52 protein-coding genes (1 of these 52 only partly in view) are annotated in these 57,671 nt (G+C 39.0%); 29 read left to right on the top strand and 23 right to left on the bottom strand.

What is annotated here, in order from left to right; translation table 11 throughout:
- From ACYQ3A_RS08410 to ACYQ3A_RS08325, 18 genes are all read left to right on the top strand, one after another.
- On the top strand, nt 1–351 hold the 3' portion of the coding sequence (locus ACYQ3A_RS08410; RefSeq protein WP_459896851.1) for a porin. Its footprint begins 840 nt before the window's first position; only the last 351 of its 1,191 coding nucleotides appear in the window; its start codon lies off the left edge, out of view; it ends in the stop codon at nt 349–351.
- 64 nt (nt 352–415) lie between these two features.
- Entirely contained in the window at nt 416–1,153 is a 738-nt protein-coding gene (gene modA / locus ACYQ3A_RS08405) for a molybdate ABC transporter substrate-binding protein (protein WP_459896850.1), read from the top strand.
- Nucleotides 1,154–1,156: 3 nt separating this feature from the next.
- The gene (gene modB / locus ACYQ3A_RS08400; RefSeq protein ID WP_459897446.1) at nt 1,157–1,828 is read left to right on the top strand and encodes a molybdate ABC transporter permease subunit; all 672 of its coding nucleotides are present in this window, start codon (nt 1,157–1,159) and stop codon (nt 1,826–1,828) included.
- Nucleotides 1,822–2,667, top strand: coding sequence for a ModD protein (gene modD / locus ACYQ3A_RS08395; RefSeq protein WP_459896848.1), 846 nt, complete (start codon nt 1,822–1,824; stop codon nt 2,665–2,667). The genes modB and modD overlap by 7 nt, the downstream gene beginning before the upstream one ends.
- A complete protein-coding gene (locus tag ACYQ3A_RS08390; RefSeq protein WP_459896847.1) occupies nt 2,661–3,707 on the top strand; it encodes an ABC transporter ATP-binding protein in 1,047 nt (348 codons plus the stop codon). The genes modD and ACYQ3A_RS08390 overlap by 7 nt, the downstream gene beginning before the upstream one ends.
- Entirely contained in the window at nt 3,704–4,726 is a 1,023-nt protein-coding gene (locus ACYQ3A_RS08385) for a molybdopterin-binding protein (RefSeq protein WP_459896845.1), read from the top strand. The genes ACYQ3A_RS08390 and ACYQ3A_RS08385 overlap by 4 nt, the downstream gene beginning before the upstream one ends.
- Nucleotides 4,727–4,739: 13 nt before the next feature.
- The gene (locus ACYQ3A_RS08380; protein ID WP_459896844.1) at nt 4,740–5,939 is read left to right on the top strand and encodes a molybdopterin molybdotransferase MoeA; all 1,200 of its coding nucleotides are present in this window, start codon (nt 4,740–4,742) and stop codon (nt 5,937–5,939) included.
- 174 nt (nt 5,940–6,113) lie between these two features.
- On the top strand, nt 6,114–7,337 hold the full coding sequence (locus ACYQ3A_RS08375; protein WP_459896842.1) for a hypothetical protein: 1,224 nt from the start codon (nt 6,114–6,116) through the stop codon (nt 7,335–7,337).
- Complete coding sequence (locus tag ACYQ3A_RS08370) at nt 7,334–7,942, top strand: hypothetical protein (protein ID WP_459896840.1); 609 nt, start codon at nt 7,334–7,336, stop codon at nt 7,940–7,942. Before ACYQ3A_RS08375 ends, ACYQ3A_RS08370 begins: the two co-directional genes overlap by 4 nt.
- A complete protein-coding gene (locus tag ACYQ3A_RS08365; RefSeq protein ID WP_459896838.1) occupies nt 7,939–8,808 on the top strand; it encodes a cytochrome c3 family protein in 870 nt (289 codons plus the stop codon). The genes ACYQ3A_RS08370 and ACYQ3A_RS08365 overlap by 4 nt, the downstream gene beginning before the upstream one ends.
- Before the next feature lie 10 nt (nt 8,809–8,818).
- On the top strand, nt 8,819–9,913 hold the full coding sequence (locus tag ACYQ3A_RS08360; RefSeq protein ID WP_459896837.1) for a hypothetical protein: 1,095 nt from the start codon (nt 8,819–8,821) through the stop codon (nt 9,911–9,913).
- The gene (locus ACYQ3A_RS08355; protein WP_459896836.1) at nt 9,913–10,845 is read left to right on the top strand and encodes a formate dehydrogenase subunit gamma; all 933 of its coding nucleotides are present in this window, start codon (nt 9,913–9,915) and stop codon (nt 10,843–10,845) included. The genes ACYQ3A_RS08360 and ACYQ3A_RS08355 overlap by 1 nt, the downstream gene beginning before the upstream one ends.
- Nucleotides 10,845–11,558 (top strand): hypothetical protein, encoded by a 714-nt coding sequence (locus ACYQ3A_RS08350; RefSeq protein WP_459896835.1) that lies wholly within the window; start codon nt 10,845–10,847, stop codon nt 11,556–11,558. Before ACYQ3A_RS08355 ends, ACYQ3A_RS08350 begins: the two co-directional genes overlap by 1 nt.
- Before the next feature lie 12 nt (nt 11,559–11,570).
- Nucleotides 11,571–12,371: an NHL repeat-containing protein gene (locus ACYQ3A_RS08345; RefSeq protein ID WP_459896834.1), complete on the top strand. Its 801-nt coding sequence runs from the start codon at nt 11,571–11,573 to the stop codon at nt 12,369–12,371.
- Complete coding sequence (locus ACYQ3A_RS08340) at nt 12,371–15,046, top strand: cytochrome c3 family protein (protein ID WP_459896832.1); 2,676 nt, start codon at nt 12,371–12,373, stop codon at nt 15,044–15,046. The genes ACYQ3A_RS08345 and ACYQ3A_RS08340 overlap by 1 nt, the downstream gene beginning before the upstream one ends.
- Before the next feature lie 14 nt (nt 15,047–15,060).
- Nucleotides 15,061–15,210, top strand: coding sequence for a hypothetical protein (locus ACYQ3A_RS08335; RefSeq protein WP_459896831.1), 150 nt, complete (start codon nt 15,061–15,063; stop codon nt 15,208–15,210).
- 10 nt (nt 15,211–15,220) lie between these two features.
- The gene (locus tag ACYQ3A_RS08330; protein WP_459896829.1) at nt 15,221–15,352 is read left to right on the top strand and encodes a hypothetical protein; all 132 of its coding nucleotides are present in this window, start codon (nt 15,221–15,223) and stop codon (nt 15,350–15,352) included.
- 2 nt (nt 15,353–15,354) lie between these two features.
- Nucleotides 15,355–15,813 carry a deoxycytidylate deaminase gene (locus ACYQ3A_RS08325; RefSeq protein ID WP_459896827.1) on the top strand — a complete coding sequence of 153 codons (459 nt, stop codon included), beginning with the start codon at nt 15,355–15,357 and terminating at the stop codon, nt 15,811–15,813.
- A 2-nt stretch (nt 15,814–15,815) separates the two neighbouring features.
- Here ACYQ3A_RS08325 and murB read toward each other — a convergent pair whose 3' ends face one another.
- The 3 genes from murB to kdsB are packed head-to-tail and all read right to left on the bottom strand — an operon-like array spanning nt 15,816 to nt 18,980.
- Nucleotides 15,816–16,643 carry a UDP-N-acetylmuramate dehydrogenase gene (murB, locus tag ACYQ3A_RS08320; RefSeq protein WP_459896825.1) on the bottom strand — a complete coding sequence of 276 codons (828 nt, stop codon included), beginning with the start codon at nt 16,641–16,643 and terminating at the stop codon, nt 15,816–15,818.
- Complete coding sequence (pyrG, locus tag ACYQ3A_RS08315; RefSeq protein ID WP_459896823.1) at nt 16,633–18,252, bottom strand: CTP synthase; 1,620 nt, start codon at nt 18,250–18,252, stop codon at nt 16,633–16,635. The genes murB and pyrG overlap by 11 nt, the downstream gene beginning before the upstream one ends.
- Nucleotides 18,252–18,980, bottom strand: a complete 729-nt coding sequence (kdsB, locus tag ACYQ3A_RS08310) for a 3-deoxy-manno-octulosonate cytidylyltransferase (RefSeq protein ID WP_459896821.1) — start codon at nt 18,978–18,980, stop codon at nt 18,252–18,254. The genes pyrG and kdsB overlap by 1 nt, the downstream gene beginning before the upstream one ends.
- Nucleotides 18,981–19,156: 176 nt before the next feature.
- On the opposite strand from kdsB, the gene ACYQ3A_RS08305 reads away from it, so the two are divergent.
- Nucleotides 19,157–19,672: an Hsp20/alpha crystallin family protein gene (locus tag ACYQ3A_RS08305; RefSeq protein ID WP_459896820.1), complete on the top strand. Its 516-nt coding sequence runs from the start codon at nt 19,157–19,159 to the stop codon at nt 19,670–19,672.
- A gap of 61 nt (nt 19,673–19,733) precedes the next feature.
- Here the strand turns inward: ACYQ3A_RS08305 and ACYQ3A_RS08300 are convergent, their stop codons facing one another.
- Entirely contained in the window at nt 19,734–20,867 is a 1,134-nt protein-coding gene (locus ACYQ3A_RS08300; RefSeq protein WP_459896818.1) for an iron-containing alcohol dehydrogenase family protein, read from the bottom strand.
- Between the two features lie 84 nt (nt 20,868–20,951).
- Between ACYQ3A_RS08300 and rgy the strand changes: the two genes are divergently transcribed.
- Nucleotides 20,952–24,524: a reverse gyrase gene (rgy, locus tag ACYQ3A_RS08295; protein WP_459896816.1), complete on the top strand. Its 3,573-nt coding sequence runs from the start codon at nt 20,952–20,954 to the stop codon at nt 24,522–24,524.
- Here the strand turns inward: rgy and truB are convergent.
- From truB to ACYQ3A_RS08240, 11 genes are read right to left on the bottom strand one after another with little or no spacing between them, the layout of a single operon-like run.
- Nucleotides 24,490–25,350 (bottom strand): tRNA pseudouridine(55) synthase TruB, encoded by an 861-nt coding sequence (gene truB / locus ACYQ3A_RS08290; RefSeq protein ID WP_459896815.1) that lies wholly within the window; start codon nt 25,348–25,350, stop codon nt 24,490–24,492. The two genes, rgy and truB, sit on opposite strands and share 35 nt — an antisense overlap.
- Nucleotides 25,351–25,363: 13 nt before the next feature.
- Nucleotides 25,364–27,310: a type IV pilus secretin PilQ gene (gene pilQ / locus ACYQ3A_RS08285; RefSeq protein ID WP_459896814.1), complete on the bottom strand. Its 1,947-nt coding sequence runs from the start codon at nt 27,308–27,310 to the stop codon at nt 25,364–25,366.
- Nucleotides 27,311–27,314: 4 nt separating this feature from the next.
- On the bottom strand, nt 27,315–27,722 hold the full coding sequence (locus ACYQ3A_RS08280; protein WP_459896812.1) for a hypothetical protein: 408 nt from the start codon (nt 27,720–27,722) through the stop codon (nt 27,315–27,317).
- Nucleotides 27,723–27,728: 6 nt separating this feature from the next.
- On the bottom strand, nt 27,729–28,313 hold the full coding sequence (locus tag ACYQ3A_RS08275; RefSeq protein WP_459896811.1) for a type IV pilus inner membrane component PilO: 585 nt from the start codon (nt 28,311–28,313) through the stop codon (nt 27,729–27,731).
- On the bottom strand, nt 28,297–28,860 hold the full coding sequence (locus ACYQ3A_RS08270) for a PilN domain-containing protein (protein ID WP_459897445.1): 564 nt from the start codon (nt 28,858–28,860) through the stop codon (nt 28,297–28,299). The genes ACYQ3A_RS08275 and ACYQ3A_RS08270 overlap by 17 nt, the downstream gene beginning before the upstream one ends.
- Nucleotides 28,847–29,896, bottom strand: a complete 1,050-nt coding sequence (gene pilM / locus ACYQ3A_RS08265; RefSeq protein ID WP_459896810.1) for a type IV pilus assembly protein PilM — start codon at nt 29,894–29,896, stop codon at nt 28,847–28,849. The genes ACYQ3A_RS08270 and pilM overlap by 14 nt, the downstream gene beginning before the upstream one ends.
- Before the next feature lie 7 nt (nt 29,897–29,903).
- The gene (locus tag ACYQ3A_RS08260) at nt 29,904–31,112 is read right to left on the bottom strand and encodes a type II secretion system F family protein (protein ID WP_459896808.1); all 1,209 of its coding nucleotides are present in this window, start codon (nt 31,110–31,112) and stop codon (nt 29,904–29,906) included.
- A complete protein-coding gene (gene gspE / locus ACYQ3A_RS08255) occupies nt 31,112–32,707 on the bottom strand; it encodes a type II secretion system ATPase GspE (protein ID WP_459896807.1) in 1,596 nt (531 codons plus the stop codon). Before gspE ends, ACYQ3A_RS08260 begins: the two co-directional genes overlap by 1 nt.
- A complete protein-coding gene (gene gspD, locus ACYQ3A_RS08250; RefSeq protein ID WP_459896806.1) occupies nt 32,697–34,589 on the bottom strand; it encodes a type II secretion system secretin GspD in 1,893 nt (630 codons plus the stop codon). The genes gspE and gspD overlap by 11 nt, the downstream gene beginning before the upstream one ends.
- A gap of 9 nt (nt 34,590–34,598) precedes the next feature.
- Nucleotides 34,599–35,411, bottom strand: coding sequence for a hypothetical protein (locus ACYQ3A_RS08245; protein WP_459896805.1), 813 nt, complete (start codon nt 35,409–35,411; stop codon nt 34,599–34,601).
- Nucleotides 35,398–38,043, bottom strand: coding sequence for a CBS domain-containing protein (locus ACYQ3A_RS08240; RefSeq protein ID WP_459896803.1), 2,646 nt, complete (start codon nt 38,041–38,043; stop codon nt 35,398–35,400). The genes ACYQ3A_RS08245 and ACYQ3A_RS08240 overlap by 14 nt, the downstream gene beginning before the upstream one ends.
- 64 nt (nt 38,044–38,107) lie before the next feature.
- Between ACYQ3A_RS08240 and folP the strand changes: the two genes are divergently transcribed.
- The 5 genes from folP (at nt 38,108) to ACYQ3A_RS08215 (ending at nt 44,558) form a co-directional block, all read left to right on the top strand.
- Nucleotides 38,108–39,316: a dihydropteroate synthase gene (folP, locus tag ACYQ3A_RS08235; protein WP_459896801.1), complete on the top strand. Its 1,209-nt coding sequence runs from the start codon at nt 38,108–38,110 to the stop codon at nt 39,314–39,316.
- Nucleotides 39,310–40,122, top strand: a complete 813-nt coding sequence (cdaA, locus tag ACYQ3A_RS08230; protein WP_459896800.1) for a diadenylate cyclase CdaA — start codon at nt 39,310–39,312, stop codon at nt 40,120–40,122. Before folP ends, cdaA begins: the two co-directional genes overlap by 7 nt.
- Nucleotides 40,106–40,750, top strand: coding sequence for a YbbR-like domain-containing protein (locus ACYQ3A_RS08225; RefSeq protein WP_459896799.1), 645 nt, complete (start codon nt 40,106–40,108; stop codon nt 40,748–40,750). Before cdaA ends, ACYQ3A_RS08225 begins: the two co-directional genes overlap by 17 nt.
- On the top strand, nt 40,747–42,099 hold the full coding sequence (gene glmM, locus ACYQ3A_RS08220; protein ID WP_459896798.1) for a phosphoglucosamine mutase: 1,353 nt from the start codon (nt 40,747–40,749) through the stop codon (nt 42,097–42,099). Before ACYQ3A_RS08225 ends, glmM begins: the two co-directional genes overlap by 4 nt.
- Nucleotides 42,100–42,386: 287 nt before the next feature.
- Nucleotides 42,387–44,558, top strand: a complete 2,172-nt coding sequence (locus tag ACYQ3A_RS08215) for an IGHMBP2 family helicase (protein WP_459896796.1) — start codon at nt 42,387–42,389, stop codon at nt 44,556–44,558.
- A gap of 46 nt (nt 44,559–44,604) precedes the next feature.
- Here ACYQ3A_RS08215 and ACYQ3A_RS08210 read toward each other — a convergent pair whose 3' ends face one another.
- The 5 genes from ACYQ3A_RS08210 to ACYQ3A_RS08190 form a co-directional block, all read right to left on the bottom strand.
- Nucleotides 44,605–45,726, bottom strand: a complete 1,122-nt coding sequence (locus tag ACYQ3A_RS08210; protein ID WP_459896794.1) for a KamA family radical SAM protein — start codon at nt 45,724–45,726, stop codon at nt 44,605–44,607.
- 96 nt (nt 45,727–45,822) lie between these two features.
- Complete coding sequence (locus ACYQ3A_RS08205) at nt 45,823–45,990, bottom strand: nitroreductase family protein (protein ID WP_459896792.1); 168 nt, start codon at nt 45,988–45,990, stop codon at nt 45,823–45,825.
- A complete protein-coding gene (locus ACYQ3A_RS08200) occupies nt 45,990–46,229 on the bottom strand; it encodes a hypothetical protein (RefSeq protein ID WP_459896790.1) in 240 nt (79 codons plus the stop codon). Before ACYQ3A_RS08200 ends, ACYQ3A_RS08205 begins: the two co-directional genes overlap by 1 nt.
- Before the next feature lie 481 nt (nt 46,230–46,710).
- Entirely contained in the window at nt 46,711–47,511 is an 801-nt protein-coding gene (locus ACYQ3A_RS08195; protein ID WP_459896788.1) for a purine-nucleoside phosphorylase, read from the bottom strand.
- A gap of 95 nt (nt 47,512–47,606) precedes the next feature.
- Entirely contained in the window at nt 47,607–49,286 is a 1,680-nt protein-coding gene (locus tag ACYQ3A_RS08190; protein ID WP_459896786.1) for a hypothetical protein, read from the bottom strand.
- A gap of 195 nt (nt 49,287–49,481) precedes the next feature.
- Here ACYQ3A_RS08190 and ACYQ3A_RS08185 point away from each other — a divergent pair, with 195 nt between their 5' ends.
- From ACYQ3A_RS08185 to glnA, 4 genes are all read left to right on the top strand, one after another.
- Nucleotides 49,482–50,702, top strand: a complete 1,221-nt coding sequence (locus ACYQ3A_RS08185; protein ID WP_459896784.1) for an ammonium transporter — start codon at nt 49,482–49,484, stop codon at nt 50,700–50,702.
- 120 nt (nt 50,703–50,822) lie between these two features.
- The gene (locus ACYQ3A_RS08180) at nt 50,823–51,221 is read left to right on the top strand and encodes a Fur family transcriptional regulator (protein WP_459896782.1); all 399 of its coding nucleotides are present in this window, start codon (nt 50,823–50,825) and stop codon (nt 51,219–51,221) included.
- Nucleotides 51,222–51,397: 176 nt separating this feature from the next.
- Entirely contained in the window at nt 51,398–51,736 is a 339-nt protein-coding gene (locus tag ACYQ3A_RS08175; protein ID WP_459896780.1) for a P-II family nitrogen regulator, read from the top strand.
- Nucleotides 51,737–51,758: 22 nt separating this feature from the next.
- Nucleotides 51,759–53,177, top strand: a complete 1,419-nt coding sequence (gene glnA / locus ACYQ3A_RS08170; RefSeq protein WP_459896778.1) for a type I glutamate--ammonia ligase — start codon at nt 51,759–51,761, stop codon at nt 53,175–53,177.
- A gap of 26 nt (nt 53,178–53,203) precedes the next feature.
- On the opposite strand, the gene ACYQ3A_RS08165 is transcribed toward glnA, so the two are convergent.
- The 3 genes from ACYQ3A_RS08165 to ACYQ3A_RS08155 all read right to left on the bottom strand — a co-directional run bounded on the left by ACYQ3A_RS08165 (nt 53,204) and on the right by ACYQ3A_RS08155 (nt 57,639).
- Nucleotides 53,204–55,027, bottom strand: coding sequence for a putative bifunctional diguanylate cyclase/phosphodiesterase (locus ACYQ3A_RS08165; RefSeq protein ID WP_459896776.1), 1,824 nt, complete (start codon nt 55,025–55,027; stop codon nt 53,204–53,206).
- 285 nt (nt 55,028–55,312) lie between these two features.
- Nucleotides 55,313–56,575, bottom strand: coding sequence for a diaminopimelate decarboxylase (gene lysA / locus ACYQ3A_RS08160; RefSeq protein WP_459896774.1), 1,263 nt, complete (start codon nt 56,573–56,575; stop codon nt 55,313–55,315).
- Complete coding sequence (locus ACYQ3A_RS08155) at nt 56,572–57,639, bottom strand: ComEC/Rec2 family competence protein (RefSeq protein ID WP_459896773.1); 1,068 nt, start codon at nt 57,637–57,639, stop codon at nt 56,572–56,574. The genes lysA and ACYQ3A_RS08155 overlap by 4 nt, the downstream gene beginning before the upstream one ends.
- Between the last annotated feature and the right edge of the window lie 32 nt (nt 57,640–57,671).

Raw genomic sequence — 57,671 nt, 5'->3', positions numbered from 1 at the left:
AAACCCTTAGGTTTAGCTCTTGAGGGAGGATACCTCTACGACAATCCAACAGATGCAAAAGACAGCAGTGGTAACCCTGTAAACCTTGGAAATGCGAAAGGTTTCTACATTCAGGGAGATTATGCAGTACCTACTATCAAAGGACTACACCTTGTAGGAAGGTATTCCTGGCTTGATCCAAATGACAATGTTGACGATAAGAACGATGTTGACTACACAAGTGTTGGTTTTTACTACCTCTTAAACGGCTGGCAGGCTGCAGTTAGGTCAGCTTATATCTGGGCAAATGAAAGACACGGAGACGAAATTGCTAACAACCTGTTTGTAACTGAATTCCAACTTCTCTTTTAGATAAGAGGGAGGTGCCGAAGGCACCTCCCCTTTTCAAAACCATGAATGTAAAAGGAGGAGAACTATGCGTCTGATCTTAACTGTGTTTGCATTTATTATAACCTTTATGTTTTCAAACAGCTTTTCTGCAGAACTCTCTATCTCTGCCGCAATGGGAACAAGGGAGCTCGTTTCTGAAATTGGAAACAGATTTGAAAAGCAGACAGGTAACAGAGTAATTTTCAATTTCTCATCCTCTGGAAAGCTTGCTAAACAGATAGAATCTGGAGCTCCAGCTGATGTTTACATCTCCGCTTCAAAGTTCTGGATGGACTACTTAGTCAAAAAAGGAGTTGTAGATAAGGAAAGTGCTTTACCTTTTGCCAAGACAAAGTTAGTTCTTGTTGTTCCTAAGAATTCAAAAGTAACCTCCTTAGAAAAAGCAGAGAAGATAGCTGTAGGTGACAAACTTGCTCCTGTCGGTAAGTATGCTCTGGAAACTTTAAAAAACCTCGGTCTTTACGAAAAAGTTAAAGAAAGATTAGTGTTTGCACCAACTGTAAGGCAAATAACAATCTGGGTTATAACAGGAAATGCAGATGCAGGAATTATTTACTACTCTGACTATTTGAAATTTAAAGATAAGTTGAGACTCATAGAAGTCTTCCCAGAGAGTTCACACAGGCCAATAATGTTCTACGTGGGTTTAGTTAATTCTTCACAGAAAAAGAACCTTGCTAAAGAGTTCGAAGAATTCCTGCTTTCTCAAGATGGAAAAGAGTTTGAAAAATTTGGTTTCTTTAAAGTCAATGAGGGTAAGTAAATGATGGATCCTCAAGCTCTTTTTTCGATAAAACTCTCGCTGAAAGTTGCAACTCTCTCTTCTCTTCTTGTTTTCCTCTTCGGCCTCCCCGTTTCTTACTTTCTTGCAACAAGGAGCTTTCCACTTAAAAATCTAATTGATGCTCTTGTTACTCTTCCCCTCGTCTTTCCACCGACAGTTACAGGCTATCTACTCCTTCTCATTCTTGGAAAAAACGGCGTTATCGGTGCTTTTCTCTACAAACTCTTTCATACAGGTATTGTTTTCACCTGGTATGGGGCTGTTGTCGCTGCTTCTGTTGCTGCTTTTCCAATTTTTGTCAAAAGTTCAAGGGCAGCAATTGAAGCTGTTGATAGAAATCTTATAAAGGTTTCCTATACTCTTGGAAAGGGCGAGCTCCAGACCTTTTTCAGAATCGTTCTTCCGCTTGCAAAGAAGGGTATTGTTGCAGCACTTATTCTCTCTTTTGCAAGAGCTCTTGGAGAGTTCGGAGCAACACTTATGCTCGCAGGGAACATTCCTTTCAAGACAAATACGATTCCCCTCGAAATATACAGTGCCGTTTCAGGAGGAGATTTCCAGAAAGCCAACATTTTGACTGCAATTACAGCTGTAATTTCCATTGCAATTATCTACCTGATAAACAGGCTGACCCAGGGAGAGAAGAGATGGTAGTTTTCACTGAAAGTGAAATTGATAGACTTGTTGAGGATGATGTCCCTTACTTTGATTTAACAACCTTCGTTCTTGGAATTGGAAATAAAAAGGGAGAGATAACTTACTCTTCAAGACACGAAACGGTAGTTTGCGGAACTGAGGAGTGTAGGAGAATACTCGAAAAGTTTGGGGCAAAAGTTCTTGAGTCTGTTCCCAGCGGAACGTTAGTTTCGGCAGGTGAGGTTTTACTAAAGGCAAGAGGGAAAGCTGAAATACTTCACAAAGTCTGGAAAGTCACGCAAAACATTTTGGAGTACGCATCGGGAATAGCTACCAGAACTAAAAATTTGGTTGACCTTGCCAAAAGTGTTAATCCTGATGTGGAAGTTGTTACAACGAGAAAAACTTTTCCTCTTTCCAAGAAAATTTGTATAAAAGGAATTCTTGCTGGAGGAGCTTTCCCTCACCGATTAGGACTTTCTGAAACCATACTGATTTTTGAGCAGCATTTAAAGTTCTTTGGTGGTCTAAAGAATTTCCTGAAGGAGCTACCTTCTATAAAGAAGAAAGTTCCAGAGAAAAAAATTACAGTAGAAGTAAACTCAGTGGAAGAGGCTTTTAAGGCTCTGGAAGCTGGAGTTGATGTGGTTCAGCTTGATAAGTTCTCGGTAGAAGATGTCAGGAGAGTTGTAGAGTTTAAAAGGGAGAATGTACCTTTTGCAAAAGTGGCTGCCGCTGGTGGCATAAATGAACAAAACATCAAACTCTATGCTTCTACCGGAGTTGATATCGTGGTTTTAACCTCTGCCTATTTCGGAAAACCTGCAGATATTAAGGTAAGGATAGAGCCATGTTAACTGTCTCTGTTAGGAAAAACCTAAAAGATTTCTCCTTAGATGTAGATTTTCATTCTAAAGCTAAAATAGCTGCCCTTTTTGCTCCTTCCGGTTCTGGTAAGAGCCTTACCCTTCAGACTATTGCTGGACTTATGAAGCCAGACGGAGGAAGGATAGAAGTTAATGGAGAAGTCTTCTTTGACTCTGAAAAAGGAATCAATCTTTCTCCTCAGCAGAGAAAAGTAGGATACCTCTTCCAGGATTATGCTCTCTTTCCACATATGACAGTTATAGATAACATCCGCTACGGTAGTAAAGATGAAGAACTTATAGAGAGGCTGCTAAGGATTCTTGAAATAGACTCAATCAAGAATAAGTACCCTTCTGAGATCTCTGGTGGTCAGAAGCAGAGAGTCGCTCTGGCGCGAGCTCTTGCAACAAAACCAAAAATCCTTCTTCTTGATGAACCTTTTTCCGCTCTCCATAAAAGCCTACGCCTCTCTCTTTATAGAGAAATAAAAGAAATCCAGAAGATTTTTGAAATACCGATTGTCCTTGTAAGCCATGACATAGATGAGGTCTTTGAGTTAGCAGATTTCATGGTAGTAATGGATGAAGGAAAGGTTGTTCAGTTGGGGAAACCTTTTGATGTCTTTATGAATCCGAAAAATGAAAAAATTGCAAGGCTTTTGGGTCACAGAAGTTTTCTCAAAGGAAGAGTCCAGAAGTTAGAAAAAAGTTATGTTTCTGTAGAAACACAAGAAGGCTTTGTTTTCAAGTGTAAAAAGAACCCAGATTTGAAAGTAGGAGATAGAGTCATAGTATCTGTCCTTCCTTTTTCACTTGCTTTAAATCCAACTGTTGAATCTACAAGGGTTATAGCACTTGTTAAAAAGATTATTTCTGGGAGAGAAATTACAAAAGTTGTTATAGACCTTGGAGAAGAGGTCGAGCTGTCTGTTCCATCTTCACTTTCTCCAAACTTTATAATAGAAGAGGGAAGAACAGCAACTTTCTACCTTTGCGCAGATTTCATGCCAGTTATTAAGGAGGACTTATGAAAAGGAAAGTAAGAGTAGAAGATGCAGTTGGAATGGTTTTAGTTCACGACATTACGGAAGTTGACCTTGACAGAAACTTTAAGGGAAGGGTTTTCAAAAAGGGACACATAATAAAGGAAGAAGACGTTGAAAAGCTAAAAAAGCTTGGAAAGGACTTTATCTACGTTTTAGAGCTTTCAGAAGATGAAATTCACGAAAACGATGCAGCAATTCTCCTTGCAGATGCTTTAATGGGAGAGAATACCTACAGGGATGAGGAACCTGTAGAGGGGAAATTAAACATTTATTCAAAAGTTTTTGGTGTTGTAAAGATTGATGTTGAAAAGCTTACAGCTTTCAACATGGTTGGAGAACCTTCATGTCCGACTATCCACACAAATATGTACGTAAAAGAGGGTGATAAGATTGCATCTGTCAGGATAATCTCTCTTGTAGCAAAGAGAGAGGAAATAGAAAGGGCAGTTGAGATCGTTAAAGGTGGAATAATTAGAGTAGTTCCTTTTGAGGAGAAAAAAGCAGGAATAATCATAACCGGTAACGAGGTTTATTACGGAAGGATAGAGGAAAAGTTCTACGATAGGTTAAAGCCAAAGCTGGAATTTTTCAAGACTAAGGTTGAGGAAAAAGTAATCCTTCCAGACGACAGAGAAGCAATCAGGAAAAAAATAGAGGAATTTGCAGAAAAGTATGACATTGTTGTTTTAACCGGTGGAACTTCTGTAGATCCAGACGACGTAACCTATAAAGCTGTAAAAGACGCTGGAGTTGATAACTTCATAAGGGGAAACCCTATTCAACCTGGGAATATGCTCAGCATGGGATGGCTTAACGGAAAACCGATTATTGCCGTTCCAGCAGCCGCACTCTTTTTCAAAGCAACCTCTTTTGATATCTGGCTTCCAAGGCTTTTAATTGGTGATGTAATAACAAAAGGGGAAGTTGCTGCAAAAGCCCACGGAGGTCTATGTCACAACTGTCCAGTCTGTGTATTCCCAATCTGTCCATTTGGAAGACCATAAAAGGAGTGGAAACTTGAAGGTAAAAAGAGAGGAAGCAAAGAGAATAATAATTGAGAACAGTCAAGAAAAGTTTTTTGAAGTTGTAACCCTTGAAAAAGCCTATGGTAGGGTTCTTGCTGAAGATGTTCATTCTCCTATTGACATTCCGGATGAAGATAAATCTGCCATTGATGGATACGCCTTTAACTCAGAGTCTGTTACGGAGCTCCCAGCCAAACTCAAAATTATGGGTGAGACTGCTGCCGGTGATATTGATAGGAAAAAGGTAGAGATTGGCGAAGCTGTTTTTGTCATGACAGGAGGAATCATACCCCAAGGAGCAGATGCAGCAGTAAGGATTGAAGATGTAAAAGTTGAAGATGGATATGTAATTATTGATTTTCCTGTAAAGAGAGGCACTCTTGTAAACTTCCAGGGAAGTGAACTAAAAAAGGGTGAACTTATCCTTGAAAAGGGAGTAAGGCTTGACTACAGGAAAGTTGGACTCCTTGCAAACATTGGAATTTACAGAGTAAAAGTCTTTCAAAAGCCTGTAGTCGGCATTGTCACCACTGGTAACGAAGTACTGGAACCCTATCAGGAGTACAGAAAGGGGTCTGTCAGGAATTCCAATTACTACATACTTAGAGGGCTGCTTGAAAATGAAGGGGCTGACGTAGTCTACTTTGGCATTGTTGAGGACAAGCCTGAACTTATGCTGAAAACCTTTAATAGAGCTCTTTCTTCTGTTGATATTCTAATTACAACAGGGGGAGTTTCAAAAGGCAAGTACGACTTTGTTAAGGATGTTGTAAAGGAGCTGGGATTTGATGTTAAGTTCACCATGACAAACATAAGACCAGGCAGACCTCTTGTGTTTGGAGTTAAAGAGAATAAGCTTTTCTTTGGACTCCCTGGTTATCCTTCTGCAATGGTTGTAAATGCCCTTGAGTTTCTAATTCCTGCAATCAGGAAGATTGGTGGAATAAAGTCTTTCGAGAACCGTTATCTGACTGGTATAGCTTCTGAGCAGCTCAAATCAAGAGATGGTAGAGTGGATTTTGTGAGGGTTAACCTCTACTCTGACGGGGGAGTGTTGAAAGTTAAAAACGCTGGAAGTCAACAAACTTCAAATTTCACATCTATGGCTCTATGCGAAGCTCTTGCTGTGATAGATGAAAATCGTGGAACAGTAAAAGAGGGAGAAGAGGTTAGGGTATTGTTACTTCAGTAATCAAATTTACTATGATAAAATAGAGTTATGTGGAGACTAACCTAAAATAAGGAATTATGCATTTTTTTTAAAACTTGACAACGGATTTTGATTTATTGTAATATACCAATACAGCTTTCAAGAGAGGGATAAAACGTGGGGATAAACAAGTGGGCACTCACGTTGGGACTGGGGATGGGAGTGGTAGCCTCCCAGGCAATGGCTGCGATTTCAGTCCCGGGGTATGAAGGAGAAATAAAAACGCAAATAGAGTTTCGGGAAGACGTCAGGGATAGAGATTCTATTCCCTTTGACACATATCTAAAACTTGATATCCGTGACCTGAAAGGTAACTCAGATCTTCACTTCTACGGTAAACTCTGGAAGGATCTGGGCTACGGCACCGACTGGGATGCAAATATTTATCAGATTTATGTCGATGTTCCTTTGAATAACAAGAACAGTAGATTAAAAGTAGGTAGGCAGTTCATCTCTGAAGGTTTTGAAACCTACATTGCAGATGCGATAAAGTACGAGCAAAGATTTAAAAACGGATTCAGGTATACGTTTTACCTTGGTAAACCCAGATTCTTTGAGCCAAACACAAGAGATGGTGACGATTTCTTAACTGGGTTTAAGTTTGACTACAAAGGATATTTCTTCGGTTTTGAACACCTTAGAGATGATGGAAATGTTAAAAAGAGCTCTTTTGTTGTTGGTAACTACAAATATCTAACGAGAGAGTTTGCCTACTATACCCGTCTGGAAGTTGATACTGCCCACGGAGAACTTACAGATTTTAATCTTGGTTTCAACTACTTCCCGACCAGAAAGTTAAGAATCAACCTTGAAGCTGAGTACCTCGATCCTTCCTATACCTATGACTCTTCTGAGCTGGAAAATCCTATCTTTTCTCTTTTCTCCTCTGGAAGACAACTAAGGTTTGAACAAAGTGTTTACTACGACATCTCAAAGAAGTGGCAGTTCTTTGAAAGCTATACGTTCTCGGATCTTCAGAGAAGAGAGGGTTTAAAAGACAATGGTCACCTTGCAAAAGTAGGTCTTGTCAGAGATACCTGGTTTGAAAACGGTTTAAGAGTCTATGGAGCTCTTACATATCAAAATAGCTGGATTGGAATCTCAAGGGGATTTGAGCTCGGCTTTACAAAGTGGGTGAACTCAAAGCTAACCCTCTCAGGAACTGCCGATGTTGCTCGCTACAACAAAACCACTTATGGAGAACAGTGGGCTAACGCTTTTTACCTGAAGGGAATCTATCAGGTTACAGACTTTTCCAATTTTGAGCTCGGAGTTGAAAATAGGATAAATGAAGATTTTGATAGGGATACAAGGGTGATTCTTCGTTACAACTACCTTTTCTTTGGTGGAAAAGATAAGAGCAAAGAGGAAAGGAAATGAGGAAGTTACTTTTAATAGCAATTTTATCTATTGCCGCTGTTTATCTCTCTTCTTGTGAGAAGGGCAAAAGTATAGACTACAAGAAGGAGCTTGGAGCTACAGCTAAATTCCATCATATTGACCATAAGGCTTTTATAGACAAAAATGGCTGTATTCCATGTCACAAAATGAATGTTGAAATGACATGGGCAGATATAGAGGCTGCAGAAAAAGGTTCAAAGAGTGTAATAATGCCTTCAAAAATCACCTGTCACTACTGTCACAACAATCCTGATAACTCTCCAGCTCCAGATGCTCCAACAAAGTGTTATATCTGCCACTTTAACATGAAAGAGATAGAACCTGCTGATCATAAAACTGGAAACTGGCTAAAAACTCATAAGTTCGCCTACGAGGGAGAACCCAAAAGGTGTGATGAATGCCATAGACAGCAATTCTGTATAGACTGCCACTCCAGAAGGGATGTGATTCAACACTACGTTCATCCGAGGAACTATGAGTACACACACAGCATAGAAGCTGCTGCCGATCCTGGAAAGTGTAGCAGATGTCATCAAATAGGATTCTGTATGGAATGTCATACAAAGGGGACTTGGGCAAGATGAGGAAGGCTATACTGATCCTTAGTTTAGTATTCGGTTTGAGTGGTAGTGTAATTGCTTCTGAGTGTGGAGGAAAAGGGTACACTGGACTGGACAATCAATACTGTTTCCAGTGCCACTCTGGATGCCCCACTCTCCATCCTGTAGATGAGATAGAGGTAAAAGAGACTGAGTGCATAAGAATTCCTTCGGGATTTCCTCTTAAAGACAGCAGAATGGTCTGCACTACTTGCCACGATATGACTTCAAGCAACAAGGACTTTTTGAGATCAAAGAAACCTTTGAGAAAGAGGTTTGATTTCTGTTTTGAGTGCCACAATTCCGAGTGCTACAAGAAGTTCAACCCTCATGAAACCATCGCTTCAAAGCTTCCTGAGAAGAAGAAACTTAAAGCTTGTATTTACTGCCATGGTGTGGGAGCAAAACTTGAAGCCTATAAAGCTTGTGTTGGTTGTCATACAAAAACTCCTCATGTTGGAGCTCCAGAACACCTTTTTGCTCCAAAAGAGAAAGTAGAGAAACTCGTTAAGGATAAAAAAGAAATATTTGACATTACGACAATGAAAGATCTGCATCCAAAACTTGATGAGAAAATACTCAAAGAAAGAAACCCCAGAGTCATTCTTGTAAACGGAAAAATTGAGTGTATTACATGCCATAATCCGCATCCCCAGATCGCCATTCCTGCGCCACCTCAGGATAAAGAGTGGACAGCAGTAGAGAAACAAGATCTGAAGTATAAACTTAGAAGACTCTATGAGAACTTGAATAGATTTGAGCTTAAATCAGAAAGTGTAAAGCTTATGAGTGGAAGTTTAAAGGGTGGCAAGCTCTGTCAGGTCTGCCACTCCATCAACTCGCTTAAGTAGGGGGTAGAGAGTGAGAGCTTTCATATTAGGAATAGCAGGAGCTTTAGCAATTTCAGGAACTGCTTTAGCAACGGGGATGAGTGATGATGGATGTCTTGTCTGTCATAGACTAAAAGGTCTCTCCGTTGTGGATAAAGATAATAAGATAAAAGATTGCAGTATTAAAGAAGCTCTGTATGCCCATTCAATCCACAGAAACATTGGGTGTACAGAGTGTCACGATAAGATAGAGCAGTATCCTCACAAGGCTGAAAATGTTGCTGCAAACTGTGCCAACAAGTGTCATGTTGTTGATCCTTCAACAAAGAAAGCATTTTCTCACGAGGACGTTTTCAAGACCTGGAAGGAAAGCGTCCATGGTAAAAACTATGAGAAAGCTCCTGATATCTACCCTTACTGTAGTTACTGTCACTCAAACGATCTTCTCATTGATGTGAAGAAATTTGAGACTATTGAAGGTAGTTTTAGCAGATGTTCAGTCTGTCACCAAAACAAAAACTGGATATCTGACAGACTTGCCCACGTTGCAAGCAGACAGGATATTCCTTTAATAAAAAACGGCTTTGTTCACCAGTTTACTAAAACAAGAAGGGACGGATGGGAAATTGTTGAACTCTGTGCAAGCTGTCACGAAAATGAAAAGAAAATGGAAAAAGCTTTAGAAATAGAAGGAATTCACGACAAGTACGAGAAAGAACACGTTTTAACTGCTGTTGAGTCTTTCAAGGTAACAATGCACTCAAAGATGCTTTACCTCGATAGAAATGATACAAGGGCTGCAGACTGTCTTGATTGTCATACCAATAAAGATGGAAACTTCCATGACATCTTTCATAAGAGTGATCCGAGATCTTCTATAAACGTTAAGAACATTGAACTTACCTGTGGAAGATCTACAGAGTGTCACCCACTTGCTCCAGCTAAGAACATGAAAAACTTTGCAACAACAAAGTGGGTTCACATGCATCCGATTCCAGATTCTCTCGGCCAGAAAATAGTGAAAATCATAGAAGAATTCATGTTCTGGCTTACAACTGGAACACTTCTCTTTGCGGTAACAATCGTTGGTCTTGACCTTCTTAAAAACCTGAGGAGGAAACACTAATGGGCTTGTGGGAAGCTTTCAAGAGAAGATTCAGAGTTAGACCAGAACAGGATAAACTTCTCATCGTTGATGGTGAGAAGATAATGATACAGAAGTTTACTTTGTTTCAGAGACTTCTCCACGTAGGAATTTTCTCAACCTTTATCTGGCAGATAATAACTGGTTACCCACTGAAGTTCTACGATACAGAGTGGGCTCAGCCTCTTATCTCTCTCCTCGGTGGAATCCCGGGAGAGATGACAATCCATAGGATTTCCGGTTTCATAATGTTCTCTGACTTCCTCCTCACTGTTCTCTATCTGATATTGATACTCATCGCTAACTGGGATCTGGCAAAGAAAGACTTCTTCGGTTCATTCAAAATCGTTCCAGGACCAACCGATGTTACCTTTGTTCATTACATAAAGTACCTCCTCGGATTTAGGAAGGTTCCACCAGACTGGGATGAGTACATCTGGGTTGATAAGTTTGACTTCTGGGCGGTCGGTTGGGGTATGCTTGCCATCGGTATTACTGGATGGATGCTCTGGCTTCCTGAGGTGTTTACAGGTTACTTGGGATTACCTCCGGAAACAATCCAGATTGCATACCTCATGCACTCCGATGAAGCTGTCCTTGCCCTTGGTTGGATTGCTTTAGTTCACATGTATATGGTTCACTACGGACCAAACAAGTTTCCAATGGACTGGATCTGGCTCTCTGGAACTGCGTCCGAGGTTGAATGGATAGAAGAAAGACCAAGAAGTTACAGGAGAATAATTAAGGCTGTTGCTGAGAATGAACCTCATCTTCTCGAAAAGTATCCGTTCCTCAGAGAACGTTATGAGTTTGTTCTTGAAGTAGAGAAACTGCCTGAAGAGGAGATGATAGAAAAAATGCATGAGTATGCTCACCATCTCCTTGAGAAGGAAGTTGAAGGGAGGAGTGCATAATGAAGAGATATCTGATAGCGGCTTTACTTATATCGACAGTTGCAATTGCAGCTGAGAATCCTCTCCTTTCTGCTCCAGATACTGATGCTGGAAAGTGGGCTGAAAAGCTTAAAGAGTTTGAGAAACCTGAAATGCCATCTGCAGAAGAATATCCAAAGCCTTTCCACTCTCCAAACAGCTATGAATATCAAATGAATGATGTCTGCTCTACCTGTCATACATTTGCTGCTCACAAAAAAGACGAAAAGTATGCCCCTTTCTATAATGCCCATGGAACGTTTATGAGCTGTAACGTTTGTCACTTTGTAAAAGAAGGTGTTACTTACAAATGGGCAGAAATTAAAGATGGAAAAGTTGTCCTATTGGAAGATGGTGATTTCTACGGTTTGAAGTACATTCAGTCTGGTGACAGAGTTTTTCTTTCTGGAGAAGACAATCCAGCGAAAATTGTGCCAGTCTATAACGGAGCTCCTGTTGAACTTCCTTTGAAAGGTAATGAGAATCTTCAGAAGAATGATAAAGCTGTTGCCAGTATGCATAATGCTTTGTCAAAAGAAGCGCTGAAGTGTGATGATTGCCACACGAAAGACGGAAAAATGGATTTTGAAGCTCTTGGCTTTAGTCCGGAAAGAGTGAAAGACCTTGAAGAGAACGAAGTTGTGAAAGGTCTGAAAGAGTATGAAACTATTCATTTCCCTAAATTTATCTGGTAGGGGTAGAGAGGAATGAGATCTTTAATGATTTTTCTTGTGTTGTTTTTGTCAGTAGTTTCATCATTTGCCGGGGAGATTAAAGGAAACTGGAAGTTTCCTTCAGATATTGCTGTTGATAATGGAAAACTTTATGTTGTTGACGGTCTAAATAATCGAATAGCCATCTATGACCTGTACGGCAGACACATCTCAGATATAAAGATTGACTCACCTTTTGGCATTTACGTTGAAGATGGCCTCCTCTATGTAACAAGTCAAAAAGGTGTAATCTACGTTTTGGATGAGTTTGGGAACCCTGAGAAGAAACTCCAGATTGAAGGCAGACCATTAGACGTAGTAAAGGTTGGAGACAAGCTTTTTGTTACAAATGGAAAAACCAATACAGTAGATGTTTACTCAGTAGATGGAAAACTTCTCGAAAAGATAGGTGGAAAAGGAACAGCCCCTGGTTATTTTGTGGGGCCATTCATGATGGATAGGTCAAAGAAACTCATTTACGTCGTTGATACTGTCAATGCAAGAATCCAGGAATTTGAAGAAAACGGCAAGTTTGTTAGGGCCTTTGGAGTCTTTGGAATAGAAGAAGGGGATTTGTTCAGACCGAAAGGAGTAGCTTACTGTAACGGTGATTTAGTTGTTACTGATGGTATAACAGGTGCTGTTCAGCTTTTTAATGTTCACGGTGGTTTTAAGAGTGTTGTTACTAAAGGACTTTACTATCCAACAGCAGTGGCCTGTTATGGCAATGAAGTTTTTGTTCTGGAGCCTCTTAAGAACAGAGTTTCTACATTTAGAATCCAAGGGGTTAAATAATGAGGAAAACCTTAGCTGTTTTGTTGACCATTCTTATCATACCTTCGGTTTCTGAAGCAAAGCTAAAGAAGAGTATGAAGAAAGAGTGTCTTGTGTGTCACGAAAACTGGCTCTTAGAAGCTAAGGTTAAATCACCATTACTCCTTAACAGAGAATCCTTTGGTGCTGCCAATAGATTAATGTGTCTTTCCTGTCACGATGGTTCTCTTGCAGACGATAGAGAAACATTTCTCGGGTTTAAACACTTTTCTCATCCTGTAGATAGAGAAGTTCCGGAAGACTTTAAAATGCCAAAAGGTTTTCCAACAAAGGATGGAAAGCTCTACTGTGGTACCTGTCATACCCCTCACACAGAAACCGGAAGTGAGAAAAAACTTGACTATACCTTTATGAGAAAACCAAACGTCAATTCTGCCCTCTGTATTGAATGTCATAAGGAAAACTCAAAACATGGAATGAACCATCCTATATTAGAAGATACTGAGGACAAATTAAAAGTTGAATTTGCTTTGAAAATAGAAAAACTTGGCGGAAGAGTTACTGAAAACAAAGAAGTTCAGTGTGAATCCTGCCACTCTCCCCACAAAGGAAAAGCTGAAAAAGCTTTGATTGAATCGGTAAGTAGGTCTCAACTCTGTGTAGTCTGTCATATAGATAACGTTAATTCAAAAGAGCATCCAAACTTCAGGAACCACCCAATTCACAAGAAGTTTCCAGAAGATGCTAAACTTACCTTCTTTGAGGAGAAAAAGGCTATTACATCCTCCGTTGAATGTATGACCTGTCATAAAGTTCACAAGGAAGAGAACAAACATCTTGTTGTTGCTAAGGAAGAAAAGCTCTGTTCTCTCTGTCACATTCAGGAAGCAAAAGTCAACCTAACGGATCACAATATTAATGGAAAATCCTGTAAAAGCTGTCACACACCTCACAAAGCAAAGGGCAGAAAGCTCTGGAACAGATCAATTCCTGAAAACGCATTCGACTATGCATCTCTCATAAACGCTAAAGGAAAAGATGACATTCTCTGCCTTTCTTGTCACTATACAGGAAATGTTATAGCTGGTAAGGAAGTAGAAACGGTTGGAACTCTCACCCATCCAACAGGCAAGAAAGTCAAGGAAAAGGTAAAACTTCCTCTACCAGGAAGTACTCTTAGCTGTACAACCTGTCATGATCCACACCACGCTTATAGTAACAGAAAAGAAGGTAAATTCCTCAGAAAAGAAAAAATGGAGCTCTGTTACGACTGTCATAAAGAGCAGGCTGATGTTAGGAAAGGTCCTCACGGCAAAGTAGATGAAAAGAAGTGGAAAGTTGGAGATTGTGCAGCTTGTCACAACATTCACAACGCAAAAGGTGGTTATCTCTCAAGAGTTGTGTATGGCGAGATATCTCCAATGGAACCACCAGTTGATGGCTTCTGTCTTGCATGTCATGATCCAGAGGGAATGGCAGAACATAAGATCAAACAATCTGTCTTTAATGAGCACCCTGTGGGTGTTAAGAATCCAACAGATAAACTTCCTGGAAATAGAGTTTCCTGTGCTACATGTCACGATCCTCACACTCACAAAAAGGAACTTCTCAGAATACCTGTTAAAGGAAATTCTGAGCTTTGTCTTACATGCCACATTGACCAAAGCCTCAAAGGAACTCCTCACAATCTTCTTGCTGATAAAGACATCAAGCTTTCAGATAAAGAGAGAAAAGAGCTCTTTAAGAAAGGATCATGCTCTGCCTGCCATACTCCTCACAACCCAGAGTACAAAGTTCTCTGGAGCAAGAAACCTGGTAAGGGTAAGACGATCAACGAAAAGATGTGTAACTCCTGTCACGCCAAGGGTGGCATAGCTGAGGAAAAAGGAGTTGGAGAGCATACTCATCCAATGGGTGAGAAGACAACTTCACCTGAAGATCTTAAGATGATTGCAAATTCGAGATTACCTCTGATCAATCAGATGACAGGCCATCCAGCCAAGAAAGGCGAGAAGGGGTTGATGGACTGTGCTACCTGTCACGATCCACACAACGGTGCGGATAGAAAGAGACTCATCAGATACACACTTGAAGGAGACAGTGCTCTCTGTACAGCCTGCCATACGGCTCAGGCGAAAGTTATAGGTACAGACCACGATATGAGAGTGGTCAAGAAGAACTTCAAGAACGCTCTCGGTAAGGATGTCCTCAAAGACGGAGTCTGCTCCGCATGCCACGTTCCACATAGAGCAAAGGATGATCTTCTCTGGGCAATAGATGTGAAGCATGTTACAGATAATAGACTTTCTAACTACTGTCTCACCTGTCACTCCGAAAGTGGAATTGGAAAAGAGAAAGTTATTAAGTACTACTTCCATCCATCAGAAGATGTTGTTGTCAAGAACTTTGATAGACCTGGAAGAAAAGGTGATTGGCCTGTCTTTACAAAAGACGGCAAGAAGGTTCACTCTGGTGGTGAGATTGTCTGTGAAACCTGCCACGATCCACACGTCTGGAGCAGATGGACAGACAAAGTTCCTGGAAAACCACTTGAAGGAACTGTTATCAATAGTTTCCTGAGAAACAGAAACCTCAAAGGAAGTATCTGTGTGGATTGTCATGGTCTTGATGCGCTCTACAGATATAAATTCTTCCATGATAAGAGAGCCCATCAGGAAAAACCATCTTACAAGTAATGGAGGTTTGAGATATGGCAAGAGAAGTTAGTTCCAGAGATATAGAGAAAGAGGCCTGGATAGTCTTGATAGCTTCACTATCTGTTTTACTTCTACCTATACTTGGTGTCTGGTTTGTTAAGTTTGTTCACTGGTATTCACAGTCTATATTCATGTGGTTCTAAGGGGGAAACAATGGGAAGGGCTTTGAAAAACATATTCTTCTTCAGAAAGTGGATTGCTGCCGTTGAGTTGATTCTTTACATCTTCATGTTCCTAACACTGCTAATGACAGCTTATCATCATCTTATTGGGGGTGGTCACTAAGAATGTCCAGACCCTCATGGGATGAGTACTTCATGTCCATAGCTGAAATGGTTTCTACCCGTTCCACATGTCTTAGAAGAAAAGTTGGTGCTGTTCTCGTAAAGGATAAAAGGATAATCTCAACCGGTTACAACGGTCCCCCGTCTGGGTTAAAACACCCTGACGAGGTTGGCTGTCTCAGGGAAAAGCTCGGAGTTCCAAGTGGAGAGAGACATGAACTCTGTAGAGGTCTCCACGCCGAGCAAAATGCAATAATACAGGCGGCCCTTCACGGAGTTTCAACAAAAGGTGCCATTCTCTACTGCACCCACTGTCCCTGTTCACTCTGTACAAAGATGCTCATAAACGCTGGAATAACCAAAGTTATTTACAAAGAAGGTTATCCAGACTGGCTGGCAAAGGAGATAGCAAAAGAAGCCGGATTGCCAATATTGCCAATGGTGCAGTTTAAGAAGGAATAGAATTAATCTGGAATCTTCACTTCCAGTTCAAGTTCAACGTTAAATTTCTTTTTGACTTCCTTTTTTGCAGTAGAGATGAGTTCTTTAAACTCTTCAAAGCTCCCTCCCTCATTCACACAGAAGTTTGCGTGAATTTCAGAGAACTTCACTCCACCAATTCTGAATCCTTTTAATCCGGCAAGGTCTAAAAGTCTTCCAGCAGAACCCTCATGAGGATTTTTAAAAGTTGAACCTGCCGTTCTTAAGTAAAAAGGAGGTTGTTTTGAAAGTCGGAGAGTTACGTAGTGCTCTATCTGTTTCTTTACGTTTCTATCTCTCTTAATTCTGAATTCTGCCTGCAGGACAATTCCTTTTTCTGGAAATGGAGACTTCCTATAGGAGAATTCTGTAAATTCCTTCAAGGTTACAACTTCCAGTGTGTTTATATCAAGAAAGATAATTTCTACTAAAAAGTCTTTTATTTCCTTTCCAAAAGCTCCTGCATTTTGGGCTACAAGTCCGCCAACACTTGCTTTCGGAATTCCTGCCAGAAATTCAAAGAGAGAGAACTTTTCTTTGATTTGAAGATTTAGGATTTCAGGAAGAGATAGACCTGCTCCAAAAACTATTGAATTTTTCTTAATCTCAACCTTTTTGAACTTTTTGAGGCTTACAAGTTTGCTCTCTATTCTGTCTGGAAGAACTGTATTTGATCCACCGCCAAGGATGTAAACTTTTTCACTTTTCAAGATTGATTTAAGCTCTTCAATATTTTCAGGGAAATAGACGGGATAGACCGAGCCTATCCCGATGGTTGTTATAGCCTGTGCAGGAAGTTTCTTAACATCCAAACTGTTCCTCTAACTCCTTTGCAGCCTTTACAAAGTTGACAAAGAGTGGATGTGGGCTTCTTGGTCTTGACTTAAACTCAGGGTGAAACTGGACTGCAACAAACCATGGATGACCTTTTATCTCAACAACTTCAACCAGTTTTCCATCTGGAGACGTTCCGGCAATCACAAGACCTGCCTTTTCAAGAGTTTCTCTGAATTGGTTGTTAAACTCATATCTGTGTCTGTGTCTTTCGGATATTTCTTTCTTTCCATAGGCATTAAAACTGAAAGTTCCCTCTTTCAGAACACAAGGATAGGCTCCAAGCCTCATTGTCCCGCCTTTTTCTTCCACTCCTCTCTGCTCTTCCATGAGGTCTATTACAGGGTACGGTGTTGTTGAACTGAACTCTGCACTGTGGGCTCCTTCAAGACCTGCAACGTTCCTTGCAAACTCTATGACGGCACACTGCATTCCGAGACATATTCCAAAAAATGGAATTTTGTTCTCCCTCGCAAACTTTACGGCCTTTATTTTTCCTTCAACGCCTCTCTCTCCAAATCCACCGGGAACAAGAATACCGCAAACGTCCGAAAGAAATTCTTCTGGCTCTCTTTCATCCAGCTCTTCGGCGCTTACCCATTTAATTTCGACCTTAACATCGTTTGCAGCACCAGCGTGGACAAAAGATTCTATTATGCTCTTGTAGGCATCGGGAAGCTCTATGTACTTTCCAACGATTGCAATCTTTACAGTGCCTCTTGATGGTTTCTTTATCCGGTTAACAATCTCTTTCCAGTCATCAAGTTTGGCTTCCTGAGATGCTGGAAGTTGCAGTTTTTCCACTATTAATTCATCGATCTTCTCTTTTTGAAGCATAAGAGGAACTTCATAAATGGTAGAGAGATCTTTGGCAGTTATAATTTCGTGTTCCTTCAGATTTGCAAAAAGTGCGATTTTTCTTTTGACACTCTGAGGAATTGAACGTTCAGCCCTACAGACAATTATGTCTGGCTGAATACCTATAGCGCGGAGCTCCTTAACAGAGTGCTGTGTTGGTTTTGTCTTTAGCTCTCCAGCAGCTTTGACGTATGGAACGTAGGTAACATGAATATAAATTGCATTGCTCCTACCGACTTCTGTTCCAAGCTGCCTTATCGCCTCAAGGAATGGTAGTCCTTCTATATCACCAACAGTTCCTCCGACCTCAACAATAACTACATCCACATCTGTTGACATCAACTGCTTTATTTTCTCTTTTATCAGGTTTGTTACGTGAGGAATTACCTGTACAGTTCCTCCTAAGAACTCTCCTCTTCTCTCCTTCTGAATTATCTCTTGATAGATTTGACCTGAAGTAATGTTGTTAATTCTCTTCATAGTTGCTTTTGTAAATCTCTCATAATGACCAAGGTCAAGGTCAGTTTCAGCGCCGTCATCCGTAACGTAAACCTCCCCGTGCTGGTATGGGTTCATAGTTCCAGCATCAACGTTGAGGTAAGGATCAAGCTTCTGAATGGTTACCTTGAATCCTCTACTCTCTAAAAGTGTTCCAATTGAAGAAGCGGTAATCCCTTTTCCTATAGAAGAGAGAACTCCTCCAGTCACGAAGATCAACTTTGAAGCCATTAGACCTCTCCTCTCTCTATTTTTTCAGCAGCTTTCCTTAAATCTTCTTCCGTATCAACTCCAAAAGTACTTTCTGACACTATAGAAACATGAATTTTGTAACCGTTTTCAACAATTCTGAGCTGTTCTAATTTCTCTATCCCTTCTAAAAAACCTTCTTTCCAGGAAACAAATCTCCGTAAAGACTCCTTTGTGTATCCATATATCCCTATGTGTTTTAGGTAATTCCCAGGTTCAATTCTACCATCACGAGGATAGGGAATTACACCCCTTGAAAAGTAAATCCCATGGGAGTTTTTATCCACCACGACTTTTACATTGTTTGGATTCTTTACCTCTTCTTCGTTTTCGAATTTTACTGCTATAGTTGCATATTCTTCACCGTTTCTAAGGGCTTTTACAACAGGTAAAACATGAATAGGTTTCACAAAAGGTTCATCTCCCTGAACGTTCACAACGTATTTAAACTCTAAATCTCTTACAGCTTCAAATATTCTATCTGTGCCACTGGGATGTTCTGGAGATGTTATTACTGCTTTTGCTCCAAACTTTTCTGCTGCTTTTTTAACTCTTTCATCATCTGTTGCAACGAGAACGTTTTTTGTTATTTTCAGGCAAGACTCAACAACCCAGCCGATTAATGGTTTACCACAGAGAATCCTTAAAGGTTTTTCTGGAAGTCTCGAGGAGCTGATCCTGGCAGGAATGGCAATAAGAAAGTCTTCCACTCTTCCTCCAGAGAGTGTTCTGTTTAAGCAGAAATGTCCAAAACACAGAAAGTACAAAGAAATTATACGACAATACGACATACTAAACATTTTCATTTCCTTGCAAATCATATCTGCCAGTATAAATTTAAAATTGTAATTAAGCTAAATTAAAAAATCATTTTAAGGAGGGAGAGATGTTTGGAGGATTCTTTGGAAGAAGAGGAGGATACGACCCGTTCGAGGATATCTTCAGACAATTCCAGGAAATGGAAAGGTTAATGGCTGAAATGATGAGAGGTTTTGGTGGTTTCGGAAGGGAATTTCCTGGATTTGAAGCTGGCTTTGAGCCAAGAATTGAAATGTATGAAACCCCAGACGAAGTTGTTGTAAGAGCTGAAATGCCTGGACTTGACAAGGACAGTATCGACGTAAAGGTAAGAGGTAACTACCTTATTATCAAGGGTGTTAAGAAGCAAGAAAACAAGGAAGAAAAAGAAAATGTATTCTTCAGCGAAAGCTTCTACGGCGAGTTCCAGAGAGTAATTCCTCTACCTGTAGAGGTAAAAGAAGAAGGAATCGAAGCTATTTACGATAAGGGAATTCTTGAAATCAGGCTTCCAAAAGCAGACTCTGCGAGAAAAGAGGTTAAGATTATCGTCAAAGAGCCTGAGAAGGAAGAGAAAGATAAGAAAAACGAAGAGGAAAAGTAATTTTTAGTAAGTGAATAGTGAGGAGTGCTTTCACTCCTCACCTCTCACCTTTTACTCTTTATTAAAGATTCTTCCTTAAAATCTCTCTAATGTCCCTTTCAGACGGGATTCTCGGTAGGTTACCCATCAAAAATCTCTTTTCCATTACAAGGTTTACAAAGTCTGGAATGTCCGACTCTGCCATTCCTACTTCTTTAAGGGATTCTGGAACTCCCAGAAATGAAAGGAACGAGCGAAGCTTCTTCAGAATCTCATCTATTTCTCCCTCAAAGTTCATAGCTTTCCCTATTTCTTTTATCTCTCTTTCTGCTGAAAGTCCGTAAAACTCAAGCACAGGAACAAGAAACATGCCGTTTGCAAGACCATGAGGAATCCTATAAAGAACTCCTAAAACGTGTGCCATTGTGTGAACGAGTCCAGCTCCAGCATCTGTTATTGCCATTCCTCCCAAAAGGCTTGCAAGCATCATCTCTTCCCTTGCTTCAATGTCCTTTGAATTCCCGTAAGCACGAGGAAGATATTTAGCTATGACCTCAATGGCTTTCAATGAATAAAGTCTGGAAATCTCTGTTGCTCTTTTTGAAACAAATGATTCAACTGCATGTGTCAAGGCATCAACACCGGTGTTAGCTGTAACTATTGGGGACATGGTAACTGTTAGTTCTGGATCGTCAATAGCAAGAACTGGAAAGAGATATCTGGAGATGAGAGGTGCCTTTTTAAACCTTTTTTTATCTGTTAAAACGGCATAAGGTGTGACTTCTGAGCCAGAACCAGAAGTTGTTGGAATTGCCACAAGAGGAATTCCGCACCTCTTGAAAGCTTCTGGAACTCCTATGAACTCAGCCAGTTCACCCTCATTCGTAAGCATCACTGAAACAACCTTTGCTACATCAAGAGGGCTTCCTCCACCTATAGCCACGATTAAGGTTGGAGAAAATTCTTTCACATTCTCAAGAACTTTCAGGGCATTCTCCACTGTTGGATCTGGTTCAACAGAATCAAAAAATTTTACCTTTCCAGAAAGCTGCTTTTTTACAATTTCCACATATCCATTTGATACGGCAGATTTTCCACAAATAATTGCCGTTCTCTCTAGGTTAAGAGACAGCTGCTCCACTTCATCTTTTAGTCTGTAGATAGTTTTCCTCCCAAATACAACTTTTGTAGGCATATAGTGTCTCATAACTCTCATTTCCACACCCTCGCTTAGGTATTGGTTCTATTATAGCTTAACGGTTGGGTTATACTTACCAAATAGGAACTCAGGGAGGGAAGTATGAAGATAGCTGAATTCCACAGAATGTGTCCCAACTGTGGTGGAATAATTTCCGATGAAAGGCTTAAGGTAGGACTGCCATGTGAAAAATGTTTATCAGAGGAAATAGAATACAGCAATAGAAGGGAAATATGTAATGCTCTTGAAAATAGACTAAAACAATTTAAAGAAATCTGTTGGTTAGACGAGTTTACAGAGGACTACGTAAAGTTCTTCAAGGAAAAGACCGGCTTTACTCCCTGGACTCTCCAGGTTATGTGGGCAAAAAGGGTTGCCCTCAAGAAGTCCTTTACGATGATTGCACCAACTGGTGTTGGAAAAACAACATGGGGACTGGTTACTTCTGCCTATGTGAAGGGAAAAGTTTACATACTAGTTCCGACAAAGTTACTCGTTCTTCAGACAGTTGAAAGGCTTTCAAAATTAACTGACAAAAAAATAGTTGCCTATACAGGAAAAAAGTCAGAAAAGGAAGCAATACAATCTGGGAACTTTGAGGTTCTGGTTACAACAACCAACTTTCTCTACAGGAACTTTGAGATAATCCCTAAGCCTTTTAATTTCGTCTTCGTTGATGATGTGGATTCCCTCCTGAAAAGTGCGAAAAACGTCGATAAGATTATCCAGCTTCTCGGCTTTACAGAAAAGGATATAAATGCTGCTATGAAACTTTTAGAGCTTAAGGCCTCAGTTGCAAAGCTTGGAGAAAAGGCTGATAAAAACCTCTTTGAAAGAATAAAAAAGCTCGAAAGGTTTCTTGAAAAAAGAAGAAACGAAATAGACAATGTCCTTGTTGTTTCTTCTGCAACTTCTCAGCCGAAATCAAGAAGAATAAAGCTCTTCAGAGAGCTCCTCGGCTTTGAGGTTGGAAAATCTGCAACGGCACTTCGAAACGTTGAAGATGTCCTGATATATACAGATAAGGATTACCTGAAAGAAGCTGTAAAGTTTATAAAGAGATATGGAAAGGGAGTTTTTATCTTTATCTCAGAAGATTCAGGAAAAGATTACGTCAACACAGTTGTTGATTTCTTAAAAAAAGAAGGTATTTCTGCCATTTCCTACGAAGAGTTTACTCCAGAAAATCAGGAGAAGTTCGTTAACGGAGAAATTCAAGCAACAGTCGGAATAGCAAGCTACAGAAACCCTCTTGCAAGAGGAATAGACCTTCCTCAGGCAGTTAGGTACGCTATCTTCCTTGGCGTTCCAAAAATGGAATTTAGCGTAAAGCTTTCCTTGGCTCCCATAAAACTTTTTGGAATGCTCCTTGTCCTGAGAGAACTGATAGAGGATAAAACCAAGGTAATGTCTTATCTCAGCTATTTGAAGAAGTACTTAGGACTGAGGGAGGAACTCCTTGACAGGTATCCCAGGATAAAGGAGAAACTTGTAGAGATTAAGAGTTTCCTTGAAGGTTATCTGAACAACCCAGAGTTCTTGGAGAAGATTAAAAAGTCTGAGGAGATTTCTTTAAAAGAAAAGGATGGAGATCTCTACATCGTTATCGGAGATGCTGCAGGCTACGTCCAGGCTTCCGGAAGAACCTCAAGGATGTTCGCAGGTGGGCTTACAAAAGGTATAAGCCTTATGTTTGTTGATGACTTGAAAGCCCTCAACTCTCTCAAGAAACGGCTTTCTATATTCCTTGAGGATATCAACTTTAAAGTTCTCGATTACGATAAAGGTAAAGAGCTCGCAGAGAGGTTCGGTCTTGAGCTAATAAATGAGAATAACCTTGAAGAAATCTTTAAGGTGGTTGATAAGGATAGAGAAAGGGTAAAAGAAATCCTTGAAGGTAGAGTAAAAACCGAAACAAAGAACCTTGTAACCACCGCTCTTGTCATTGTTGAATCACCAAACAAAGCAAGAACAATAGCTAACTTCTTTGGTAAACCTGTCAGAAGGAAAATTTTAGACGTTGACGCCTACGAGATAAACATTGGAAACAAACTGCTCCTCTTAACAGCTTCAAAGGGTCACGTCTTTGATCTTACAGTTAGAGATGGAATCTGGGGAGTTAAAGAAGAAGATTACCATTACATTCCAGTTTACGACACTATAAAGTACTGTACAAAGTGTAATGAACAGACAACAGAACCCTTCTGTTCAAAGTGTGAGGGAAAACCTGACATTGACAAGATAACGATAGTTAAAGCCTTAAGAGAACTTGGACTTGAGATAGACGAAGTCTATATAGCAAGCGACCCGGATACCGAAGGAGAAAAAATAGGCTGGGATGTGGGAACAGTGGTAAAGCCTTACCAGAGAAAAATGAAACGAATGGAGTTTCACGAAGTTACAAAGTGGGCATTTATGGAAGCTCTTGAGAATCCAAGAGAGATAGATGAGAATCTTGTAAAAGCCCAGATAGTAAGAAGAGTTGCCGATAGATGGGTAGGATTCGCACTTAGCCAGCATCTGTGGAGAGTGTTTAAAAAACACTGGCTCTCAGCTGGAAGGGTTCAGACGCCAGTCCTCGGTTGGGTTATAGAGAGATACGAGGAAAGCAAAGAAAAAAAGGGAATAATTACAGTTGAAACCGCAGCTGGTGAATTCAAATTCGAATTTGAGGACTTAAAAGAGTTCAAAAGAGTAGTTGCAGATAAAATAAAAATCAAAGTTAAAGGAAAATCCATCGTTGAAAAAAAACCACTTCCACCTTTCAATACTGGAGAACTTCTAAGAGAAGCTTCCAACGTCCTTGGACTTTCAGCAGACGAGATAATGAACGTTGCACAGGATCTTTTCGAAAGCGGCTTCATAACCTACCACAGGACCGACTCAACAAGGGTTTCCACTACCGGCATGGGAGTTGCCAAGGAGTACATATCTGAGAAGTTTGGAGCAGAGTTTGTTAAGCTAAGACCATGGGAAGAGGGGGGAGCCCACGAATGCATAAGGCCTACAAGACCCTTAGACGCTGACGGCTTAAGAACTCTTGTAATGGTCTCAGGTTCGACTTCAAGAATGACAAAGAACCACTTCAGGGTCTATGATCTGATATTCAGGAGATTCATGGCGTCCCAGATGATACCTGTTGAGGTTGAAAAATTTGAGCTTCTTGTGAAGCTCCTTCCTGAAGGAAAAGAGGTAGGAGAAGAGAGAATAACCAGAATAGTCAAGGATGGATGGAATCTGATTCAACCTCTTAAATTAGAACCCCTTCCTGTTGAATTAAATGAGGGGGAAACCTACTACTTCGAAGTTACATCTTGCACAAAGAGAAAAGTTCCAAAAGTCTTTCCATATACTCAGGGAGAGCTTGTCGAAGAGATGAGAAAAAGAGGAATTGGAAGACCTTCAACCTATGCAAAAATAGTTCAGACCCTTCTTGATAGAAGATACGTTGTAGAAAAAGGAAGATTTCTCTATCCAACAAAGCTTGGAGTAGAAATCTATAACTATCTTTCCACAAACTTTCCTGAGTACACTTCCGAAGAGTTCACAAGAAAGCTTGAAGCTATAATGGATAAAGTTGAAAGTGGAGAAGAGGATTATCAGAAAATTATAGATAGCCTTAAACCAATCTTGAAGGTTGCTAAGATAAAACCTTTTCGGGTTTCAAAAGATTAGATCTAACAACACCTACTCCTAAGAACTCTCCATCAGAATAGACTTTGTAGAGGCCATCTGGAGCCTCTACTATTATTTTTGCTCCATTTTTAAATCTCTTTTTAGATTCTGGTGAGAGTTTAATTTCCGGCATATCTAAAAGTTTATCAACTGGAATCAAAAAGCTTCTTATGTTACCTTTGTTCACCTCTGAAAGAGGAACAGCTTCATCAATAGTAATCCTTCCGATTTTCGTCCTTCTCAACTCAACAACAACAGCATCACAGCCAAGGGCCTTTCCTATATCGTGGATGAGCGTCCTTATATAAGTTCCAGATGAGCAACACACTTCCAGCTCAAAGTCTGGGTAGGTAAAATCCAGAAGCTTTAAAGAGTAAATCTTTACTCTCCGGGGTTTCAACTCTACCTTTTCTCCCTTCCTTGCCAGCTCGTAGGCTCTTTTTCCTTTTATCCTTATGGCAGAAAAGGGAGGAGGAATCTGTTCTATTTCCCCCCTAAATCTTTCAAGGACTCTCAACAGAACATCCTTAGTTATTTCCGGGCATGAAACTTCTTCTATTTTTCCATCCAAATCGTAGGTATCACTTGAAAGACCAAACCTTCCTTTAACGACATAACACTTATCCTGCTTTAAAAGGTATTCAGAAAGCCTTGTCGCTTTACCAACAGCAAGAATTAAAACCCCCGTTGCAAGAGGATCAAGAGTTCCAGTGTGTCCTACCTTTATTTTTCTTCCAATGATCTTTCTTATACTTAAAACAACGTCATGAGAGGACATACCAGAAGGCTTATCAACCACCAGATAACCATAAAAAGAACTTTGCACTATCAATATCTCCTTAGTCTATGATTTCAGGAGTTATAAAGATTAGAAGTTTGTTATTCGTGATCTTTGTCTTCTCATATTTAAATAACCACCCAAGTAAGGGAATCTCAGACAAAACAGGAACTGCATTTTTAGTAAAGTCTTTCCTTTTCTCATAAACGCCACCAATAACGATGGTATTACCACTGGCTATTCTAACTTTCGATTTCATATTTCTTGTATTTATAGACGGCGGAGCTCCTTCTTCAGAAAGTGTATACTTAGGATCCTCTTTTTTAATTTCTATATCCATAATAACATGATTATTATGTGTTACATGAGGTTTTACTTTTAAAAGAAGTCTGGCTTTTTTGAACTCATAACTAACTTCTGTTGATGTTTGAGTTGTCGTTGTTTTTTTGTAAGGTATTTCTATGCCTTGTTCAATTTCTGCTTCTTGATTGTCAAATACAAGAACCTTAGGATTTGAAATTACTTGTCCTTTATTTTCTGTCTCAAGTGCTTTAATTGCAAGCTCTAACTTAAGGGTTTGTGTTGGATTGAGAATTCCAATAGCAAGAGTTCCATCAGTAGGCACAGAGGAATTAGGAGTAAATGGAAGAAATCCATATGTTCCTGTAATATATGTATTTATTCCGCTACCTATATTATTATAACCTCTGATAAACCATGACATTCCTAAGTCGTTATTTATTTCAGAATCCACTATAACTATTTTTGCTTTAATCATTACTTGTTTTATAGGTCTGTCTATCTCTTTTATAACTTTCATTATTTCTTTATAATGGCTGGGTATAATCTTTAAAAGAAGAGCATTATTAGATTTATCTACCGTTACAGTTTCTTTATAGGCTATACTTCTACCTTTTTCTTCTGTCTTTGTATTTCCTGATCTTGCCGTTTCCTTAGCAGTTTCTTTATGATACTTAAATACCAACTCCTCTATTTCTTTCTTTACCTCCTCTGCATCGGCATAATTAAGCCTTACCACATAGAACCTTAGAGGCTCCAATTGTTCTTCAGCTTTAATCTTTGATTTTGGCAAAATGCGTAGGTAGCCCCTTTCTTCTTTATAGGTAAATCCTAAGGGATCTAAAACTGCCTTTAAAGCCCTTTTCCAAAGAACAGGTTTCCTAAAATCAACATTTACTCTTCCCTTTACTTCAGGATCAACAACCACATTGACACCGGCACTCTTTGTTATAGCTTTAACTACTGCTCTTACATCAGCATTATCAAACTTTAGGGATACAGTCATATTCTTTATATCCTTAGAGTTGATTTCGGACTTTGTCTCTTTTGATTCAGGCAATTCAAAAACTTTTATCATAACCTCCTTATCACGGTTAGTAATCTCTACTGAATTAAATTTGGCTAATGTTACTTTTATTACATTCCTTGTAGGAACATCTAAGGTTTCTACTTTCTTTACAAGCTGTGATTCAGGAGATAAAGAAAACTTTTCAAGTTTTAAACCTGATAATGTAATAAGAAAACCATCAGAAACTTTTCTATAAGTTACATTTTTCGGTTTTTTCTCCAGATTTATTTTCACAAGTTCTCCCTCAGAAAACTTTTCTACTCTAATCTCTGGTTTAACGAGTTCTGAAGGTATAACCTTTATACTTACAAAGTTGTTTTTAATAGATGTCTTAAATTTTGCATCTTTCTTGAGCTCTATAGTCAAGAGTGAGCTATTATTCGCAGGAGTCATGGTTACTCTTTTTATTAAATCACCTCTTTCTCCGATGGAAATTGGACTCTTTACCTTGCATCCCTTTAAATCTATTTTAATTTCTTTTGCTTTTGTGCTTAGAGGTATAAGCTGGCAATCTCCATCTTCTCGAAAGGAGATCTCAAAAATATTTCCATCATAAATGGCATTTATCTCTGAAATAATTCCTGCTTTACCAGAACCTATAAGGAGAAAAAACAAAATAGATAGGAGCCACCTGCTCATTTTCTTACTCCTCCTTATCCACTTTCAGCCTGATAGCTCTCTTCTTTAGTTCCTTACCCTCTTTGTAATACTTTACAAGGATAACTTCATCATGGAAAATTTTCTCTATTTTTGTATCTGGAGACACAGCGTCCCCTTCTTTTAACATGTAAACCTTCTCTATTTCTGGGTCTTTAACTACAAGAAAATTTTTATCACCTACTCCAATGATACCTTCTATCCTTAGTTCATCAAAACTCTTATCGATAGCCGGAATGTAAAGATTTATAACATCTTCTCTTTTCTTAATTGCTACATTCTCTTTCTTAGATAGAGATTTCTCCAAAGGATTAACAAAGGGATCGCTTATCTCGGTCGAGTGGGAAAATTGGGGCAAGAAAAGAACCATCAAACAGATAAATAGCGTTTTCACGACTGTTCACCTCTTTAAGTTGAAGGCTTTTATTTGAAGGCTTACACTTATTGTATAGTCTTTTATATCTCTTTCACTTTTTGACCTATTTGCTCGTATTGAGAGATTACCAAAGTTTATTATCCTGTCACTTTTGGAAAGCTTTTCACACCAGTGAACAAATTGAGAATAAGTACTTTTTAATTCTATATTATAAGGAACCTCCACATAATACTTTTTACTGATAGGTGAACCTCTTTTTATACTAACTACAGTTACTCCACTATCAGCTTCAGATATAGAACGAATTATTTTACTTACTTCCTCTCTTCCTGTTGGAAGTTCTTCTTCAATCGATTCAAGCTCCTTCTTTAAGTTATTAATCTCTTTCTCCAGTTTATTTTTCTTTTTCTCAACTACTTTTAGTTTATTTACTGTCAAACGTAGAGATTCAAGTTTTTTCTTGTCCGCCAATAACTGTTCATTTAATGGAACTATACGTAAAAAATAGAGAGCAAAGAAGAGAACAATTGCTATAGACATGATAGTTAACCATTTTTGCCAACGAGGAATTTCCGTCCATCTTTCATAAATACTAATGAGAAATTCCATCTTTTAACTCCAGGCTTACCCGAAACTTGTAATAATTTATTTTTCTATTGAGTTTTTTTAACTCTATAGTCTGCAAATTAGCATTTTTGAAGAGAACTGTCCCAAGATTACTGTCAAGTTTCCTGATGAAACTATACAGATATTCTAAATTCATGGAATATCCTTCCAGATTTAATGAATTTTCACTGTACGAAATGTAGTCAAACCATATACCAGAGGTGTTTTTCTTATTTCCAAAGAAATAGAGAAATTGAGGAACATACCTCTTCCTCTCCAGCTCTTTAACAACAGCTAACTTTTTTTGAAGTTCCTCCTTGTATTTGATTAATTTTTTTCTCTTTCCTTCAATCCTTTTAGATTTTTTCTTTTCCAGTTCCAATTTCTGGATTTCACTCTTCACTCTTGCCATCTCGCTGGTTATCGTTTGTTCCCAATACAGATCAATTGCAAAAACAAGAGACACCAGGAAAACAACAAAAAATAAGTCTGGACGAACGTATTTAATAAACTTAGATTTTCGTGTTTCTGCAAAGTTAAACCTTAACATTGCTATCACCCTTATATCTCAAACTTAAACCAACTGCCACTCCAAACTCCTCACCAGCCTCTATGCCTGAAAGGCTAAAAGGAGCTCCTTTGTAAACCTCTTTACCTGTCAACTCCTTAACTACTTCTACAATTCCTTTTAATTTTGAGGAACCACCATAAAGATAGATCTTGTCCACATCCAGATTAAAACGATCTCTAAAGTTCTCTATTGTCCACAATATTTCAGTTACTATTTTTTTAATAGACTTGATGATAACTCTGTTGAAAGCCTCTTCATATGTAACATCCTTGACACTATTTCCTCTCTTCAACTCTTCTGCATCTTCAACACCAAGTATAAACTCTTTCTGTAGCTGCTCAGTAATTGAATATCCTCCATACTCAACGTTTCTGGTCAGATATGGATACCCACCAAAAGAAATAACAATTTTCGTAAAAGTTGCCCCAATATCAACAAGACAAACAGGATACGCTGTACTTTCTGGATAATTAAGATAAAACTGGTTATTGATTGCTGCTGGTTCTATATCAATAACCACAGGACTCAATCCAGCATGGGTAATTACTCCTATTCTTTCTTCGAGAAAATCTCTTTTAACAGCAGCAACAGCAATATCTATATTATTTTTATCTATCGACACAGGCAGGACCCTATAGTCTATCTTAACCTCTGCTAATTCTTCTGGAGTAATTATGCTTTGCATGTAATTCATTACAGCTTCTTCCGGATTTCTTGAAGAAGGAACACTGATAACACTGTAAAAGCATGAAGTTAAAGGAACATGAATTGCTACTTCTTTTTCTTTTATTTCATTGGACTTAAAGAATTCTTTGATATAAGAAGACAGCAAAAACAAATCGATTATTTCTGTACCAGCAAAAATTTGATCCTCATAAACATACTCGGATTTTATTTTAAGCTTATAACGATTCTTGTTTTTTTCTAACTGAACGAGCTTTAAGCTGTATGAACCTATATCAAGACCTGGGAGACAGTAATCTCCTCCCCTCAAAAACTTCGTTAGCCACCCCATTTTGTCCTCACATACTATTTATAGTACTTATTCCTACAATGGGTAGCAATAAAGAAAATACTATAAAACCAACAATTAATCCCACCAATAGCATGGTGGCAGGCTCAAGCAAGGATGTCAGGTTCTTCACACGTACTTCTACCTCTGTACGCAAGAAATTGGAGGCTTTTAAAAGGAGAGTTGCCAGATTACCACTTTGTTCACCAGCTTTAATCAACTGTAAAACAACTACAGGAAGTTCCTTTATCTCCTGGGAAAAGAGATTAACAAGGCTTTTTCCCTTCTTTAATTCCTCATGAATCCGCAACAGTTTATCTCTTAAATTGTTGTTTTTAACGGTATAGATAGCAGATGTCATAGCCTCTACAATAGGAACGCCAGCCCTTAATAAACTGCTGAGAGTTTCTAAAAAACGCTGTAATTCTATATAAAGAATTAATCTACCAAAAACTGGAATCTGTAATTTCAATTTATCCAGTTTCTTCTTCTCTTTCTTTTCTACAAGTAGAAAAATGAAAACTATCAGCAATATAGAAAGAAGAATTATTGGATAATAATGAACGAAACCGTTACTTATAGCCAAGGTAATCTTTGTGCTTAAAGGAAGTGCTAACTTCATAGAAGTGTATATGGAAACGATCTTTGGTATTACTGTAACCATCATGAAAATAACCACTCCAATGGCGACGGTCAAAAGAACCACTGGATAAATCAGAGCATTTATAAGGATAGATTTCATTTCTTCTCTTTTTTCTAAGATAGAAGCAATTACTTCTAAATTTTGAACAAGAGTACCCCCTTTTTCTCCAGAAGCAACAAAGCTTACTATTATAGGATCCTTTATCCCGGCTTCCCTCAGGGATTCTGACAGGTTTCTACCTTCTCTCAAGCTATTAACTACAGTAGAAAGGAAGAGTTTTTTTCTATCTTCTTTTACTTCTTCAGATAGAGATTCTATGGCTTCAACCAAAGGAATTCCTGCTTCTAAAAGTGTTGCTAATGTTCGAAAGAATATTGCTAATTCCTGATTTGAAAAGGAACGTCTAAAAAGGGTAAAAGAGAATTTCTTCTTCTTAGTAACTACCTCTTTAATCTCATATGGAAAAACCCCTTTAGACTTCAATATAGAAACTGCGATAGATCGAGAAGAAGCTTCAACTACACCTTTTTGTTCTTTTCCCTCTCTATCGTAACCTTTATAAGTAAATACTCCCATTATCCTCTTGTAACCCTTAGAACTTCTTCAACGGTTGTAATGCCCATTTTAACCTTTTCTGCTCCATCCATTCTTAGAGTCTTCATTCCTTTTTCAACTGCCAGAGTTTTTATAATGTCAGAGTCTTTGTTTTCAAGAATAGCTCTTTTTACATCTTTATCAACAATAAGAATTTCGTATATGGCAGTTCTTCCAATATACCCTGTTCCCATACAGTGCTCACAGCCCATACCTTTGAAGAGTTCTCCTTCAAAGTTTTCAAGCCCTATTTCTTTCAATTCCTCAGTTGTGGGTTTGTAAGGAACCTTGCAATGAGGACATATCTTCCTAACAAGCCTCTGTGCTATTACGCCTATAACCGAGGATGCAACAAGAAACGGTTCAATTCCCATATCTAAAAGTCTCGTAACTGAGGACGCCGAATCATTGGTATGGAGAGTAGAAAAAACAAGGTGTCCTGTCAAAGCAGACTGGATTGCTATCTCAGCCGTTTCAAGGTCTCTTATCTCTCCAATCATTATTACATCTGGATCCTGACGCAGGATGCTCCTTAAAGCACTTGCAAAGGTGAGACCAATTTCTGGCTTTACCTGAACCTGAGATATGCCATCAAGCTGATACTCAACAGGATCTTCAACGGTAATTATATTAACCTCCTCACTGTTTATTTCAGAAAGCGCTGCATAGAGAGTGGTGGTCTTTCCTGATCCTGTTGGTCCTGTTACTAAAATAATACCGTGAGGGGTATGGATTAGCTTTTCAAACTTCTGATAATCCTCTCCGAGGAGACCGAGCTCCTTCGTGGAGTAGAGAATACTCTCTTTTGACAAAAGCCTTAGAACAATTCTCTCTCCAAAGTAGGTTGGAAGAGTTGAAACACGGATATCTATCTCTTTCCCACCTACTTTTATCATTATTCTTCCATCCTGGGGAAGCCTCTTTTCAGCAATGTCAAGTTTTGACATGATTTTAAGCCTTGAGACAATCGAAGGAACTTTGGAAGCAGAAACCTCCTTCAGGGTCTTTAAAACTCCATCAATTCTTAGTCTTATCCTCATTCTGTCTTTAAAAGGTTCAAAATGAATATCACTTGCCTTTACCCTGACTGCAGTCATCAGAACATCGTTGATGAACTGAATTGTAGGTGCTTCTTCTTGGGATATAAGAATATCTTCCCCGTATTGGTCAACAAACTCTTCTTGCTCATCTACCGACTCTTCAGACATCAGAAACTTGTTGATCTCATCAAATGGAACAACAACCGTTCGAACGGGTTTGGAGAATATCCATTCAACTTTTTTAATCCCTTCGTAGTTAAAGGGATTATCCGTTGCTATCTCCACTTCAAGCTCATTTTCTTTTAAAGGAATTATCCGCTCTCTTCTAATAAAAGAGAGGGATAACCTCTGAAGAGAATCCTCTTCAGGTTGAGGGAGCTTATCAAGAAAAGGGAAACCTGCCTCTTCAAATAGTTTTTTAATCTCAGATGTTTCCCATTTTAATATTCCCACCACTTCCCTGAAAGAGGAAACCTCTTTCTCGGGAATAAGCCTTTTCAAACGTAGCTTTTGAATGAAATCTCTCTCACTTAACATTTACTTCCAGTCCTTCACCTAAGTTGAATTTTCCAAAACCCTTAACGTCTGAAGTAACTCCCTTCCTTGATTCAACGATTTTTCTAATGTTTTCCCTATAGAGGTTTACTTTTTCTATCGTTAGAGCATTTTCCTCTTCTTTATTCCTGACAACCTTTGGAGTGATAAAAACAAGGAGGTTGGTTTTCTCAATCTGATGTCCAGTCTTCCTGAAGAGATTTCCAATAACTGGAAGATTACCGAGAACAGGAACCCTCTCAACCGTTGTAAGTTTTTTGTTCTTTATAAGTCCTCCAATAACAAGTGTCTGTCCATCCTGAACATCAACTGTCGTTTTTGCTTCCCGCTTTGAAGTTATAGGAGCAGTCTGATCTGCGTTGGCATACCCAACAACATCTTCAACTTTTTCATAGATCTTAAGTCTCACTTCCCCAGAGGCTGTAATATGGGGAGTGATTTTCAGAGTTATTCCAACATCTTTATAGTCGTAGCTTATAACCGGGTTGTTGTTGGCATCGTACTTCATTCCTGTGGAGTAAGGGATTACCTTCGAAATGTTTATCTCTGCTTCTTCGTTGTCTAAAGTTAAAATCTGTGGTGTGGCAATAACGTTTACACCACCCTCTTTTGCATAGGCGTTAAGAAGCAGTCCAATATCTGGCATTCCTTCTCTCCATTTTGCTATACCAAGAAGAAGCCCTGGAGAAGCAGAAGGGTATCCTTCTTGAAGAGGAAGGTTACCGTAAAGACTCCCTCCAAAAGGAACTAAGTCTCCCCTTGAGAGAAATTTCCACTCCACACCAAGCTGGAGAAGTTTATCCATAGACATTTCAACGATTTGAACTTCTACAAAAACCTGAGGTCTCTTTATGTCAATGCTGTTAATTACCTCCTTCACTACTTTAAAATCTGAAGGAGAGGAAAGAACAATAAGAGCATTGCTTGACTTATCGGCTACTATTTTGACCTCTCCAGTCAGTCCCATGGATCTTTTAGAAGTTCCCTTGAAAAGTTTATTGAGAATCTTTGCCATATCTTCTGCAAATGCATAATTCAGCCTGATTATGTGGATGTTTCCATCCTCTACGTTCAGAGGCTTGTCAATATCTGGAAGGAGAGATCTTATTTCCTCTATAACCTTTTTCGTGCCAACAACAAAAAGTGTATTGGTTCTTTTATCAATAGCAAAATGGTAATAATCTCTTCCTGGAAGAGGAACCGATCTGGCTATATCAAAAGCAAATGTCTTGTCAAGAAGTGCCTTCAGGATTTTTTCTACATCTCCAACTTTTCCATTTTTTATCTCAAAGGAAACAATTTCCATTTTCATAGGAGCTCTATCAAGTCTTCTAATAACAGTTTCTATCCTGTGAATATTTTTCTCCTTATCTGTAATAACTATGGCATTTGAATCACGAACGATGCTTATTCTCCCTACAGGAGAAAGAAGATTTTTTACAAGACTCTGAATGTTATTAACCTGAAGGTGATTTGGAACAATTATGTAAGTTAGGATTTTATCTCCACCATCCACAGGACCCGTCTTTACGGTAGAGCTCTCTTTTGGAGCTTCTCTATTTTTAACAATTTTTACATAATCTTTGTATTCAACAACCTGATAACCAAGTCCGTCAAGCGCTGCAACATAGAGATTGAAGAGTTCTCTTTTCGGAATGGGTTTGGGTGATATTATCGTAATCTTTCCTTTTAGAGAAGGTGGGATTATAAAGTTTTTACCCACTGCCTGACTAACAACCTTTGTGAAATCCTGTATATCAACAGAATCAAAGTTTACTTGAACTGTCCTGCCTGTTTCTTGAGCATTAACCGGTGTAGAAAAGATAACGGATATAACAGTTAAAAGGGTTAAAAACTTTTTCATATCATCCCCCTATTCAAGCTCATAATGGAGTTTTACCTCTCTACCTCTTCTTACTACTGTAATTGTAATTGAATCCGAATTCTTAAGCTGTTCAAAGGCAGAAAATGAATCTTCAGGCGTTTTGAGATGAATATCGTTAATGGATGTAATGACATCCCCTGGTTTAATTCCCAGTTTATAGATGAAGCTCTTCCTACTCACATAGTTAATCTTAAGACCTTCAGGTTTTGTATAAGGTGTAATGTTTATGTACTTCAGAAACTTTCCTGAGGATATCTCCTCTATAACTTCTTTTCTTTTAACCTTAAAAACGTTTGTGGAAGTTGAGTTTGAAACTGTGTTTATTCCTTTCACTTTGGATTCTTCTTTCTTAAATAGCCTTAGAACATATTCCTTTCCATTTCTTGATAACAGTACGTAGTCTGGATATACCTTTAAAACTTTAAATCCCTCTATCTCCTTTCCTTCAGACACAGTTATTGTCTTTCCTGTTTTTGTGTCCTTTAAGATAACTATACTGTGACCACACTGACTACATACGATAGTTCCTTTTAAGACAAAGTTTTCAAGGTTAATAATAACTTCTTCTTTCTTTTCAGGTTCAAGTTTCTCAGTCTTTACTGGAGACTTAAAGAAACCTTCTTTCTCAATGTAGGGTGAAGGTACAGCAGGCAGTTTATGGGGTGAGCTAAAGGAGAGGTTTATGGAAACACAAGGTTTCAGTTTCAAAAGAGAAAATGATGAAACGAAAACAGCCGCTGAGTAGGAAAAGAAAATAAGAGAGACAACTATTAACCAGAGATTTAATCTATTCTGCAACATTCTTTTCCTCTTTATTTACCATGGCCTTCACAAACCGTAGTTGTTCTTCCCTGTCTTCAGAGATCTTTGCGTCAATAATTCTGTATTTTAACTCATTTAGGATTCTCTTAAAAACTGGACCAGGTTTAAGTCCTAAGGATTTTAAGTCCTCTCCATCTACTGCTGGTTTTATAAATCTCCATGTCCGTAGGTATTCGAGAATTTTTTCCCTCTTCCACTCCTCTTCGGTCAGTGCAGCTGTAAAGAGAAGAACCTCCTCAGAAAGATTGCTCAGTAACATAAAAATCTCACTGTTCTTCTTGTTCATATCAATTTGTTTCAGAATGGACTGTGGTTTTGAAAGGAGTTCTTTAAGAACACTCCTGTCTTTTTCCGGAACTGCCAGTTCTTCAAGGTAGCTATCTATTTGCTGGTAGGATTGACCTATCAACAGAGCTCCAAAGTAGAGAAGATAATATTTAACCTCCATATCTGGAAAGTTTAGCTTATGCCAGGTTATTATCTTTCTAATCCTCCCGAAAAGATCCTTTTTCTTCCTATCCCAGTTCACTGAAGGAAATAGGGAAGAAAGTATCCCGTAATGGTCAAGACGGTTGAGTACCCTTAAGGGATTATCCTCAAGGAATATCTGTTTCAGCTCGTGATAAATCCTCTGCCCCTCAACAGTTTTAAACAGCTTTCTTCGAACAGCTATCTTCAATAGTTTTTCTGTGTGTGTTCCTAAGTCAAATCTGTAACGGGTAGCAAATCTTAGAGCTCTCAAAATTCGGGTGGGATCTTCAACGAAGGAAAGAGAGTGAAGAATTCTTATCTTCCTGTCCTTTATATCTTTAAGGCCTCCAAAGAAATCGATGAGCTTTCCGAAGTCTTTTTTGTTAAGCTTTATTGCAAGTGTGTTTATCGTGAAATCTCTCCTCATCAGATCCTTTTTGAGTGGTGCCATATCGACTTCTGGAAGAGCTCCCGGAGCTCTGTAAACCTCTGTCCTTGCAGAGGCAAAATCGATTCGAAAACCGTCATGAAAAACAACCGTAGCTGTCTTGAATCTATCAAAGGTATGAACTTTTGCTCCCATTCGTTTTGCAAGTTTCTTCGCAAACTCAGTGGCATCTCCCTCAACAACAATATCCACATCGAAATTTTTCCTGCCGATGATCAGATCTCTTACAAATCCTCCAATAATGTAAGCATTAATTCCTACTTCATCGGCAAACTTCCCGATCTCTTTGAGAAGATTTAGAAGATTCTCAGGCAGACTTTCCAGAAGCATCTGAGCAACGTTCCTGTATCTGGGAGAAGAAAGAGTTCTCTTCTCATAAAATCTGGATATGGTTGAAATTTCATCCTTATATAGGTTCATCAAGATATCCGTTCTTGTGATAACACCTACTGGTTTTCCATTTTCAACGACAGGAACAAATGTTTGATGCCTTTCAATTATTATCTTTTCAACATCTCCAAGATGGGTTTCGGGAGAGACATAAAAGAAATCCCTTTCCATAACTTCAGAAACTACTTCACTTTTTAGTCCCATGTAGATTGCTTTATCAAGAAGGGATCTGTTAACTATCCCAACAATTCTTCCTTCCCTGTCCACAACCGGAGCAGCATTTATACTGTTTTTCATAAGAAGAGCTCTCGCTTTCTCCACAGAAAAATCCTCAGGAACAACGATAGGAGGGGAAGTCATTATATCTTTAGCTCTTTTAAGCGGTTCTACTACCTGTTCGAGTACCTCCCGCAAATTCTCCAGGACTTCGAAAACAGTTTTTCCTTTTATCGAAGCTGATGCAGCTTCTGGATGTCCTCCTCCTCCAAAGCAACCTGCAACTTTTGAAACATCCACTTTGGGAGTCCTTGATCTCCCTATTAGAAACACAGTTCCTCCAACTCCAAGTGCAGCAACAACAGCTGGCAGACCACTTATCTCTAAGAGCTTGCTGACAAGATGGGCAACATCACCAATGTAAGAATCAAACCTGCCATACGTAATACCAATTAGGTTACCGTGAATTTCCACAGTCTTAAGGTTATCTTTCAGAATTTTCAGGATATCAAGTTCCTTATCGGAAAGCTCTAAAGGCAGATACTTTTTAACAAACTCAATATTCGCCCCTATGGAAAGGAGATAAGCTGCTGCCAGAAAATCAAGAGGAGAAGTTGAAGGGAACCTAAACGTTCCAGTATCGGCATAGATTCCTGTAAGCATAACAGAGGCTTCAATGGGAGACGGTATAAGCTTCCTTCCTTTTAAAAGGAAGGTCATAATTGAGGTGGTGGAACCGACAGCTTTGTAGTGGATTTCCACATTTTCCAAATCAGTTTCTGGCGAATGGTGATCGTAGATGATCGTCTTAACTTTTTTCTCTTTTATTAGCTTTTTAATGTTATCAGGTATTCTTTCAGCGTTATCGGTATCGACAATTATCACTTTATCAACATCTTCCGGACTGTAATTGCTTTCTTCAACGAAATCGATAAGTTCCGGATTCTCAGAAAGCAGTTTAACAACATCGCTTCCTTTTGTATCTGGAAGAACAACAACAGCATCAGGATAAAGATTTTTAGCGGCTATAATCGCCCCAAGAGCATCTAAGTCCATATTTTTGTGAGTTGTTATAACCGTTCCCATGAAACTCCCAAGTGAATATAATTACTAAGCTAAGGATCAAATTATAACTTCCTGGAGATTCCAAGTGTTTGTAACAATAAGAGAGTTCAAAGACAAAGGGGAACTCAAAAGGTATCTTCTCTTAATAGGTAATACGGAAGCTGGAGCAGAAATCCTGTCATCGAAGGCTTTTACCCTTAATATAGAAATATCGGGAATCGATACAAGAGCTGCCAACATTCTCAAGCAGGATGCAATATCTGCTGGTGGAGACTGTGGTGTTCCCAGAAAAGCCTCACTGTTTGAGAAGGGAACCTGTACTGTTCTCCTGATGGCTACAGAAAGAAGCCTTTCAAGACTTATAGATAAGTTAAGACTACAACCATTTGGATTAAAACAGCTTGCAGAAAAACTTGAAGAAGTACTGAGAAACTACGCAAAAGGAGAATTTACCATCAGTTATAGAGGAAAGGAACTCAATCTTAAAAAGCCAACCATAATGGGAATCCTGAACGTTACTCCCGATTCTTTCTCTGATGGGGGAGAGTTCCTTTCAATCGATAGAGCGGTAAAACACTGCGAGGAAATGCTTGAAAACGGTGCCAGTGTAATAGACATAGGAGGAGAATCAACAAGACCTGGTTCTGAACCTGTACCTCTGGAGGAGGAGATCAGACGAACTATTCCTGTTATTGAAGAGATAAGAAAAAAACTTGGTGACAAATTCTTCATATCAATCGACACCTACAAATCGGAAGTGGCAGAAAAGGCACTTGACGCTGGAGCAGACATAGTTAATGACATCAGTGGCTTTCACTTTGATCCAAAAATGACAGAACTCGTGGCTAAACGGGGTTGTCCAGCAGTGATAATGCACATAAAGGGAACACCAAAGGATATGCAAAAAGCCCCATATTACGAAGATGTTGTAAGGGAAATCATCCAGTATTTTGAGAAAACCATTGAAGATGCAAAGAAAAAGGGAATTAAAAAAGAACAGCTGATAATAGATCCGGGAATAGGTTTTGGGAAACGACTGGAAGATAACCTTAGCATCTTGAAAAGACTTTCAGAATTTAAAATATTTGGACTTCCAATTCTTATCGGAACTTCCAGGAAAAGCTTTATCGGAGCAATTACAGGCGAAAGTGATCCCAGAAAAAGGTTGGAAGGAACTCTTGCATCCATCTACGCTTCGGTAATCAGAGGAGCAAAAATAGTAAGAGTTCATGACGTTAAAGAAACAAAGAGATTTCTTGATACCCTTCTTGCGATAGAGGAGGTCAATTGTTAGAAACCATACCGAAAATTACCCCATGGGACGTTATAGATATACTGATAGTGGCTTTTCTTATTTACAGAATCTTTGTTTATCTTTCTGAAACAAGAGCCATTCAGATTCTCATAGGGCTTTTAATGCTATTGATTTTTAGCGTAATAGCAAAGTTCTTTCACTTCTACACCCTCTCCTTCATCTTCAACAATTTAATAACCATTGGAATATTTGCACTGTTAGTTATCTTCCAACCCGAAATCAGGAGAATTTTAGCAAGAATAGGGGAAAAACAGTTTGGTGGTTTCTCTTCAGAAGAAGAGGCAGAAAAGGTCATAGAAGAAATCGTTAGGGCCTCTGCCTCCATGTCTGAGGACAGAATAGGTGCTTTAATCGTGATAGAGAGAGATATAAACCTTGATAACTACGTTGAGGCAGGAACAATAATCGATGGAAATGTTTCTAAGGAACTCCTCATAACAATTTTCTGGCCTGGGACACCTCTCCACGACGGTGCAACAATCATAAGGAGGGATAAAATCTACAAAGCCGGTGCTTTTTTACCACTTTCTCTAAATCCTAATCTTCCTCAAACAGTTGGAACAAGACACAGAGCAGCAATAGGAATTACAGAGGAAACCGATGCTGTGGTTGTAGTGATATCTGAAGAGACGGGAGCAGTTTCAGTTTCTTACACAGGTAAGTTGATTAAAAACCTCGATCCACAAAAACTGAAGAAGGTACTGAAAGGACTACTTGTAAAGAAGCCCTCAGAAAGGAAAAATCTCTTAGGCTACCTCAAGAGGAGAAATGAAGGGAGTACTTGACTTTATCTTCTACAAGTTCCACTATAAGGTTCTTGCTTTTATTTTTGCCATCCTGCTCTGGCTTCTTGCTACAAACAAGGAGATTACAGAGGCTGAAATCAGGGTTAGTATAAATCCCATTCCAACGGGAAACTACGAGGTGGTTGACTATTCCCCCAGAGAAATAGAACTGACAGTCGAGGGTTATAGAAAGGATCTACTCATCCTCAGAGAGAAAGGGCAGGTTAACGTTCTCCTGCCCAAAGAACTAAGCTTGAGAGAGAATGGAGAAGGAAGAGTAAGACTTAAAGAAGAGAACATTTTGCTTCCTGTCTCTTCAGCCAAGGTAAAAAAAGTAAATCCCAAGTATATAGAGGTTAAAGTCGAGAAGCTTATAAAAAAGGTGGTCCCTGTAAAATTGGAAGCAACCGGAATAAGGAGAAACCTCAAACTGATTCTCTCGCCAAACTACGTTATAGTTTACGTACCAGAAAAAAGAAAGAATGAAGTACGCTTAGTCAAAACCGAGAAGATAGACCTTTCAAGTATAAAGGGAAATGCTGAAATTTACCTGAATATTGTCAGCAAGTTTAGAGTAGAACCTGATAGAGTAAAACTGATAATCAGAACGAGACAGGAGGGAAGATGAATATCCCGAAGAGAAGACTGTTTGGAACGGATGGTATTAGAGGAATTGCCAACAGGTATCCTTTAACACCTGAAATGGTTCAAAAAATAGGAATAGCTTACGGAGTTTACCTCAATTCCAAGTTCCCAGAAGAAAAACACACAGTAGTTGTCGGAAAAGACACAAGGCTTTCCTCTGACATGATTAAAACTGCGTTTATAAGTGGATTAACTTCAACCAGTGTAGATGTGATTGATGTTGATGTCGTTCCCACACCTGCTATCTCCTTTTTCATTAGAGAAGGGAATCTATCTGGCGGAGTAATGATTTCTGCTTCCCATAACCCATACGAATACAACGGTTTAAAGTTCTTCAACAGAGAAGGAAGAAAGTTTTCAGAGGTAGAAGAGGCATCCCTTGAACTTGTTATCTTTAATAAGTTTGAACTCCCTAAGGCATCCCCTGAAAACGTTGGAAGAGTTTTTGATGGAGAAAATCTTGTAGAAGGCTACGAAAAGTTCTTAGAGTCAGCAGGCAGGTACCTTGCCGGACTCAAGATAGGAATCGACTGTGCAAACGGTGCAACATTCAAGATAGCTCCAGAAATATTCAAAGCCTTAGGCGCAAAGGTTTTCGTCTTCAATGCCGAACCTGATGGATTGAACATCAATGAAGCTTGCGGTGCAACATCTCCCGATTTTCTTGCATCAAAAGTCAAGGATTTAAAACTTAACGTAGGATTTGCCTATGACGGTGATGGAGACAGGTGTATTGCTGTTGATGAAAATGGAGAAATCGTTGACGGCGATCAGATAATGGCAATCCTTGCAGCCCACTACATGGACAGAAACAAAACTGTTGTTGCAACTGTTATGAGTAACATAGGACTTGAACTCTTTCTAAAGGAGCTCGGTATAAACCTCATAAGAACGAACGTTGGAGATAGACTCGTTTCTGAAAAGATGGTAGAAGCAGAAGCTCTCGTAGGAGGCGAACAGTCAGGACACATAATCCTCAGAGATTTCCTTGAAACAGGTGATGGTTTGCTAACTTCCGTTATCCTTGCATCTATTGTGAAATCGACAAGGAAACCACTAAGTCAGCTTGCCAACATGATGAAAAAGTATCCTCAAAAGCTCAAGAACCTGAAAGTTAAAGAGAAAAAGCCAATAGAAAAGATGGAAAAGGTTAGAGAGGCAATAGATCAAGCAGAGAAACGTATGGAAGGAAGAGGTAGAGTTCTTGTAAGATATTCAGGAACAGAACCTCTCATCAGGATTATGGTTGAAGCAGATAATGAAAAGCTGATTGAAGAAATAATAGAACTTATAGAAGAAGCAATAAGAAAAGAAGGTATAGTTGAAGAGTAAGGTTTTAAGAGCCTCCTCATAAGATTTATGGGGGGGCTTGTAATCTATATACTAACCTCCTATTGTTGTAATACCAATACTGAAATAAATTTCTTCTTTAGTGAGAAAGTATTAAAGCAAGAGAAACGAAATTTTCTGTTATTTTCTTTTAAAAAATGGAATTCCAATCCAGTATCGGTATAACATGTCTATACCCGGTGCCCTTCCTTTTGTATTAAAAAATCGTAAATTAAAGTTGAGAATTACCTTGTAAAGGAAATAATTATTTTTAAGGATAAATCCGAGAGGTGAATATACCAATTCTTCTTGAAGGAATTCTAGAAGGAAAAAGACTTCAGAGAGAACTTAAGTCTCTTGGTTTGAGAAAACATGATATCAAATCCGTTTATACTGCCAATGGTTTAACTTTGATATTCCTCAAAGACGAACACTTGTGTAAAGTTTACAAAGAGCTTATTCCTGATAAAGAGACCGTCAACGAAATTATTACAGTCCACAACTACGTTGAGAGATTCAAGTATCTCATTGACATAGAGAGACTTGCAGAAATTGAAGCTCAGGAAGCGGAAATTAGAAAACTATCAGGAAGAGAGAGGGAGCTCCTTGGCAGGGCAATCTTGGATCTGAAAGGAACAAAGGCAGGGACAAAGTTTCATCTGCACCTTGTCAGGTTCTGGAGAGAAAAGCCAATAGAGACCGAAATTGGAACCGGAGATATTGTCCTTGTAAGCAGGGGAAATCCTTTAAAGAGCAATCTACTTGGAACTGTTATAAGAATTACAGAAAAGACAATAACCGTCGCGTTTGATAACAGACCTCCTAACTGGGTTTACAAAAAGGGAGTAAGGATTGACCTCTATGTAAACGACGTAACGTTCAAGAGAATGGAAGAGAACCTCGAGAGCTTGCGCCACGCTGCTCTTAGGCAGAGAGAGTTAAGAAATGTCATTCTTGGCCTGAAAGAACCAGCAGAAGCAAAAGAAGAAGACTTTGAAGTTGTTGATAAAAGGCTCAACGAGACTCAGATAAACGCCGTCAAACGAGCTCTTGGAGCAAAAGACTTTTATCTCATACATGGACCACCGGGAACAGGGAAAACAAGCACAATTACAGAATTGATTGTTCAACTTGTTAAGAGGGGCAACAAAGTTCTTGCAACTGCTGACTCAAACATTGCAGCAGATAATATTCTCCTGAATCTTTCAAAGTATCCTGAATTGAAACTTGTAAGAATTGGCCATCCTGCCAGAGTTCTTGAAGAACTTGAGAAATTCTCAATTTATGCCCTTTACGAAGAGCATGAAAAAACCCAGAAAATAAAAGAAGGCTGGGAAAGAGTAAGGGAACTGATAGTAAAAAGAGACCAGTTTACAAAGCCTGTTCCTCAGTTAAGGAGAGGTATGAACGACGATGAAATAGTCTACTTTGGAAGAAAAGGTAAGAGTTTTAGAGGAGTTCCTAAGAAGACTATGCGTTCAATGGCAAACTGGATTCTCACAAACTATGAAATTGATGTCAGGATAAAAGCTTTAAAAGAAATGGAATCAATAGTCCTGAGAGAGATAATCACAAATGCCGATGTTGTAATTTCAACAAACTCGATGGTTAAGTCAGAGCTCCTTGAAGGCTTTCACTTTGACGTTGCAGTAATAGATGAGGGAAGTCAACAGGTTGAACCATCAACACTGATTCCAATAATGAAAGCAGATAGGTTCTACATTGCTGGAGACCACAAGCAGCTTCCGCCAACCGTAACAAGTGAAGAGGCGAAAGAACTTGAGAAGACGCTTTTTGAAAGGCTCATAAACAAGCATCCAGAGCTCTCCTCGATGCTCCAGATTCAGTACAGAATGAATGAGAAGATCATGGAGTTTCCAAATAGAGAGTTCTATGGAGGGAAACTAAGAGCAGCGGAGGTGGTGAAAAAACATACACTTGCCGACTTCAACCTGGAAGAGCCGGAAAAGTTCAAGGAAATACTTAATCCCGAAGAACCAATAGCTTTCTTAGATACTTCAACCATAAACGCTTACGAATTTCAGCCCGAAGGTTCAACCTCTTATGAAAACTATGAAGAGGCAAAGTTAGCAGTTGCGATAGCTGAGGAGCTCCACAGAATGGGGCTTGACAAAAAGGACATTGGAATAATCACGCCGTATGCTGCTCAGGTAAAACTGATAAAACAACTTCTAATCGAGAAAGACCTGAAAGTGGAAGTTAACTCTGTCGATGGATTTCAGGGAAGGGAGAAAGAAGCAATCATCATCTCCTTTGTCCGTTCAAACGATGAAGGCGAAATAGGTTTTCTGAGGGATTTAAGAAGACTCAACGTTGCAATAACAAGACCGAAAAGAAAGCTCATAGCGATAGGAAACGCAGAGACACTTTCAAATCATGAAACCTACAAAAGGTTTATAGAACATGTAAAAGAGAAAGGAACTTTTCAGAGAGTAACCTAAAGACTTTTCCTTTTCTAAAGGAGGGCTGGGAGGCTTTTAGTATCTTTTAAACCTCCACAGCCAACTCTTCTTTTACCGGTTTTAAATCGTCGAGCCAGCCGGCGTTTGGAGTAAGTTTTCTCTTGAACAACTTTCCAACTTTCTTTGGATTTTTCGCCTGATGGTACTTCATATAGATTTCGTCTCCAATTATTCCAACTATCTCTATCTTTCCAGTCTTGTGGGACATTATGTATTTGAACCTTTTAGCGTGACCATCTAACTTCTGTTTAGCCTTTTCAACTATCTCGTATCCTTTCTTCAATGGAACCTGGAAGTGAGTCTTAACTCTCTTAACAGGGCGACACTGGAAGACGTAGTAGGGAACAACTCCAGCAGAAACTATTTCCTTCATCAATGTTGCAAGGATTTCTGGGTCATCGTTCACACCTTTTAAGAGAACAGCCTGGTTGCTGACCACTATTCCATGTCTTATCAGTGCATCTACTGCTTTTCTGGCTTCCTTTGTAACTTCTTTTGGATGGTTAAAGTGGGTAACCAAATAAATTCTTCTCTCAGGAGTTGAGTACTTTGAAAAGACTTCAAGGAGCTTACTGTCTTCATAAATTCTCATTGGATAAAAGACTGGTGTTCTACTTCCAAAGCGGATGAACTTTAAGTGTTCAATCTTTGAAAGCTCAGAAAGGAAATACTCAATCACATCTGTTGGCAGAACAAGTGGATCTCCTCCAGAGATTAAGACGTTTGTTATCTCCCTGTGTTCCTTTATATACTCAACCGCCCTGTCAAATAATTTCACAGTTTCGTCTGTTGGAATTCCAACCATCCTTTTTCTGAAACAGTGCCTGCAGTAACCGGCACATCTGTTCGTAACAAGGAGAAGAGCTGTCTCTTTGTATTTATGTTGAAGGCCTGTAAGGACGGTATTCTCCTTCTCTCCACTGGTATCGTAAGATCCTGCAATGTCCAGTTCACCAAGAGAAGGGAAAATAATGTTTTTAATTGGATCTGCAGGATCGTTCCAGTCTATAAGACGGGCATAGTAATCTGGAATGAACATAGGATGTTTTTCAATAACCTTCTGAAGTTTCTTTTTCTCCTCTTTATCAATTTCAATCTGAAAAGTTTTCTCTAACTCTTCGATTGAAGAGAAACCGGGTATCTTCATGCTGAACTCCTGCTGATTAATGTTTTACATTTAAACTGAAGGATTTGGCGGGTTAAAGCTTATATGAAGAAATAATAGTAATAACAATCATTCTCGTCAAGTTTCGCAGATTCCAGCAGAGACAATATGAATTGGTAACTCTGTCTTAGAAAGCCCAAGAAAGTTCTGGAGTTCAAAGTCGTAAAAAGCTCCTTTTCCACAGGCACCAAGATTCAAAGATTCAGAAGAGAGGTACAGAAACTCTCCAAGAGCTCCGGCTTCCATTAAAGCTCCTTTGAAATTTCCTGAAAGGAGAGATTGTCCTCTCCTCCTTCACCGCAAATCCTGAATAGAACATCAATTGTTTCCTGAGTATGTCCCTCAAAGGGTAAGAGTGGAAACTTTTCAACATTCTTGTAAACTTTGAACGGATTGGGATAGTTGGACCAGTCCAAATAGTGGGATTTTCTAACACTCTCAAATGTGAGAGCACTTTTTACATGGTAGTTGTAGCAATTATTCATTATCCCTTCCATCTAAACGGTTTTATCAGTTCTTCTTTTCTTTCGTCCAAACATTTGAAAGTATGTCGTGCACAAGGTTTATTAGTTTATCCCGAAACTCTAATGGATAAACCCTTGTGGTTCAATAGGTTGAAGCCTGTATTGATGAAGTAAGCTTATTTCAAGGTTTATTAGACTTATATGTAAGACTCAGATTCTGAGGCGATTGAAACACAATACCTCATTTTGGTACAGGTTGAAATGCCCTAAAAAGTGGAAGGGATTGCGACGTAAACGGTGCTTCCTTTGGATGAACCGAGATACGCATAGTTGAAACGCCCTAAAAAGTAGAAGGGATTCTCTTCCTTTTTCAGGGGGGAGTCTGAGGGGGGAAGTCTGTTCCCCCCTCACCTTTGTCTGCCCTAAAAAGTGGAAGGAATGTAAGAAAGGTGACAAGAGACGTATAACGAGTAACAGGTTTCTTTTTTTCGCTCGTTTCTTGTCACTCGTTTCCCGTTTCTATTGTCAAATCTCTTATTGTTTCTCTCAAAAGTTTTGAAAGCTTTTCTGATCTTTTTCTGGAAATTTCCAGAACTTCTTCATGGGTTGCTTTAATGTTCAGAGTATCATTAGTTATAACAGTTAACGCTGCAACTTTCATGCCGTAAAACTTTGCAGCAAGAACATCGGGAACCGTGGACATACTAACAACATCAGCTCCTGCAACTTCCAGAAATCTTATTTCTGCAAAGGTTTCATAGTTTGGTCCCAACACTGAAGCAAGAACAACAGGTACAATTTTTATCCCAAGCTCCAGTCCTTTCCTTAAAAACTTATCAGAAACTTCCCTGTCATAGATTTCTTTTCCGTTTATAAAAACCTTACTGCCGTAATCCTTTATAAGCCCCACTAAGGGATTTCTGCCAAGAAGATTGATATGGTCAACGATTATTCCTATCTCAGAAAAGGCTGCTTTCCTTGAAATTGCTCCGGAAGCACAGGTTGGGATGAAAAGCTTCACTCCCAAATTTGCAGCAAGTTCGGGGATGAATCTTATCTCACTGTCACTCCTGCCTTCATAGTAGTGGAAGCGACCTTCAAAGAACAGAACTCTTTTACCTTCAAATTCCAGTATTTTCAAGACTCCAGAATGTCCAGGAACAGCAGGTTCTGGCATATTGGGAATCTGGTAATAAGGTATTTCTACACTGGTTTTACCAATCTCAACGCCAGAGCCACCAACTATTGCTATATCAAAGCTCTCAATACCTGTTTTATCTCTTATAAATTCGGCTGCTTTCATACCTTTGACCCAGCTTGCATCTTCTTAATAGCACTAATTATCACCCCTCCCCCTCCCATCAAGGGAGGGAAGCAGGGGAAAAGCTCAGTATATCTCTAAATCTTTGGCTTCAGAAACAGCAGCTTAGATTTAGGATTTTTAAGGATACTTGATTCTGTAAATATGGAAACAAAGATATCGTAATCCGGCAGATAGTCAAACTCTTCTATTCCCCCCATCTTATAGACCGGAACTGTGGCTTCTTCCCAATCGAAAGAAGCTCCGTTCTGATAGAGAAGAAGTACTCTACCACCGTCAAAGGTATAAACGTTGGTTAGAAGGTGTGGAACTTCATTTTTGTTCTGGGAGAAGAGAACTTCTTGATTTCCATCACCATTGATGTCGATTGGCTTTGGTTTTGGAGTTATATAGTAGCTTACGAGATAGTCATCAATATTCCAGTAGAGACAATTTGGAGAAGCACCAATCTGAATAGGTGAACGCCAGATAACTTTGTCGCCATCCGAAACATTAAAGTAGTAGTTAAGATCATAGTATGCGTAATACTTTTCGCCGCCAGTTACAAAAATTTGAGCACTTGTTACCTGGAACTCTTTTGGAACTTTCACTTTGCTAACTGCTTTAAGTTTTTTGTCCTCAGGTTTTAAAACGAAAACCTCTCTTCCAAAGAGTTTATCGTTCTTTTCACTAACCTTCTGACCATAGATAGTGTCGTTTATTTCATCTCCATCCGTGTCAAAACCTGAAACAATCAGATTGGATGAAGCAAGTTTTACAAGTCTTCCATTTTCTACCCTAAATAGACCGGAAGAAACACTCTTTGTGTCCTGATAGAAACCATCTATCAAAATTTCCAGCTTGCCATCCTTATCAATATCAACTGGAGAAATATGGAATAGATAAGAACCGGGGAATGGATTTCTGAACTTATAGACTTTTGAAACACCGTAAGGATTTACATGATAGACTCTAATGTCGTTATCCGTTAGCACAACCAGTTCATTTTCCGGTGTGCTGTCAACATTTCCTGTGAAGAGGCTTGTAGTGTGACCTTTAAAGTCAAGAACAACTTTATAGGCCGTTTTTACGTTAACTGCGAAAGAGGAAACGGGAGATCCTTCCCATGGAAAGACTTTTAAAAGTCTTTTTGTCCCATCGTAAACTTCCACTCCCTTGTTTGAAACGACAAAATAACCATCGTAACCTGTCAATCTATCGGCAGGAACTCTCCTTTTGAAATCTGAAGGAAACCTCAGGTTAAATAGCTTCTTAAACTTCTCTCCTTCGTCGTAAGAAGCAAGTGTTATGGACTTAACCTGATTTTTCAGAGCTCCATAGAGATTCTTTCCTTCATCTTTTGCAAAGTTCAGGAAAAGAACCTTGTTAAAGGTAAATTTTCTAACCCTTTCTCCAACTACAGGATTACCAATTGTTGGAAGCGCTATTGAGTAGTTGTCTCGAACCTCTTTTACTTTTAAAATTGCTCCACTTTCTGAGAGAAACTGATCCCCTACGGAGACTCCATTTTTCTTTCCAAGATCTATTATGAAGCCATCATAACTGTTGAGAACAATCTCTCCCTCTATCGGTTGAAATTCCTTTTTCATATAGTAAACAACGTTCTCAACACCCTTCAGATTTACTTCCGGCTGAACTTTCTCTTCTTTTGGCGCATAAACAGTATAAGTTGGTTCTTCTTTCTTAAAAGGATTGAGAGAACCCAAAGAACAGGACGATACTAAAAAGGGAACTATCAAAAGTAGTTCTTTCCTCATCTACGCTCCCGATCAGGTTTTCTGCTGAAATCATAGCAGAATTATTGGTATATCCAAAAGATGTTTTTTGACCTTTCCATCAAATAAGAAGGAATAAAAAAGAGGCTGGAGGGACTTTGGCATCTATAAAAATAAAAGAATCCTCCTGGCACAAAACTTGCGTTAATTGAATAAAAACCTCAAAGGAGGACAAAGGTGATAGAAGAGAACATTAAACAACTGGTTCAGTCTCTAAATGTTTTTTACCTTCTTGCTGGTGCTGTAATGATTCTCTCAATGCACGCTGGATTTGCTTTCTTAGAAGCTGGTACAGTCAGGAAGAAAAATCAGGTAAACGCTCTTGTAAAGATCATTGTTGATGTGGCTGTTGCCACTATCGCCTACTTTTTCATCGGTTATCCACTTGCACACAAAGTGTGCTTCATTAAACCTGCAGCAGACCTTGTTGCAGACCAAGGATTTGAACTTGTCCGTTTCTTCTTCCTCTTAACGTTTGCAGCCTGTATCTCTGCAATTGTTTCCGGTGGCGTTGCAGAAAGAATGAAGTTCAAACCCTACACAACTGCTGGATTCTTCCTTGCTGGTGTCATTTACCCAATATTTGAAGCACTCATCTGGGGAGAGAGATGGTCTCCTGCTTTTCAGAGCTTAGTTGAAAAGACATTTGGAGCTCCAATTCACGATTTTGCAGGTTCGATGGTAGTTCACGGACTTGGTGGATGGATAGCCCTTCCAGCAATCCTTGTCCTTGGTTCCAGAATGGGAAGATACATAAGAGGGAAATCAAAACCTATTCCAATCAGCAACATTCCATATCTTGCTCTTGGTAGCTGGATTCTGATAATTGGCTGGTTCGGATTCAACGTAATGAGTTCTCAGAGCATTGAAACCATTTCAGGTCTTGTTGCAGTAAATTCTTTACTAGCAACGGCAGGTGGCTTGATAGGTGGAGTTCTCTTTGGGAAAAACGACCCGGGATTTATTCACAACGGCGCATTGGCTGGACTTGTTGCAATTTGTGCAGGATCCGATATTATTAACCCAATTGGAGCGTTCATCATTGGTCTTGTTGCAGCATGGATATTCATCAAAGCATTCATCTGGGAACAGGAAAAGTTAAAAATTGATGATGTTCTCGGTGTTTGGCCTCTTCACGGTCTAAATGGAATATGGGGTGGGATTGCTGCTGGAATATTTGGACAAAAAGCTCTGTGGGGACTCGGTGGAGTCTCTTTAATTTCCCAGATTTTTGGAGCTGTATTAACGGCTGTATTTGCTCTTGTTACAGGATTTGTCCTCTATAAGCTTCTTGATATCGTCTTTGGTCTAAGACTTTCCGAAGAAGAAGAGTTCCAAGGCTCCGACCTTTCCATTCACAAAATCAACGCCTATCCAGAAGATACTCTCAAGGTTTAATTCCCTTCTTCCCTCCTTTGGCTCCCCTTTTTAAAGGGGAGGGGGTTCTTTCTCAATCCCTTGCTAAAACTACCCGATAATGATTATTATTAAGGTAGAAAATTCCAAGGAGGTAAAAACTTGAAAACAATTGAAAGGAAGAAAAAGAGAAATACTAAACAGAAAGCAATAGTGTTTCAGGTTGTTCAGGATTCACATGACCATCCAACTGCCGAAACTGTTTATGAAAGGGCAAAAAAAGAGCTTCCCACAATAAGCCTTGGCACTGTTTACAGAATCCTGAAGGAGTTAGTTGCCGAAGGGAAAATTAAAGAAATCATCATAGATAAACAGTCCAGATTTGATCCAAAAACTGAATTCCACCATCATTTTATCTGTAAAAAGTGTGGAAAGATAGAAGACGTTAAAACTCCTCTATGCAAGTACACATGCAAAAAATTGGAACAAAAGGGGTACATCATCGAAGAAATCGAGTACAAATTTTACGGTCTATGCGACAAATGTACTGCTGAAGATTAGTGCATGTTTTTTCTTTAATTGCACAAATTTTGTTCACAAATAAATAGCCAGAAATGATGATTACATTCTTTCTATTCCGTTAATAATCAAGAAAATCCATATCTTAACCAGGAAAGAACTCAACCTGGCACAATTTTTGTTAGAATAAAAGCCAAATCAACCGGGGGTATAGAGAGATGAAAAAAATAGAGGCAGTTATAAAGCCTTTCAAGTTAGAAGAGGTAAAAGACGCCCTCACAGAAATAGGAATCCAGGGACTTACAGTCTCAGAAGTAAAAGGGTTTGGAAGGCAAAAGGGACATACAGAACTTTACAGAGGCGCAGAGTACGTGGTGGATTTTATTCCGAAAATCAAAATCGAAGTTGTAGTTCCTGACGATATAGCAGAAAAAGTTGTTGAGGCAATCGTTAATGCAGCAAGAACTGGAAGAATTGGCGATGGGAAAGTTTTCATCATCCCAATTGAAGATGCTGTCAGAATAAGAACAGGAGAAAGAGGCGAAAATGCAATCTAACATACTAGGAAAGGAGGGGCAAATGAGGCCAAAGAACCCTAAGGAAGTCGTAGAGCTCATCCAGAGAGAAGGAATTAAGTTCGTAGACCTCAGGTTCACAGACATGTTCGGAATGTGGCATCACATCACATTCCCAGCACATGAAATCTCCGAAGAGAGCTTTGAACAGGGACTCTTCTTCGATGGTTCATCAATCAGACAGTGGCAGCCAATCAACGCAAGTGACATGATGTTCAAACTTGATCCAACAACTGCAGTTGTTGACCCACTCTCTGAAATCCCAACACTTGTTGTAATTGCTGATATCGTTGATCCTGTTACAAAAGAGCCATATCACAAAGATCCAAGAAACATTGCCAAAAAAGCACTCGAATACCTTAAGTCAACAGGAATTGGAGACACTGTTTACTGTGGTCCAGAACCTGAATTCTTCATATTTGACGATGTTAAGTACGACGTTGGAATGAACTACTCATTCTACGAAGTTGACAGTGTTGAAGGTATCTGGAGAACAGGTGCAGACGAGAATCCAAACCTTGGACATAAGATAAAAGTAAAAGGTGGTTACTTCCCTGTTCCACCAGCAGACCAGCTTGATCACATTAGAAAAGTAATGGCAATGAAGATGGAAGAAGCCGGTCTTGTAGTTGAAGCTCTTCACCACGAAGTTGCGACAGGTGGACAGGGTGAAATCGACTTCAGATTCGGTACTCTTATTGAAGCTGCTGACAATATTCAGTGGGCTAAGTACATCATCAAGAATGTTGCAAAAATGTTTGGTAAGACTGCCACATTTATGCCAAAGCCACTTTACGGCGACAACGGAACAGGTATGCACACTCACATGTCAATCTGGAAGAACGGTGAGAACCTCTTCCACGGTGATAGCTACGCAGGACTTTCTGAAACAGCACTCTACTTTATAGGTGGAATCATTAAGCATGCAAAAGCGGTTTGTGCGTTTACAAACCCAACTGTTAACTCTTACAAGAGACTCGTTCCAGGATACGAAGCACCAGTAAACCTCTGCTACTCTGCAAGAAACAGATCTGCTTCAATCAGGGTTCCAGTCGTAACAAGTCCAAAAGCTAAGAGAATTGAGGTTAGGTTCCCAGATTCCTCTGGAGCTCCATACCTTGCATTTACTGCACTTCTCATGGCTGGACTTGACGGAATCGAAAACAAGATCCATCCAGGTGAGCCTGTTGATAAGAACCTCTATGACCTTCCACCAGAAGAACTCAAAGACATCCCAACAGTTCCTGGTTCTCTTGAAGAGGCTATCGATGCTCTTGAAAAGGACTACGAATTCCTCACAAAAGGCGGCGTAATGACAGAACAGTTCATTGAAGACTACATTGAGTACAAGAGGAAGGAAGAGATTGATCCAGTAAGACTCAGACCTACTCCAATGGAATTCTTCCTTTACTTTGACGTTTAATATTCTGGCTCCCTTCGGGGAGCCTTTTAAACAGCAAAAACTCTTCTCTTTAACAGTCTTTCAAATTCATCAGCAGAAATCGGTGGAGAGAAGTAGTATCCCTGTCCTTCATTACAACCTATTTTCCTCAGGAACTCCAGTTGTTCTTTTCTTTCTATTCCTTCTGCTACAGAAGTCATTTTTAGAAGTTTTGAAATATCAACAATAAACTTAACAATATTCCTGTCCTCCTCACTCTCTGGGACATTTTTAACGAACGATAGATCTATCTTCAGCTCGTGAGCTTTTATCATCCTTAGTCTCGAAAGAGATGAGTAACCAGTACCGAAATCGTCAATTGAAATCTTCACTCCATAGTCAACCAACGCTCTGATAGTTGAGAACAGGTTATTTGAGTTTACAGTCGCCTCGCTTTCCGTAATCTCAATTATTAGCTTTTCTGGGGGAACTCTTAGCTTTTCAATTGTTCTACGAACTAATGGAAAGAACCTACTGTCCAAAAGTTGAGATATTGAAACGTTAACGGCTACTGATGTATCGTACCCATTTTCCAACCATTTCTTTAAATTCTCAAGACTTTTTCTTAGAATAATTCTTCCAACATCAAACATAAGTCCATATCTGATAATTACAGGAATTGCTTTATCTGGAGGAACAGACAATCTCATCAATGCTTCAGCACCCATAATCTTTCCCGAATTTAAGTCCACTTTGGGCTGAAAAAGAACATTTATTTTATTGTTTCTAATATCTTCCTTTATCTTTGAAAGAATCTCTATCGTTTCTTTTGAAATTTCAAGATCAGGAGAGTAAATCGCAAAGGACATTTTTATTTCACGGGCATGTTTTAAAGCTATTTCTGCCTTCGTTACAACGGAATTACCATGCTCTGGATAGAAAGAAAAACCAATGTTAACCGACAGAAAAATCTCATGACCATTGACTCTAAAAGGTACTTCTAACAGCCTTTCTACTTTGTTTACAATATACTTAACTTCTTTGATTCTATCTCTTTCTCTTAAACTAACAATTAAGAACTGATCAGAAACAGCTTTTAAAATGTAATAATAGTTCGGATCAAAAGATTCCCTAAGTCTCTCCGCAAACTCTTTTAAGACTTTATCTCCAGCTTCTATTCCAAATGAATCATTTACCAAAGAAAAATTGTCAATATCAATAAGACCCACTAAAAAACGCTTCTCACTTTTCCTTAGGTTTTCTATAAACTCCAGAGCACTTTTAAGATTTGGAAGACCTGTAATCGAGTCATAACTGTGAAGATCTACCATTTCAGTTAAGAAATTTTTCTCTCTGGAAATGTCAAAGAAGAGAGCTATTCCAAACGGAATTCTATCGATAAATGTTGATGTTGCAATTATTAAAAGATGCCTTCTAATACCTGACAAAAGGTCAAAACTTCCAATCCATTTTAAAACCAGTTCTTTTTCAACAGCCTCCTTAGAGAAAAGCTTGTGAATGTTTCTTCTTATCTCCTCTGGAAGGAAGTTGTTTACCGGTGAATCAACTATTTCATTATGGGGCTTTTCGAAAATCTTTTCTATAAAAGTATTTGCATAGACAATTTGTTGTTTAAAAACAAGAACTCCTATAGGGATTTTCTGGAAAATTCGACTTAATAAGAATACTTCTTTAACAGGAATTTCTTTTATAGGTATCTTTACTTTAACATAAATTTTTAACTCAGCTATCCTTATATAAAGAACAACTGTACTATCAACCATTTCTATAAATGATATTTTATCTTTAAATTTCCCTATCCACTCTGGAGGTTCTTGATCCGAACCCTCAAAAAACAGTTCTAACTTAGCAATATCCCGTTCCAGTTCCATCTTCAATCCCCCTAAGGTGTAAGGAATTCTTTTAGTTTTAAAAAATTAACGTTTCGGCAACATATTTTATTAAAGAAAAATAAAAAAGCAATTAGCAAAACAAAAATAATTACCTCAAATTTCCATGTCAAATTTATAAGACAATTTATTCTAAATCGTTCTGCGGGAACGATATTTATAAATCGATATTCCTCTTCAAAAACTGCTAAAACGTCTCCTACTTCTTTAAACTATGATTTGTAACTTTATTTGTCTTCTAAATTTATCTCTATTAAAAAGAAGCCATTAAAATAAAATCTCTCTACTTATCAAATCTCCCAAATTCTCTCTCTGTCTTATAACCCTTGCCTTTCCATCCTTAACCATAACTTCGGCAGGTTTCGGTCTTGAATTGTAGTTTGAAGCCATTGTGAATCCATAAGCTCCAGCACTGAGAATAGCAATTATTTCTTCCTCACTTAGAGGTGGAAGTTCTCTATCCTCTGCTAACATATCTCCAGTTTCGCAAATGGGACCAACAACGTCAGCTTTTCTCAGCTCTCCTTCTTTCTTAATAGCTGGAACTATGTGGTGGTATGCCTTGTAAAGAGAAGGTCTCGCAAGGTCGTTCATTCCAGCATCGACTATGTAGAATAGCTTCTCTTCTCTCTCCTTTTTATAAATAACCTGTGTGAGAAGAACCCCGGCGTTTCCTGCAATTCGCCTTCCTGGTTCAAGGATGAGCGTACAGCCGAGCTCTTTTACAACTGGAATAATCTGGTCTGCAAGGGCTTTTGCCGGTATTGGGGGTTCAGAAGGATTGTAGTTTATTCCGAGTCCGCCACCTGCATCGAAATATTCAATTTCTATTCCTATGGAATGGAGTTCTCTAACTATCTCAGCCACTTTCCTCGCAGCCTCTCCAAATGCTGAAACGTCTGTAATCTGTGAACCGATGTGAAAGTGAATACCAATTGGCTCAACATTTCTTAATTCCTTAGCTTTTCTGTAGAGCTCCACAGCCTCATCAAAAGTAACACCAAACTTGCTTGTTTTAAGTCCTGTGGAAATGTAAGGATGGGTTTTAGCATCAACTTCAGGGTTAACCCTGAAAGCAATAGGAGCAACTTTCCCAAGCCTTTCAGCCACCCTATTTATCGTATAAAGTTCGCTTTCCGATTCAACGTTAAACATTAGAATTCCTTTCTCAAGGCCATACTCTATCTCGTCCGGCCTCTTCCCCACACCTGCAAAGACAATCTTTTTCGGATCAATACCAGCGTTCAAAGCTCTAAATATTTCCCCTTTTGAAACGGTATCTGCACCTGCTCCAAGGTCTCCTAAGACCTTTAAAATGGAAAGGTTTGAGTTTGATTTAACAGCAAAGCAGGTGATATGCTTAACTGAGGAAAAAGCAGAGTCAAACTCTCTCAACCAATACTCTAAAGCAGACCGACTATAGACGTAAAGTGGCGTTCCAAATTCCTTCGCAAGCTTTTCTGCATCAACACCATCTATCTTTAACTTTCCGTTTTCGTAACAAATAAAAGGGAATAGTTCTTCTCTCATTTCCTTACCTCTTTAGAGTTTGGCACAATTATAACTCTTTTATCAACAAGCCTGTTCCCATAGAGACATTTTTTCGTATAAGGAAAAACATAGCTGGAGTAAATAAGGCAGTTCCTATAAGACTGACCTTCCGTTGATATAAACCAGAACGAGTTTAATTTGTAGCCATCTACAGTGAAAGTTTTATTGGTTACCGTGACAGGAGACAGAAACGCATAAATCAAAAGGAAGGCAGGAGGCAGAAAGGATAGCAACTTCTTTCTCGAGAGCAAAAAGAAAAGCATCACTATCAGCACCGTTCCAGAAATCCAGATGGGCACCTTTGAATAGAAGATAAAATCCCTTGTAAAGAAGAAGAGTTCCTGACTGAATTGAATAAAAATACTCCCCAGAACTTCTACTATTCTATTAACAAAGCCAACTTTGAAGAAAGTGACCTCCGCAAGGAAAGTTACTATAAGAAAAGGAACAAAGACAAATCCCGCAATCTGAGAGTTTACAACCGACATCAGATTAAAAGTTCCAAAGCTTGATAGAACAACAGGAACTGTGAAAAGTGCTGGTGCAATGGGAAAGAGCAGAATTTTTAAAGCTTTACTTTTAACGGAATCAATGACAACCAGTATTCCTCCAACGGCAAGAAACGACAGAACGGCACCAATGGATATGTTTCCCGTTACTGCTGTAATAAAGAAAACAACTCCAAGCAGATAAAAAAGGGAAACTTTTCTGAAACTCTCTACACCAAGAGAAACAAAAAGCGTAAAGAAATAGGCTCTAACGGCCGAAGGTGGCAATCCTGTAAGGGGCATTAAGGGAAGAACAACTAAGGAAGCTTTTGTTAAAGGCTTTTTCAAAGAAAGCATTCTAAGTATAAAAGCAATGGTACCTATAACGATACCTATATGGAGCCCGGAGATGGCGAGAAACGGATAAAGTCCTGACAAAAGAAAATAACTTTTAACAGCATCTGGAATCTCTTTCCTTACTCCAAGGGTAACTCCTCCTGCCACAGAGGAAATCGGGTAAGAGATACTTTCTTCAAGCTCTCTGTATATTCTCAATCTGAGATTCGGAAGTAGATAGAGAAAAGGAT

This window comes from Desulfurobacterium crinifex (genome assembly GCF_054656775.1).
Note: the sequence above shows the minus strand (reverse complement) of the source record. Positions and strands in the feature narration are given on the sequence as shown.

Coding starts and splice junctions, on each gene's coding strand:
- ACYQ3A_RS08385 (WP_459896845.1), top strand. CDS start 3,704: ATGAAAAGGAAAGTAAGAGTAGAAGATGCAGTTGGAATGGTTTTAGTT.
- rgy (WP_459896816.1), top strand. CDS start 20,952: ATGAAGATAGCTGAATTCCACAGAATGTGTCCCAACTGTGGTGGAATA.
- modB (WP_459897446.1), top strand. CDS start 1,157: ATGGATCCTCAAGCTCTTTTTTCGATAAAACTCTCGCTGAAAGTTGCA.
- ACYQ3A_RS08200 (WP_459896790.1), bottom strand. CDS start 46,229: ATGAATAATTGCTACAACTACCATGTAAAAAGTGCTCTCACATTTGAG.
- modD (WP_459896848.1), top strand. CDS start 1,822: ATGGTAGTTTTCACTGAAAGTGAAATTGATAGACTTGTTGAGGATGAT.
- ACYQ3A_RS08350 (WP_459896835.1), top strand. CDS start 10,845: ATGAAGAGATATCTGATAGCGGCTTTACTTATATCGACAGTTGCAATT.
- ACYQ3A_RS08365 (WP_459896838.1), top strand. CDS start 7,939: ATGAGGAAGGCTATACTGATCCTTAGTTTAGTATTCGGTTTGAGTGGT.
- ACYQ3A_RS08195 (WP_459896788.1), bottom strand. CDS start 47,511: ATGAAAGCAGCCGAATTTATAAGAGATAAAACAGGTATTGAGAGCTTT.
- ACYQ3A_RS08260 (WP_459896808.1), bottom strand. CDS start 31,112: ATGGGAGTATTTACTTATAAAGGTTACGATAGAGAGGGAAAAGAACAA.
- ACYQ3A_RS08375 (WP_459896842.1), top strand. CDS start 6,114: ATGGGAGTGGTAGCCTCCCAGGCAATGGCTGCGATTTCAGTCCCGGGG.
- ACYQ3A_RS08225 (WP_459896799.1), top strand. CDS start 40,106: ATGAAGGGAGTACTTGACTTTATCTTCTACAAGTTCCACTATAAGGTT.
- ACYQ3A_RS08175 (WP_459896780.1), top strand. CDS start 51,398: ATGAAAAAAATAGAGGCAGTTATAAAGCCTTTCAAGTTAGAAGAGGTA.
- ACYQ3A_RS08370 (WP_459896840.1), top strand. CDS start 7,334: ATGAGGAAGTTACTTTTAATAGCAATTTTATCTATTGCCGCTGTTTAT.
- pyrG (WP_459896823.1), bottom strand. CDS start 18,252: ATGGCTTCAAAGTTGATCTTCGTGACTGGAGGAGTTCTCTCTTCTATA.
- ACYQ3A_RS08270 (WP_459897445.1), bottom strand. CDS start 28,860: ATGTTAAGGTTTAACTTTGCAGAAACACGAAAATCTAAGTTTATTAAA.
- ACYQ3A_RS08345 (WP_459896834.1), top strand. CDS start 11,571: ATGAGATCTTTAATGATTTTTCTTGTGTTGTTTTTGTCAGTAGTTTCA.
- ACYQ3A_RS08390 (WP_459896847.1), top strand. CDS start 2,661: ATGTTAACTGTCTCTGTTAGGAAAAACCTAAAAGATTTCTCCTTAGAT.
- glnA (WP_459896778.1), top strand. CDS start 51,759: ATGAGGCCAAAGAACCCTAAGGAAGTCGTAGAGCTCATCCAGAGAGAA.
- ACYQ3A_RS08330 (WP_459896829.1), top strand. CDS start 15,221: ATGGGAAGGGCTTTGAAAAACATATTCTTCTTCAGAAAGTGGATTGCT.
- ACYQ3A_RS08165 (WP_459896776.1), bottom strand. CDS start 55,027: ATGGAACTGGAACGGGATATTGCTAAGTTAGAACTGTTTTTTGAGGGT.
- ACYQ3A_RS08240 (WP_459896803.1), bottom strand. CDS start 38,043: ATGGGAACGGTTATAACAACTCACAAAAATATGGACTTAGATGCTCTT.
- ACYQ3A_RS08245 (WP_459896805.1), bottom strand. CDS start 35,411: ATGTTGCAGAATAGATTAAATCTCTGGTTAATAGTTGTCTCTCTTATT.
- ACYQ3A_RS08340 (WP_459896832.1), top strand. CDS start 12,371: ATGAGGAAAACCTTAGCTGTTTTGTTGACCATTCTTATCATACCTTCG.
- ACYQ3A_RS08205 (WP_459896792.1), bottom strand. CDS start 45,990: ATGGAAGCCGGAGCTCTTGGAGAGTTTCTGTACCTCTCTTCTGAATCT.
- ACYQ3A_RS08335 (WP_459896831.1), top strand. CDS start 15,061: ATGGCAAGAGAAGTTAGTTCCAGAGATATAGAGAAAGAGGCCTGGATA.
- gspE (WP_459896807.1), bottom strand. CDS start 32,707: ATGTTAAGTGAGAGAGATTTCATTCAAAAGCTACGTTTGAAAAGGCTT.
- ACYQ3A_RS08300 (WP_459896818.1), bottom strand. CDS start 20,867: ATGAGAGTTATGAGACACTATATGCCTACAAAAGTTGTATTTGGGAGG.
- ACYQ3A_RS08305 (WP_459896820.1), top strand. CDS start 19,157: ATGTTTGGAGGATTCTTTGGAAGAAGAGGAGGATACGACCCGTTCGAG.
- pilQ (WP_459896814.1), bottom strand. CDS start 27,310: ATGAGCAGGTGGCTCCTATCTATTTTGTTTTTTCTCCTTATAGGTTCT.
- lysA (WP_459896774.1), bottom strand. CDS start 56,575: ATGAGAGAAGAACTATTCCCTTTTATTTGTTACGAAAACGGAAAGTTA.
- ACYQ3A_RS08355 (WP_459896836.1), top strand. CDS start 9,913: ATGGGCTTGTGGGAAGCTTTCAAGAGAAGATTCAGAGTTAGACCAGAA.
- ACYQ3A_RS08275 (WP_459896811.1), bottom strand. CDS start 28,313: ATGGAATTTCTCATTAGTATTTATGAAAGATGGACGGAAATTCCTCGT.
- pilM (WP_459896810.1), bottom strand. CDS start 29,896: ATGGGGTGGCTAACGAAGTTTTTGAGGGGAGGAGATTACTGTCTCCCA.
- ACYQ3A_RS08325 (WP_459896827.1), top strand. CDS start 15,355: ATGTCCAGACCCTCATGGGATGAGTACTTCATGTCCATAGCTGAAATG.
- modA (WP_459896850.1), top strand. CDS start 416: ATGCGTCTGATCTTAACTGTGTTTGCATTTATTATAACCTTTATGTTT.
- ACYQ3A_RS08210 (WP_459896794.1), bottom strand. CDS start 45,726: ATGAAGATACCCGGTTTCTCTTCAATCGAAGAGTTAGAGAAAACTTTT.
- gspD (WP_459896806.1), bottom strand. CDS start 34,589: ATGAAAAAGTTTTTAACCCTTTTAACTGTTATATCCGTTATCTTTTCT.
- ACYQ3A_RS08190 (WP_459896786.1), bottom strand. CDS start 49,286: ATGAGGAAAGAACTACTTTTGATAGTTCCCTTTTTAGTATCGTCCTGT.
- glmM (WP_459896798.1), top strand. CDS start 40,747: ATGAATATCCCGAAGAGAAGACTGTTTGGAACGGATGGTATTAGAGGA.